Source organism: Variovorax sp. CF079, assembly GCF_900101545.1.
Taxonomy (GTDB): Bacteria; Pseudomonadota; Gammaproteobacteria; order Burkholderiales; family Burkholderiaceae_C; genus Variovorax.
The window spans coordinates 166,306-207,392 of sequence record NZ_FMZU01000014.1; the positions used below are offsets into that span (position 1 = coordinate 166,306).

Here is a 41,087-nt window from a genome sequence, read left to right on the forward strand (position 1 = left end):
GCGAAGACGGCTTCTTCGCCCAAGATCGTGCGCGAGAAGCGCGGCGGCGCGCCTTCGAAGAAGAAGCGCTGAGTCAGAGCTTCTCGGTCTCGCCGCTGCGCGGCTGCCATTTCATGAGGCGCGTTTCGATGATGCCGACGATGCCGTCGAGCGCCAGCGCGAACGCCGTCAACACCACGATGCCGGCGAAGACGGTGTTGACGTCGAAAGTGCCTTCGGCCTGCAGGATCAGGTAGCCGACGCCGCGCGCCGAACCCAGGTATTCGCCCACCACCGCACCGACGAAAGCCAGCCCCACCGAGGTGTGCAGGCTTGAGAACACCCAGCTGGTCGCGCTCGGCAGGTACACCGTGCGCAGCAGCTGCCGCTGGTTGGCGCCCAGCATGCGCGCGTTGGCCAGCACCACCGGGCTCACTTCGCGCACGCCCTGGTAGACGTTGAAGAACACGATGAAGAACACCAGCGTGACCGCGAGCGCCACCTTGCTCCAGATGCCGAGGCCGAACCACAGCGCGAAGATCGGCGCCAGGATCACGCGCGGCATCGAGTTCGCGGCCTTGATGTAGGGGTCGAGGATCAGGCTTGCGGTCGGCGCCAGCGCCAGCCAGAGTCCGCAGGCCAGCCCCAGCAGCGTGCCGATACCGAAGGCCAGCACGGTCTCGAGCAGCGTGGTGCCGAGGTGCCGGTAGATGTCGGCATTGCCCGGCAGCCCGTCGGGAAACAGCAGGTTCGGCGGCACGGCGAAAGGCAGGAACCAGCTCCACACCCGGCCCGCGACCTTGATCGGTTCGCCGAGGAAGAAAGCGAACTGCTGGTCGCGCGAGAGCAGGTGCCATAGCAGCAGCAGCACGATCAGCAGCGCCATCTGCCAGAAGCGCGCATTGCCTTCATGGGGCCTGAAACTCATTCAGGCCGCCTTCCTCAGTTGCTGCGCATAGCCCTTGAGCACCTCGTCGCGCAGCACGTTCCAGATCTGCGTGTGCAGTTCGACGAAGCGCGGATGCGTGCGCACCTCGGCCACGTCGCGCGGGCGCGGAAGGTCGATCGCGAACTCGCCGATCGGGTGCGTGGCCGGCCCGGCCGAGAGCACCACCACGCGGTCGCTCATCGCGATCGCTTCATCGAGGTCGTGCGTGATGAAGAGCACCGCTTTTCGTCCTTGTGGGCCCCCGGGCGCTTCGCGCCCACCCCCCGAGGGGGTGAGCACCGGCCTTGGCGCAGCCCGGCGCCCGGCGCTCGGGGCGGCCCAGAGCTCGAGCACCTCGTTCTCCATCAGCTGCCGCGTCTGGACGTCGAGCGCGCTGAAGGGTTCGTCCATCAGGATGATGTCCGGGTCCAGCGCCAGCACCTGCGCGAGCGCCGTGCGCTTGCGCATGCCGCCGGAGAGCTGGTGCGGATAGCGATCGCCGAAGCCGGTGAGGCCGACCCGAGTGAGCCATTGCTCGGCCTGCGCCCTCGCCTCCGCATCGGGCACGCCGCGGTACTGCAGGCCCACCATCACGTTGGCGAGCGTGCTGCGCCACGGCATGAGCGCCTCGGTCTGAAACATGTAGCCGGCCCGCGCATTGATGCCCGCGAGCGGCTGGCCGAACACCTTGATCGTGCCCGAGGACGGTTCGAGCAGGCCCGCACCGACGTTGAGCAAGGTCGACTTGCCGCAACCCGTGGGCCCGACCACCGAGACGAACTCGCCCTCACGGACGCGCAGCGTCGTGCCGGCGACAGCGGTGTAGCGCTGGCCGTGCTCGTCCTTCGAGCGGAAGGTGCAGCTGATGTCGAGGAGTTCGAGCGCGTAGCTGGACATGGGGTGGAAACAAAAAAACCCGGCCGAAGCCGGGTTGCAGAACGTTCGGGTCAGGCTTTGAACCTGTCCTTCGCGCGCCGCGCAAAATCGTTGGTGTATGTCTTCGCTAGGTCGATCTTGTCGGCCTTCACGGTCGGGTCGAAGCTTGCGATGGCACCGAGCGCGGTCTTCGGCCCCTCGGCCGGTATCAGTCCGTCTATGGCGATGGCCTCGCGCACCTTGTCGAACGACGCCAAGTACAGCGCGCGATCGCCGAGCAGGTAGGTTTCGGGCACGGTCTTGATGATGTCGCCCGGCCCCGCGGTCTGCAGCCACTTGAGCCCGTGCACGATGGCATTGGCGAGCGCCTGGCAGGTGTTGGGATGCTTCTGGATGAATTCCGTCGGCGCATAGAGGCAGCCGGCCGGCATCGGGCCGCCGAAGACCTCCTGCGTTCCCTTCAGCGTGCGCGTGTCGCTGATGATCTTCACGTCGCCCTTCTGTTCGAGCATCGTCATCACCGGGTCGGTGTTGCTGATGGCGTCGATCTGGCCGGAGCGCAGCGCCGTCAGCGCGCCGGCCGCGACGCCCACGCCGATGAAGCTCACGTCGCTGGCCTTCAGACCGCCGCGCGACAGCACGAGGTTGGCCACCATGTTGGTGGACGAGCCAGGCGCCGAGACACCGATCTTCTTGCCCTTGAGGTCGGCGATGGTCATGTAGTTCGCCATGTTCTTGGTCGACACGCCGATCGCGATCTGCGGCGCGCGGCCCTGCAGCACGAAGGACTGGAAGAACTGGTTCTTCGCCTGCAGGTTGATGGTGTGTTCGTAAGCACCCGAGCACACATCGGCCGAGCCGCCCACCACCGCCTGCAGCGCACGCGCGCCGCCGGCGAAGTCGGAGATCTCGACATCGAGGCCTTCGGCCTTGAAGTAGCCGAGCTGTTCGGAGATGGTGAGCGGGAGGTAGTAGAAGGCGGCCTTGCCGCCGACGGCGATGGAGATCTTCGACTTTTCCAGCTTGGCCTGCGCACGGACCAGCGGCGTCGCGATGGAGGCAGCACCCAGAGTGGCGGCGGCGGTGAAAGTACGGCGATTGAGCATGAAGTGAACCCGCGGCCTTTTAGTTTCTTTCGGAATCGAATCGAGCTTAGGGGCGCCCCCCAGCGCCTGCATCGGGAACATCCCCGTGCGGGTTTTCACGTAAACACGAAGCCGCTAGCGGCCGGCGAACACGATCGCGATGTTGGCCAGAAACGCGAGTGCCCAGACCGCACTGCGCGCCGTACCGATGCCTGCGATGTAGAGCGCGATATAGGCGATGCGCAGCATCACATAGGCGATAGCCAGCAGGTCCAACTGCGCCTGCGCCGCACCGAGTTGATGGGCGATGATCACCGCGCCGATGAAAAAGGGAAGGCCCTCGAAGCTGTTGGACTGCGCGCCCATGGCGCGCGCACGCCAGCCGCTCTGGCGCGCGGCCCATTCGCGCGGCGTCTCGTTGTCGCGCCGCCTGAAGCTCCCGATCTTGGCGATGTAGGCCGCGGCATAGGGCAAGGCCACCGCGACCAGCAAGCACCAGTACGCCAGCGTCAACGAGGGTGGGTTCATCTCCTGTCGACCAGCGCGTGGGCGATGGTGCCGAGGTCGACGTACTCGAGCTCGCTGCCGGCCGGCACGCCGCGCGCGAGCCTCGTCACCGTCAGGCCGCGTTGCCTGAGCTCTTCGCCGATCACGTGCGCCGTGGCCTCGCCCTCGGCGGTGAAGTTGGTGGCGAGGATCACCTCGCTCACCGTGCCGTCGAGCGCGCGCTCGAACAGCCGCGCCAGGCCGATGTCCTTCGGCCCGATACCGTCGAGCGGACTGAGCTTGCCCATCAGCACGAAGTAATAGCCGCGAAACGCGCCCGTGCGCTCGAGTGCGGCCTGGTCGGCCGGCGTCTCCACCACGCACAGCTTGCTGGCATCGCGGCGCGTGTCGAGGCACACGCTGCAGACCGGCGCCTCGGTGAAGGTGTTGCAGCGTTCGCAATGACGCACATGGGTGGCCGCCTGCTGCAGGGCGCGCGCGAGCAGTTGCGTGCCCTCGCGGTCGTGCTGCAGCATGTGAAAGGCCATGCGCGAGGCCGACTTGGCGCCGACGCCGGGCAGGCGGCGCAACGCTTCGACCAGCGCCTCGAGCGAACTGGAATCGGCCATTCAGTCCTAGAAGGGCAGCTTCATGCCGGGGGGCAGGCCCGGCATGCCGGCCGTGAGCTTGCCCATCTTCTGCTCGCTGGTCTCCTCGGCCTTGCGGACCGCGGCATTGAAGGCCGCGGCCACCAGGTCTTCGAGCATGTCCTTGTCGTCGGCCAGCAGGCTCGGGTCGATGGTGATGCGCTTGACGTCGTGCTTGCAGGTCATCACGACCTTCACCAGCCCGGCCCCCGACTCGCCCTCGACCTCGATGGTGGCCAGTTCTTCCTGCGCCTTCTTGAGGTTGTCCTGCATTGCCTGCGCCTGCTTCATGAGGCCGGCCAGTTGTCCTTTGTTGAACATCGTTGGTCCTGTCGATCGTTGGATGAAAAAAAGAAAGCTTCAGGCGGGCTTGAGCGTACCCGGGACGATTCTCGCGTCCCAGTCGCGCATCATCGACTGAATCTCGGGGTCGTTGCGGATCGCTTCCTCGGCCACGCGCTGGCGCTCGTCGGCCGCCTGCTTGTTGCGGCGTGCGGGGCTGTCGACCACGGCGCCGATCTCGATCGCGATTTTCACGCTGTGACCCAGCGCCGCGAGCGCAGCCTGCAGCTTCTCCCGGCTGCTCGCCTGGTTGAGCGATTCGCGCTCGACGCGCAGCAGCCACTGGTCGACATCGCGCGCCACCAGCTGCGACTGCAGCGCGAGTTCGCGCGCAAGCGCGGTGATCGCCTCGGCCGCGACCATCTGCGTCACGGTCGCATGCCAGAAGTCGCCCTCCTCGCTGGGCACGATCGGCGCCGATTCGCTTTCGCGCGGTGCTTCGCGTGCGCCGGGCGGCGGCTGCACCCGCACCTGCATGGCCATGACCTTCGCGGCAGGTGCCGGATCGGCAGCGGCCGCCGGCCTGGAGGCAGCCGTTGCAGAGAGCGAGGGCTCGTCCCGCACCGGCAGCCGCTGGCCGGGCGGCGCGACAGGGCCGGCAGTCGCCACGACCGCAGCCACCGCAGGGCGTTCCGCCTCGACGGGCGGCGCGCGAGGCGCGGGCGCCGCGGCGCGCGGCGCTTCATTCAGAGTTTTTTTTTCCGCGCCGGCCGCGCCGGTGGGCTTGAAGGCCAGGAGCCGCAGCAACACCATCGTGAGCGCTGCGTACTCATCGGGCGCCAGACCCAGTTCGCCGCGGCCGTGCAGGCAGAGGCTGTAGAGCAGCTGCGTTTCGTCGGCGGGCATCAATGCCGCCAGGCGCGCGGTCTCGGCCGCGTCGGGATCCGTCGCATCGTTGCTTTCTGCGCGCGAAGGCACGGCCTGCAGCACGGCCATGGCCTGCAGCACGGCGGTCATTTCTTCGAGCGTGGACGCGGCCGACATGCCGTCGCGGCGCAGCGCTTCGGCGGTGTCGACCACCGTCAGGCCGTCGCCCTGCGCCAGCGCCTCGATCAGGCGGAACACGTGGCCGCGGTCGACGCTGCCAAGCATCTGGCGCACGCCGGTCTCCAGCAGTTCGCCGTTGCCGAAAGCGATGGCCTGATCGGTCAGCGAAAGCGCGTCGCGCATCGAGCCGCGGGCGGCGCGCGCGATCAGGCGCAGCGCATGCGGTTCGGCCGGCACGGTCTCGGTCTGCAGCACGCGCGTGAGATGCTCGAGCACGGTTTCGGGCGCCATCGGCCGCAGGTTGAACTGCAGGCAGCGCGACAGCACGGTGACCGGCACCTTCTGCGGGTCGGTGGTGGCCAGCACGAACTTGAGGTATTCCGGCGGCTCTTCCAGCGTTTTCAGCATCGCGTTGAACGCATGGCCGGTGAGCATGTGCACCTCGTCGATCATGAAGACCTTGAAGCGTCCCTGCACCGGCTTGTAGACCGCCTGCTCCAGCAGGGCCTGGACCTCGTCGACGCCCCGGTTCGAGGCCGCATCGAGCTCGGTGTAGTCGACGAAGCGGCCGGTGTCGATGTCCTTGCAGGCCTGGCACACGCCGCAGGGCGTGGCGGTGATGCCGCCCTGCCCGTCCGGGCCCTGGCAGTTGAGCGATTTGGCCAGGATGCGCGAAACGGTGGTCTTGCCGACGCCGCGAGTGCCGGTGAACAAATAGGCGTGGTGCAGCCGCTGCGAGGTCAGCGCGTTTTCGAGCGCCTGAACGACATGTTCCTGGCCCACCATCTCGCTGAAAGTCTTGGGGCGGTGTTTGCGAGCGAGCACGAGATAGGCCATCGACGCATTTTAGGGGCCCCACCGGAGGCCTCCGCCCGACCAGGCATAGGCCTTTTTACTTATAGATTTTCGCGGTTCCGCGCTTAGCATGAAACGGCCCTTCGAGGAGACCGACATGCACACTGCGACCCACAAGGCCGCGCGCACTGCCGCGGCCAGGAAAGCACAGTCCGGCGATGCCGGGCTTCGCCGCTACTGCGTCCAGCCGGTGCAGGCGCCGCGGCAGTTCGACAGCAGCGTCTCCGCGGGCCGCGCCTCCGCCATCATCGCTTCGAGCAAGAAATGGGTGAACGGCACGCAACTCACCTACTACTGTTTCAAACGCGGCGACGCAGTTCCCGCCGCATGGCAGGGCAGCAACGAGGACACGGGGGCGGTCGACGAGTCCTTCGAGGCCTGGGCCAAGCTTGGCATCGGCATCGCCTTTCGGCGCGTCGAGGCGCCGGAAGACGCGACGGTGCGCATCGGCTTCGATGCGCAGGACGGCTCCTGGTCCTACGTCGGCCGCGATGTGCTCGGTATTCGCGACCCGCTGCAGCGCACGATGAATTTCGGCTGGCCGCTCACCACGCCCTATGGCCAGGACACGGCGCTGCACGAAATCGGCCACACGCTCGGTCTCGAGCATGAACATCAGAACCCCCATGCCGGCATCACCTGGAACCGCCAGGCAGTGATCGACTATTTCCAGGGCCCGCCGAACTTCTGGCAGGAGTCGCAGATCGAGTGGAACATCCTGCGCAAGATCCCGCAGGCCGAGGTCAAGGGCACGACCTGGGATCCGGACTCGGTCATGGAATACCAGTTCGAGCCCGGGCTCATCGATGCGCCGGCGCAGTACCAGGCCGGGCTCGTGCCCAAGGGCGGCTTGTCCTATGACGACAAGGCCTGGGTGGTGGAGACCTACCCCGGCGTCAGGGCCCCGGCGGTGTCGGCACTCAAGGTCGGGCTCTCGCAACTGCTCAAACTCAAGGCCGGCGAAACCCGCAACTTCGAACTCGTACCGACTCGCACGCGCACCTACAGCATCGGCACCTTCGGCACCTCCGACACGGTGCTGGTGCTGTTCGAGGTCACGCCGGCCGGCAACGTGCAGATCGCCGGCAACGACGACAGCGGCACCGACCTCAATGCGCGCGTCAGCATGCGCCTGCATAAGGGCCGCCACTACCTGGTCGGCGTGCGTCTCTACTACGCCGACGCAGCGCTCGAGACTTCGCTGATGGTTTGGTGATTCATGGGGGTAACGGGCCCTGGCCTACAATCCTCGGTTGACGGGCCTCCCCGCATGGTGAAGTGGCCAACCGGGTCAGGTGGGGAACCAAGCAGCCCTAACTGCGTAGTCAGTGCCGGGGGTAAGGCTCGTCAACCTCACATCCAAGGAAACCGCATCGCCCTCAGGCGGCGGTTTCCGCCCGTGCGAGCTTGGCAAGAAGCGTGTCGGCGAGCGCCACCGTCTTGTGCTCCATGTTCGCGACGTGATAGCAGCCCAGCGCGCGCCCCTCGTAGCTGAGGGCCACAATCGGGAAGTGGTGACCCAGCGCGGTCGCCGCATCGTGCAGGCATTCCGCGATCGACCGCAGGCCCTGCCGGGCATAACGCTTGTCGGACTTGCCGATGCTCACGCTGTAGTTGAAATATCTCTCTCTGATTTTTTGAATGTCGACCTGCGGGTACATGTTCTTTTTGTCAGGCTCAAGGAGCGTGGCATTGTCCGCGGCCCTGCAAACAAATGCACGTCAACCGGAAGTATTCAGTTTCGTATTCCGGTACGACATCACGCCGCGCGCCGCCGCCACGCCGCTGGCCATCGAGGCAGTGAGCAGGTAGCCGCCGGTCGGCGCTTCCCAGTCGAGCATCTCGCCCGCGAAGAACACGCCGGGGAGCGCGCTGCCCATCAGGTGGGCATCGAGCGCGTCGAAGCGCACGCCGCCCGCCGTGCTGATCGCTTCATCGATCGGTCTGGTCGCAAGCAGACGAAGCGGCACCGCCTTGATCGTCTCGGCCAGCTTCACGGGCGAATGCATCTGCTCGCGCGTGAGCACTTCGTGGAGCACACCGGTCTTGATGCCCTCGAGACCGAGCCGGCTCTTCAGATGGCTGGCGAGCGAACGCGCTCCGCGCGGATGCAGCACGGCGGTGCGCACCTGCTCGGCACTGCGATCGGGCAGCAGGTCGAGCAGCAAGGTGGCGCTGCCCTGCGCTGCGATCTCGTCGCGCAGCAACGCGGAGGCCGCGTAAACCAGGCTGCCTTCGACGCCGGTGGCGGTGGCGACGAATTCGCCCTTGCGCGCAAAGCGGCGGCCGCGGGCATCGGTGAAGGCGATCGCGACCGACTTGAACGGCATGCCGGCAAAGCGCTCGGCGAAATGCGCGGTCCAGACGGCATCGAAGCCGCAATTGGCCGGCGCGAGCGGCGCCACCGCCACGCCGCGCTCGCTGATCCACGGCACCCAGGCGCCGTCGGAGCCGAGTCGAGACCAGCTGGCACCACCGAGCGCCAGCACCACGGCATCGGCCTGCACCTCGACCTCGCCGGCTGGCGTCGCGAAGCGCAGCGCGGTCGACGGCGACGCCGCGTCGGGCCAGCCCAGCCAGCGATGGCGCATGTGGAAACGCACGCCGGCCGCGCGCAGGCGATGCATCCACGCGCGCAGCAAGGGCGCGGCCTTCATGTCGGTGGGAAACACGCGCCCCGAGGTGCCGACGAAGGTTTCGATGCCGAGCCCGTGGACCCATTCGCGCAGCTGTTCGGGGCCGAAGCTGCGCAGCAGCGGCTCGATCTGCGCGCGGCGCTCGCCGAAGCGGCCGGCAAAACTGTCGAAGGGCTCGGAGTGCGTGAGGTTCAGGCCGCCGCGCCCCGCAAGCAGGAACTTGCGTCCGACCGAGGGCATGGCGTCGTAGAGATGCACTTCCACGCCCTGCGCGCTCAGCACTTCGGCCGCCATCAGCCCGGCCGGGCCGCCACCGACGACGGCGACCTTCTTTTCTTCTTGCGTCATTCGAGGGTCACCAGTTCGCCCTGCCCGGTGAGGAAGGCCGCACGCACGGTCTCGCCGGGATAGGCGCCCTGCACCGCTTCGCGGTAGCGCTGCAGCTGCGCGATCAGTGCAGCGTCGCGCTCCGGGCGGGCAGCGGATTTGTAATCGAGCACCCACCAGGTGCCGCTTTCGCGATGCTGCACCAGGCGATCAATGCGCAGCGTTTCCCCGCCGTGGATCAGCGTGATTTCGTTGCCATGCCAGTCGAGCGCCGCGGGGTCCCAGGCCCAGGCGCCCGCGCCCGAACGAATGCGTTGCGCCATCGTGGCCGCAGCACGCGCAGCGGCGGCGTCGAGTCCGAACTCGCGGCCCGCGGCGCGCACATGCGCCGACGGCAGCGGCGCGCCGGGCTGGGACCATTCGAGCAGGCGGTGCATGGCCTGGCCGAACGCCGAGGCGCGCGTGTCGGCGGCCGGCACCATGGGCTCGATGGATGGCGTGCGCTCGGCCATTGCAGTTAGCAGCGCAGGCAGCTTCAGCATGCCGAAAGTGGCGGGCGCGCGCGGAGCAGCGACGGGCACTGCGCCCGACACGTCGGCGATCGGCTCGCAACGTGACTCCAGGCGCGCCCACCAGCTCTGGGCATTCGGCCGCGCTGCGGTCACGGCCGACAGCGCGAGCTCGGTCCGCGCCCGCGTGGTCGCCACGTAGAGCGCGTTGATCTCCTCGCGGTGCCGGGCAGCCTGTTCTTCTGCAAGGTCGTCCACGGTGCATTCCGGCGGATTCTTTTCGCTTGCGACGAACACGAAGCGCTCGGGCGCCGCGGCATGGCCCGGCCATTTCACGAGCACGCCCATGGTCTGCGCGCGCTGGCTGGCCGCGTCGGTGTCGAGCAGCAGCACGAGCTCGGCTTCAAGCCCCTTGGCGCCATGGACCGTGAGAAGCTGCACCGCATCGGCCGCAGCGATCGACGGTGCACGCAAACCGCCGGCGCGCAGCGCGCGCACCAGCGCATAGGGCGTCGCGAAGCGCGCGCCGTCGAGTTCGAGCGATGCAGCCACCAGGCCGCGCAGATTGCTCAGCACCCCGGCGCGCAATGCGGCTGGTGCAGCAGCCGCGAACCTGGCCAGCACGTCGGCATCGTGGTAGATCGCGCTCAGCGCATCGTGCGGCGGCAATGCGGCCAGCCACTGCTGCCATTGCCGCAGGCGCGGACCGATGCCGGCCAGCGGCTCGGGCAGGTCGGGCGCCTGAAGCAGCTCGAACCAGCTCGCGGGCCGGGCGCGCTGGCGCAGCGCCAGCTGCACCAAGGCGTCGTCGTCGATGCTCCACAGCGGCGATTTCAGCGCGCGTGCGAGCGAGAGGTCGTGGTCCGGAGAGACCAGCGCATCGAGCAGCGCCACCATGTCCTGCACCTCGGGCGCGTCGTTGAGCTCGTTCTTCTCGGGCTGCTGCACCGCGATGTGCAGCTTGCGCAGTTCGTCCTGCAGCACGGCCAGCCGGCTGCGGCGGCGCGCCAGCACCATGATGCTGCTGGGTGCGAGCCCGCCCGCGATGCGCTCGGCGATCCAGCGGGCCGCCTGCTGGCATTCCTTCTGCAGCAGCCGCTCTTCCGGCAGCACGCGCGGGGTGTCGAGGCTATCGCGCCACTGCAGCGCGCCATCCTCGTCGAGGCCGTTGCCCTCATCGGCGGAAGCCACCGCGTCCCGCGCGATCGGCGGCAGCTTGCGCACCACGCCGGACACGCGCGATTCGGTCGTGTGGTCGCGGAAGCCGCCGAACTCGCCGGCCTGCTGCGCGTCCGTCATCACCGCGTTGACCAGGCCGACCACAGCCTGCGCATTGCGGTGCGTGTGGTCGCAGTTGAGCAGGTCGCCGCCGAGGCCCTGCTGGACGAACTGCTTGGCCGCGATGAACACCTGCGGCTCGGCGCGGCGAAAACGGTAGATGCTCTGCTTCGGATCGCCGACGATGAACACGCCGGGACGCCGCCCGCCGGCCCCCGCATAGCTGCCGAGCCAGCCATGGAGCGCCTGCCACTGCAGCGGATTGGTGTCCTGGAATTCGTCGACGAGCAGATGACGCACGCGCGCATCGAGGCGCTCCTGCACCCAGCCCCAGAGTTCCGAGTTGCCGAGCAGCAGATGAGCGGCCTGCTCGACGTCGTTCATGTCGACCCAGCCGTGCGCGGCCTTGACCTCGGCAAAGCAGCGAATCAGAAGCCGCGTCAGCCGTGCCATGCGCTGCTGGTACAGCCAGGCGGCGTGCTGGGCCCGTGCGGCGCAGTACTGCAGCGCGCGCTCCTGCGCCGCACGCACCTCCGCCAGGCCCGCGAGCTTCTCGCTGAACTTGCGCGGTTCGCCCTTGTGGGTGAGCAGCGCGTCGAGCACGCCTGCGGCGCGGCCCTCGGTCAGCGCCTGTTCGAGCTCGACGCCCTTCTGCGAAAAGGTCGGCGCGCTCGCGCGGCCCAGCGCGCGGGCAGCCGCCATCAGTGTGCTGCGAGAGGCCGGGTCGTGAAGCAGAACCTCGTCGGGCGAATCGGTGCTCTCGAACGCCGGATACATCACGCCCATCGGCACCACGGCCTCGTCGACCGCGTGATGCGCGTCAGCCAATGCGAATTCGACGCGCCGCGTGAGCGCATCGTCGAGCGCCTTGGCGGTCTGCGAACGGCCGTGCGTCGCAACCAGCGCGCGGTAGTCGGCGGAGGCCTCGGCGTTCGCCGCCACGGCCGAGAAGAAGGGGCGCCAAACGCGCGCGCGCGCCTCGGCATCGTCTTCGAGCAGCTGGTAGTTGGCCGGCAGCCGGAGTCGTTCGAGCACCGCCACCGGAGCGCTGCGCAACAGGCCGGCGAACCAGGCATGGAAGGTGCGGAACTGCACCGGCCGGCCGCTCGACAGCAGCTCGCGGTAGAGCCCCTGGAGCCGCGGTGCGCCGGCTTCGGCAGCCGCGCGGTCCATGCCGCGCATCACGAGCTCGGGCACGAGTTGTTCCAGCGGACGTTCGGCAAAGGCCTCCAACCATTGGTCCAGCCGCTCGCGCATCTCGCCGGCCGCCTTCTTCGTGAAGGTGATCGCGAGGATCTCGTGCGGCGCGCAGGCGCCCTCTCCTTCCTCTAGCAGGGCGCGCAGGATGCGCGATACCAGCATCCAGGTCTTGCCGGCGCCGGCGCACGCCTCTACCGCAACCGAGCGGCGCGGGTCGCAGGCGATCGCGTAGAAACGTTCGCGCGCAACGGGGGCGCCGTTGTGTTCGTAGGCGGCAATGCTCATCCCGCCAGCTCCCAGAAATCCTTGCGGCACAGGCCGCGCGCCGCGCAGTGTTCGCAGACCGTGCCTTCGCCGAGCGCGGGCAATGCGGCGCCGCGGCCGATGCGTGCGAGGTCGTCCATCACGCCGGTCACCAGCGCGTCGCGCGCGGCGATCACGTCGGTCTGCTCGACGGTGCGCGTGCCGGAGGCTTTCTCGCCGACGTTGACGTAGGCGGCACGCAGGCTGTCGTCGGGGAAGAGCGCGGCGTAGAAGGCGAGCTGGGTGTCTTCGATCGGGTCCTTGACGCGATCCCTTGTCTTGTCGACGGACTCGGTCTTGTAGTCGATCACGAAGGCCCGTCCATCGGGCGTGGCATCGACGCGGTCGAGGCGCCCGACCAGCTTCACGCTGCCCAGCGCAACCTCCTTCCACGGCTCGGCCTCGACGAACACGGCGCCTTCGCCGGCCTCGTGCCCGGCCAGCCAGGCCAGGTAGCCGTCTCGCACCGCAGGCCAGGCCGCGGCGAAAGGAAGGAACTCGGCCTCCGAGAGGCCGAATTCGCGCGTCGCCTCCTGCTCCGCGAGGGCCATCAGCGCGAGCCTGGCGGGCAGCTCGGCGGTCGGCGCTTCTTTCAAGGCCTCATGGAAATGGCCCAGCACTGCGTGCAACCAGTTGCCGAAATCGCGCTTGTCGACTTCCGCATCGAGCTCGTCGCTGCTGCGCAAGCCGAGCTGGCGCAGCGCAAAGAAACGGTAGGGGCAGCGGCGCAGATCCTCGTAAGCCGTCGACGACAGCGTGGCGGGCACGAGCGCATCGCCGTGCGGCTGCGGCCGCGGTGTCGGTCGCGCGGCCACTTGCACCGGCGTGCGCGGGTCATCGGCGTCGGCCGCCGACTGGTCGAGATGCAGCATCTGCACGAGCGCGCTGGGGCGCACGGGTTCGCCGCTGGCATCGAACTGCCGCCACAGCAGATCGCAGTACGGCGCACGCAATGCAATGGCCCACGCGGCGCGCTGGGCGGCCTCCAGCGCTTCGCGCGACGACAGCGCGAGCGCGAGGCGCTGCGCCGGATTCCAGTCGCCGGGCGGCTCGGGCGACGCGGGCAGGCGCTGGTCGTCGCAACCCGGCACCACGACGGCACCGAAGGTGCGGCCCAGCAACTGGTGCAACGGCAGGACCACAACCTGCGGCGAATCCGCGTCGGACGGCAGGCGCACGCTGGCGGCTTCGAGCACGTCGCGCACCCAGGCGGTGAACTCTGCCAGGGTGCAGCGCGCACCGCGAATCTCCCCTTCGTCGGCATCCAGATAGAGCGCCGCGATGACTTCAATGCCGACCACGTCGCCATGCAGCGCGGCCCACTGGCCGCCGGCTTCGAGCAGCGCGCGCGTGGAGGCGAGCCATTCGGCAAGCGGTCGGGTGCGGGCCAGCGCCGAGCGTTGGGCTTCGACGTCGTTGGTGAAAGGCAGCAGGCCCAGGTCCTGCGGCTTCTCGCTCGCCGCAACGAAGGCGCACCAGCTGTGCCAGTCGCGCATGCCGCGATCGCGCAGACGTGCCTCCAGCGCCCGGACCGAACGGCCGTCGAGGACGCTGGCGCTCTTGAGCCAATCGAGCACCTGGTCGCTGGAGGCATCGTGGGCGCAGGCGCGCAGAGCACTCATCAGGGTGGCAGCCGCGCGCGTGGTCGAGAGCTTCCAGCCGGTTTCATCGCGCGGCGCTACCCCCTGCGCGGCCAGCTGGGCGCTGATGCGGCGCGTGAGCGCACGGTCGGTGGCTACCAGCGCCACGGGCGCACGCCCCTCGGCCAGGTGGCGCAGCACGCAGGCCGCGGCACGCTGGGCCTCGTCTTCGGGGTCGGCCGCGCGATGGAGAGCCGCAGTGCACGCGGGCGCGTCCAGCGTCGCCAGCGGAAAGTGCAGTACGCGCTCGCCGAACAGCGCCGCGAGCTTGTTCGTGAGCGGATCGCTTTGCAGGCCGTCGAGCACGATCAACTGGTCGACCTGGGCCAGCGCGCCGCCGCCCAGCAGCACGTCGGTCGCATAACCGGAGCTGGCAGCCCAGGCGAGCGCGATGCCGTTCAACGCGCTCTCGATGTCGAACCACTCCGAGCCCCTGCCGGCATCGATGGCGCCTCGCACGCGCTGGGCCCAGGCCGCGCGTTCGTCCGGATGTTCGGCCGCGGCCAGCGGCGCGAGCTGCAGCGCGATCTCGACCAGCCGGCCCGCCAGCGCGATGCGCGATGCCGCAAAGCCCGTGCGGGACAGCAGCGACTGCGCCGTGAGCAGGTCGCGCGCCATGTCGAAGGCGATGTCGTCCACGGCGGGCACGAAGCCGCCGGCGCTGCGCGCCCAGTTGCGCGTGGTCTCGAAGCGCGGTGCGAAGCCCGGCGTGCCGCACGCGGCCCACATGGCGCGCGCCACCTGCATCAATTGCGCGTAGGGCACCAGCACCACGGTGCGCGCGGCATGCAATCCGCGCTCGGCCAGCATGCGCGCGATCCGGCCGACGAGGCCATAGGCCGGGTCGCACCAAAGCGCGTGCGCGGGATGGCGCTCAGAGGACTGCATCGGATGTTGGTGTAGGGCTTTGGCTATCGAGGCCATAGCGTCCGCGCCGACCACGCCGGCACTTGGTTTCTGTCACAATGACCCGCACTTTAGCTGCACCGAAACTTTCAGCGCAGAAGGACACACCCATGGCCAGCGAACTCATCAAACACATCTCAGACTCTTCTTTCGAAGCCGACGTGCTCAAGTCCGGCAAGCCCGTGCTGGTGGACTACTGGGCCGAATGGTGCGGCCCCTGCAAGATGATCGCGCCCATCCTCGACGAGGTCTCCAACACCTACGAAGGCAAGCTGCAGATCGCCAAGATGAACGTGGACGAGAACCGCGACATCCCCGCCAAGTTCGGCATCCGCGGCATCCCCACGCTGATGCTGTTCAAGGACGGCCAGCTGGCCGCGACCAAGGTCGGCGCGATGAGCAAGGCTCAGCTCACCGCCTTCATCGACCAGCAGCTCGCCTGAGCGTTGATTCCCGGCTGCCTGCGCGCAATGCGCCGGCAGCCTCGTTTTTCCTGTCATAATCCTCGCAGATCACCGGCCCTTCCAGGCACCCGGTTCGAGTTCCCCGGTTTGTGAGGCATCTCTCGCCTCTCCTCAAACCTCCCCCCTGGTTCTTTCCGACAAGATTTCCCCGCACGGGGTCATTCCATGCACTTAAACGAACTCAAGGCACTCCACGTGTCCGAAGTCCTCAAGCAGGCCGAAGCGCTTGAGATCGAAAACGTCGGCCGCATGCGCAAGCAGGAGCTGATGTTCGCGATCATCAAGAAGCGCGCGAAGGCCGGCGAACAGGTTTTCGCCGACGGCGTGCTCGAGATCCTGCCCGACGGCTTCGGCTTTCTGCGCAGCCCCGACACCAGCTTCACCGCCAGCACCGACGACATCTACATCTCGCCGAGCCAGGTGCGCCGCTTCAACCTGCACACCGGCGACATGATCGAAGGCGAGGTGCGCACGCCCAAGGACGGCGAACGCTACTTCGCGCTGACCAAGCTCGACAAGGTCAACGACGGCCTGCCCGAGCAGAACAAGCACAAGGTGATGTTCGAGAACCTCACGCCGCTGTTCCCCAAGGAACTGATGCGGCTCGAGCGCGACGGCTTCAAGGGCGAAGAGAACATCACCGGCCGCATCATCGACATCATTGCGCCGATCGGCAAAGGCCAGCGCGCGCTGCTGGTGGCGCCGCCCAAGAGCGGCAAGACGGTCATGATGCAGCACATCGCGCATGCGATCAGCGCCAACTATCCCGAGGTCCACATGATGGTGCTGCTCGTCGACGAGCGGCCCGAGGAAGTGACCGAGATGCAGCGCACCGTGAAGGGCGAGGTCATCGCCTCGACCTTCGACGAGCCCGCTGCGCGCCACGTGCACGTGGCCGAGATGGTGATCGAGCGCGCCAAGCGCCTGGTCGAACTCAAGAAGGACGTGGTGATCCTGCTCGACTCGATCACCCGCCTCGCCCGCGCCTACAACAACGTCGTGCCCTCGTCGGGCAAGGTGCTGACCGGCGGCGTGGACTCCAACGCGCTGCAGCGTCCCAAGCGTTTCCTCGGCGCCGCGCGCAACGTGGAGGAAGGCGGCTCGCTCACCATCATCGGCACCGCCCTGATCGATACCGGCAGCCGCATGGACGAAGTGATCTTCGAAGAGTTCAAGGGCACCGGCAACTCCGAAATCCACCTGGACCGCCGCCTCTACGAGAAGCGCGTGTTTCCCTCGATCCAGCTCAACCGCAGCGGCACCCGCCGCGAAGAACTGCTGCTGCCGCCCGAAATACTGCAGAAGACCCGCATCCTGCGCCAGCTCATGTACAACATGGACGAAATCGAGGCGATGGAGCTCATGCTGAAGAACATGAAGGCGACGAAAACGAATGTCGAGTTCTTCGACATGATGCGTCGCGGCGGCTGATCCCCTTCAGCCCACCGCCAGGGCCCGTCCTTCGGCGGCGCTCTGGCGGCCCAGGTCGAGCAGTTCCATGAGCTCGACCGCCTGCTCGGGCGGCACCGGGTTCGGACCCTGACCCAGAATCGCGTCGCGCACCGCGGCGTAGTAGGCGACATAGTTTCCAGGCAGCGCCGGTACCTTGCGCGTCATGGCATGGCCGTCATCGGCCGGCAGGGTGAGCTCGCCGACGAGCGCATCTGCGCCCCACCCTTCGCCGCCCGGACGTCCGCCGATTCGCAATGCATCCTCCTGCGGATCTACCCCCCGTTTGACATAGCTGGCGCGCGTACCGTGCACGATGTAGCGCGGCGCCGCATGGGCCGCCAGCGTGGTCGCGTGCAGCACGACGCGCAAGGGCGCGGGCGCGCCGCTCTCGTAGCGCAGCACGGCATGGAAATAGTCCTCGACCAGCGCCCCGTCGCGCAGCGCCGCGGTGTCGAGTTGCAGCGTGTCGGGCCGGCCGAAGAGCCGAACCGCCTGATCGACCAGGTGAGAACCGAGATCCACCCACAGGCCCGCCCCCGGCACCGGCTGTTCGCGCCAGCGCTCGCGCACCTGAGGCCGGAAACGGTCGAAGTGCGACTCGAAGTAGACCGGCCGGCCCAGCTCGCCGCTCGCAAGCAGCCCCTGCAGCGTCAGGAAGTCCGAATCGAAGCGGCGGTTCTGGTAGACGGACAGCAAGCGGCCCTTGCGCTGCGCCAGTTCTGCCAGCTCGCGGGCCTGGGCCGCATCGAGCGTGAAGGGCTTGTCGACCACCACATGCTTGCCCGCGGCAAGCGCCGCCCTGGCCAGCGGGTGGTGCTGCGCATTGGGCGCGGCGATCACCACCAGGTCGATGTCGGCGCGGCCCAGCAAGGCCGCCACGTCGGGCACCACGTCGACGCCGGGCCAGTCGGCATGGACCTTGTGCGGCTGGGAACTGGCCACCGCGCCCAGCTGGAGACCCGGAACGGCCGACAGAACCGGTGCATGAAAGGTCTGGCCGGCGAAGCCAAAGCCGACGAGGCCGGCGCGCAAGGGGCGGGAATTCATGGGGAAAAGAGGTCTGGCACTATGGACGCCCAGTATGCGATAATTATGGGCTTAGCGAAAAGTGCAGCCCGGCGCCGTGCCGGGGGAGTTTCCGAACTCTTAACGGAACTTCACGTGGCTCTCGCATCGACCAAAGGAAAGATCATGAAAGAAGGCATTCACCCGAACTACCGCGAAGTTCTGTTCGTCGACCTGTCGAACGGCTTCGAGTTCGTGACCCGTTCGTGCGCGAACACCAAGGAAATGGGCAAGACCAAGGACGGTCGCGAATTGCCTCTCTTCAAGCTCGACACCTCGAGCGAATCGCACCCCTTCTACACCGGCACGCAGAAGTCGGTAGACAACATGGGCGGCCGCGTCGAGAAGTTCCGCAACCGCTTCGGCAAGACCACCGGCGCCGCCTCCAAGTAAGGCAGGCACTTCCAGGTCGAGGGCAGCCCGGTTTACCGCGCTGCCCTTTTTCTTTCCTTCCAACCACTTCACCCTCCGTTGAACCAGCCGACGCCAGCGATCGTTGCACAGAGCGCCGTGCGCCGCCTGCCGCGCCTTGCGCTGCTGCTGCTGTGCGCGGCCTACCTGATGCCCGGCCTGCTGGGTCGCGGACCCTGGAAGAGCGCCGACATCGCCGCCTTCGGCTACATGGCCGAACTGGCGCGCAGCACCGAGGGCCTGGCGCGCTGGTTCGACCCGATGCTGCTCGGGCTGCGGCCCGAGACGCCCGCCTTGATCCCCTACTGGATCGGCGCCTGGGCGATCAAGATCGCACCGTCATGGGTGCATCCCGACCTTGCAGTGCGCATCGCCTTCGCCCTCCTGCTCTGGGGCACTTTCACGGCGACCTGGTATGCGGTCTACTACCTCGCCCGCACGACACAGGCGCAGCCGGTGGCCTTTGCCTTCGGCGGCGAGGCGCGTCCCACCGACTACGCGCGCGCCATCGCGGATGGTGCGCTGCTGGCGCTGATCGCCTGCCTCGGGCTCGCCCAGCTGGGGCATGAAACCACGCCTGCGCTGGCCCAGCTTTTCTTCACCTCGCACCTGTTCTATGGCGTCGCAGCGCTGCCCTACCGCCGTGTCGGCCCCCTGATCGCGCTGGTGATCGGCAGCGTCGGCATGACCCTGGGTGGCGGGCCGACCGTCGGGCTGGCGCTGGGCATCGGCTGCGTGGTCTTGCTCGCCGCCGAACGCCGGCGTGGCCCGGAGACCACGCCGGACGACGAGCCCACGTATTCCACCGGCGCGATCGCGTCGATCTTTGGCGCCACGGTGTTGGCCGGGCTGCTGGCCGCCTGGCTGGGCCTTCTGCAATGGAAGATCGAACTGCCAGGGAGTCAGCCCGGAACCAGCGTCTTCGGTGAGCTGCGCAGCCAGGCCAAGCTGCTGCTGTGGTTCACCTGGCCGGCCTGGCCGCTCGCGCTGTGGACGCTGTGGCGCTGGCGCCGGCAGCTTACGGCTCGCCATGTCGCGCTGCCCTTGTGGTTTGCGCTGGTGCCGCTGGCCGCGACCTGGACCACCAGTTTTTCCGAGCGCTCGCTGCTGCTGGCCTTGCCCGCCTTCGCGACGCTGGCGGCCTTTGCACTGCCGACCTTCAGGCGCAGCGTCGCGGCGCTGATCGACTGGTTCACGCTGCTTTTCTTCAGCGGCTCGGCGATCATCATCTGGGTGATCTGGGTCGCGATGCAGACCGGCGTGCCCTCCAAGACGGCAGCCAACGTGGCGAAACTGGCGCCCGGCTTCGTGCCCGAGTTCTCGGCGGTCGCCTTCGTGTTCGCACTGGCCGCGACGCTGGCCTGGGCCTGGCTCGTCCGCTGGCGTACCGGCCGGCATCGGGCGGCACTCTGGAAGACGCTGGTACTGCCGGGCGGCGGCGCGGCGCTGTGCTGGATGCTGCTGATGACGCTGTGGCTGCCGGTGCTCGACTACGCGCGCAGCTATGTGCCCCAGGTGCGCGCCATTTCGGAACGGGTCGGCCAGCCGGTATGCATCTCCGAGATCGCGCTGAGCCGGCCCCACATCGCGGCGCTGCGCCATCACGGCCAGTTCAACCTGCAGCCGCTGACCGGGTCCCAGACCTGCCCCTGGCTGCTGGCGAGCCCGGAGGCGATCGGGCGCCTGCACAAGATCGTGAACCTCGAAGGCTGGCGCTTCATCGGCACGCTGCGCCGCCCGACCAGCGCGAGCGACGACCTGCTGCTCTACCAAAGAATCAATCCTTGACGAGCGAACGGCGGGTGATCGCACGGCACGCCGCAACCGTGCTGGTCGGCCAGCTGGCGGTGATGGCTTTCGGCGTCACCGACACCATCGTCGCCGGCCGCTATGCCGAAGGCGCGCTCGCGGCGCTCTCGGTGGGCTCGGCGATCTTCATCAGCGTCTTCGTCTCGCTGATCGGCATGCTGCAGGCCCTGCTTCCGGTGTGGGCCGAGCTGCACGGCGCGAAGCGCACGGCCGAGGTCGGCCGCTCGGTGCGGCAGTCGCTCTACCTGTGCGGCCTCGCCATCGTGCTCGGCATGGCGGTGCTGCTGTACCCCACGCCGCTGCTGCGCTGGGCCGAGGTGCCGCTGGCCATGCGCGCCGACGTCGAAGCCTACCTGTGCGTACTCGCCTTCGCCCTGCCCCCGGCACTGCTGTTTCGCCTGTTCAGCACGCTGAACCAGAGCCTGGGCAAGCCCCAGCTCGTGACTTGGCTGCAGCTGGGCTCGCTGTGCCTGAAGCTGCCGCTGTCGATCTGGTTCACCTTCGGCGGCGCCGGCTGGCCTGCGATGGGCCTGGTGGGCTGCGGCTGGGCCACGCTGGTGGTGAACTGGGCGATGCTCGCCTGCGCGATCTGGCTGCTGCGCAGCCAGCCCCTTTACCGCGAGTACCGCTTCTGGCGGCGCATCGAGGCGCCCGACTGGCGCCAGATCGGCCAGTTCGCCCGGCTCGGCATCCCGGCTGGACTGGCGGTGCTGGTCGAGGTGACCTCCTTCACGCTGATGGCGCTGTTCATCGCGCGCCTGGGCACGGCCGCATCGGCGGCCCACCAGATTGCGTCGAATCTCACGGCCGTCGCCTACATGGTGCCCCTGTCGCTCGCCATCGCCACCAGCGCACGCGTGAGCTTTTGGCTCGGCGCCGGCGACGCCGCGCTGGCGCGCCGCGCATGCGTCAAAGGCTTCGAGCTGACAGTTGTCTGCGCGCTGCTGTTCGCAATGGCCATGGCAACGCTGCGATGGCAATTGTCCGAGGTCTATTCCGGCAATCCCGCCGTGGTGGCGCTCGGCGCCACGCTGTTGCTGGCCACGGCGGCCTACCATTTCGTGGATGCGCTGCAGACGCTGTGCGTCTTCGTGCTGCGCTGTTACCGGGTCACGGTGATGCCGCTGGTCCTCTACTGCGCGCTGCTCTGGGGCGTGGGGCTCGGCGGCAGTTATCTGCTGGCCTATCGCGGCATCGGGCCCTGGCCCGCCATGCAGTCGCCGCTGGCGTTCTGGCTCATGAGCGCGCTGGCCCTGGCGCTCACCGCGGCGCTGTTTCTCGCGCTGCTCGGGTCGACACTCAGGCGACGGCGCTGAGCGCGGCCGTCTGCCGCAGGCGCGTGACCGGGAACACGAGCGCGAAGCGCGAGCCCTTGCCCACCGCGCTCTCGATGCGCAGCTCGGCACCATGGCGCTGCGCGACGTGCTTCACGATCGCCAGGCCGAGCCCGGTGCCGCCGGTTTCGCGCGAGCGGCTGCGATCGATGCGGTAGAAGCGCTCGGTCAGCCGCGGAATGTGCTCGGCCGCGATCCCCGGCCCGCTGTCGCGCACCGCGTATTCGCCCCGGCCGTCGGGCAGGAGGCGCCAGCTCACCGCCACCTCGCCGCCGCCGGGCGTGTAGCGGATGGCATTGCTCAGCAGGTTCGACATCGCGCTCTGCAGCTCGGTCGGGGCGCCGGCGATCTCGGAATCGACCTCCACCGAGAAGGACAGGCGATGGCCCTGCGATGCCAGCCGGCTCGACAGGCCCCGGCCCTCGTCCTCGCACTGCGCCATCAGCGCCCGCACGCGGGTCCAGCGGGTGGCCGGCGGCGCCGCGCTGCCTTCGAGGCGCGACAGGGTCAGCAGGTCGTTGACCAGTGTCTCCATGCGGTGCGACTGCTGGCCCATGAGCGCCAGATAGCGGGCGCGCTCCTCGGCATCGAGCGGCAGGTTCTGCAAGGTCTCGACGAACCCGGCGAGCACGGTGAGCGGCGTGCGGATCTCGTGCGAGACGTTGGCGACGAAATCGCGCCGCATGGCCTCAGCCTGCTCCAGCGAGGTGATGTCGCGCGTGAGCAGCATGCGGCGATTGCCGGCATAGGGATGGACCTGCACCGACAGTCGGACCGGATGGCCGCGATGCATTCCGACTTGCGACGGCGCGTCGATCACCACGTCGCGGCTGTAGTTCCAGGAGGCGAGATAGGCCACGAACGCCGGATCGCGCACCAGGTTCGCGAGGTGCTGCAGCAGGTCGCGATCGGCGTCGATGCCGAACTGCCCGGCGGCCGTCTGGTTGCACCATTCGATGCGCCCCTGTTCGTCGAGCAGCACCACGCCGTTGGGAGAAGCCTGGATCGCGGCCAGAAACTCCTGCAGACGGTCTTCGGCCTGCCGGGCCTGCTGCTCCCGCGTGCGCAGCAGCTTGCGGATGCGTTCGGCCAGTTCGCCCCAGACGCCGGGGCCGCGCGACGGCAGGCCCGTCGCGTCGTTGCGCAACACATGCAACAGCTGCTGCGCGCGCCAGGCGTCGAGCACCAGCCACAGCACCGCCCCGAGCCATGCGCCCAACCACAAAAAGCGCCAGCCGAAAGGCACCGCGGCAGCAGTGCCCCCGATCAAGGAGGCCATCAGAAAAGTTGCGATACGAAACGGCATTCCGGCCCATTATCCCGCCGGGCCCTGGCCCAGCGCGCCCTCAAACCGTCGCTTGGGCCGTCAGGCGATAGCCCGCGCCGCGCACGGTCTCGACCATCGGCGCCGCCAGGCCGAGCGATTCGCGCAGACGCTTCACGTGCACGTCGACCGTCCGCTCTTCGATGTAGACATGATCGCCCCACACCTTGTCCAGCAGCTGCGCGCGGCTGTGCACGCGCTCGGCATGCTGCATCAGGTAGCCGAGCAGCTTGAACTCGGTCGGGCCCACCTTCAGCAGCGTGCCCTGCCATGTCACGCGGTGCGTCGCGGTGTCGAGCACGAGTTCGCCGATCTCGACGCGCTCGGTGACGGCCTCGGGCGCACGGCGGCGCAGCACGGCACGAATGCGGGCCAGCATCTCCTGCGTCGAGAAGGGCTTGGTGATGTAGTCGTCGGCGCCCGCGTCCAGCCCGGCCACCTTGTCGGGCTCGTCGCCGCGCGCGGTCAGCATGAGGATCGGCATCGACTTGGTGCGCGGGTCCTTGCGCCACTGGCGCGCCAGCTGCAGGCCGCTCTGGCCCGGCAGCATCCAGTCGAGCAGCACCAGGTCGGGCAGGAAGGCATCGAGCTCGCGCTGCGCTGCCGCGCCATCCTCGGCCCAGATCGGCTCGAAGCCGTTGTGGCGCAGGTTGACGGCGATCAGCTCGGCGATCGAGGACTCGTCTTCGACGATCAGGACGCGTGGCTTCTTCATCTATTGAAGTGCGCTTTCGATTTCCTGCATCGAAGTGTGCCGCACGTCGGCGCCCTTGACGATGTAGATGATGAACTCGGCGATGTTCTTCGCATGATCGCCAATGCGCTCGATCGCCTTGGCCAGGAACAGCAGGTCGAGGCTCGCCGAGATGGTGCGCGGGTCTTCCATCATGTAGGTGACCAGCTTGCGCACGAAGCCGTCGAATTCCTTGTCGATCAGGTCGTCGTCCTTCAGGATCGACAGCGCCGCGGCCGTGTCCAGGCGCGCGAAGGCGTCGAGCGCCTTGCGCAGCAGGCCCGAGGCCAGATCGGCTGCGATGCGCAGCTCGGTGGAAGGCAGGGCGCGCGCCGAACCGCTTTCGATGATCGACTTGACCATGCGCGCGATCTTGTTGGCCTCGTCGCCCACGCGCTCCAGGTTGGCGGTGGTCTTCGAGATCGCGATCAAGAGGCGCAGATCGCGCGCCGTCGGCTGGCGCCGCGCGATGATCGAGGACAGCTCGCGGTCGATCTCGATTTCCATCGCGTTGACGCGGTGCTCGGTTTCCATCACGCGGTCGGCCGCCTCGGAATCGAACTGCGACAGCGAATAGACGGCCTGATGGATCTGGGACTCGACCATGCCGCCGAGCTCCATCACGCGCGAGGAGACGGCGTTGAGTTCGCTGTCGAACTGGCTGGAGAGATGTTTTTCCGTCATGGTGCTTCCTTTATCCGTAACGTTTAACCGAAACGGCCGGTGATGTAGTCCTCGGTTTCCTTGCGCTTCGGCTTGAAGAACAGCTCTTCCGTCGCGCCGAATTCGATCAGGTCGCCGAGGTACATGTAGGCGGTGTAGTCGCTGCAGCGCGCCGCCTGTTGCATGTTGTGGGTCACGATAACGACGGTGTACTCGCTTTTCAGCTCGGCGATCAACTCCTCGATTTTCGCCGTGGAGATCGGATCGAGCGCCGAGCACGGCTCGTCGAGCAGCAGCACCTCGGGCTTGATCGCGATGCCGCGCGCAATGCACAGGCGCTGCTGCTGGCCGCCGGAGAGGCCCGAGCCGCTTTGCTGCAGCTTGTCGCGCACCTCGGTCCAGAGCGCGGCCTTCTTGAGCGCCCATTCGACGCGGTCGTCCATCTCGGAGGCGCTCAGGTTCTCGAACAGCTTCACGCCGAAGGCGATGTTGTCGTAGATCGACATCGGAAACGGCGTCGGCTTCTGGAAAACCATGCCGACCTTGGCGCGGATCAGCGCCACGTCCTGCTTGGAGGTCAGCAGGTTTTCCCCGTCCAGCGCGATGACACCCTCGGCGCGCTGCTCCGGATAGAGCTCGAACATACGGTTGAAGGTGCGCAGCAAGGTCGACTTGCCGCAGCCCGACGGCCCGATGAAGGCCGTCACCTTGTTCTCGGGAATCTCGAGGTTGATGCTCTTGAGCGCATGGAACTTGCCGTAATAGAAGTTCAGATCCTTGACCGAGATCTTGGCGCGCGACGGCTGTGCAGCGATGGTGGTTGGCATGATGTTCAGAGTTTGTTGCGCGTCAGGATCCGCGCGAGGATATTTAGGCCGAGCACTGCAACGGTGATCAGGAACACGCCGGCCCAGGCGAGTTGCTGCCAGTTCTCGTACGGGCTCATCGCGAACTTGAAGATGGTCACCGGCAGGCTGGCCATCGGCTGCGTCACGTCCGAGGTCCAGAACTGGTTGCTGAGCGCGGTGAACAGGAGCGGCGCGGTTTCGCCCGCGATGCGCGCCACCGCCAGCAGGACGCCCGTGACCACCCCGGCGCGCGCGGCGCGCAGCGTGATGCTCAGGATGACCTTCCATTTCGGCGTGCCCAGCGCATAGGCCGCTTCGCGCAGGCCGGCCGGGATCAGCTGCAGCATGTTCTCGGTGGTGCGGATCACGACCGGAATCACGATCAGCGCCAGCGACAGCGCGCCGGCCAGGCCCGAGAAGGACTTGAAGCGCGCCACCACCACCGCATAGACGAACAGGCCGATCACGATCGACGGCGCCGACAGCAAGATGTCGTTGACGAAGCGGACGACGTTCGAGAGCCAGCTCTTGGGGTTGTACTCGGCCAGGTGGATGCCGGCCATGATGCCGATCGGCGTGCCCACGAAGGTGGCGAGGGCCACCATCACGAGCGAGCCGAAGATCGCGTTGGCAATGCCGCCCGATTCATTCGGCGGCGGCGTCATTTCGGTGAAGGTGGCCAGCGCCAGGCCGCCCACACCCAGGCGCAGCGTTTCCCAGAGGATCCAGATCAGCCAGAACACGCCGAAGGCCATCGCGGCGAGTGACAGCGTGAGCGCGATGAAGTTGACGCGCTTGCGGCTGGCGAACTTCGCCGCCCGCGTTTCGTCGAGCGCCTTGGCGCTCAGCAGGCGTTCGGCGGTGCTCATGACTTGGTTCCTTCGCTCTTCTTCATCTGCTGCAGCAGGATCTTGGACAGCGACAGCACCACGAAGGTGATGAAGAACAGCACCAGGCCCAGGTACATCAGAGAAGCCTGGTGCAGGCCCTCGCCGGCTTCGGCGAATTCGTTGGCCAGCACCGAAGTGATGCTGTTGGCGGCTTCGAAGACCGAGAGCGAGTTGAGCTGGTTCGTATTGCCGATCACGAAGGTAACGGCCATCGTTTCGCCCAGCGCCCGGCCGAGGCCGAGCATGATGCCGCCGATGACGCCGGCCTTGGTGTAGGGCAGCACCACCTTGGAGACCACCTCCCAGGTCGTGGAGCCGAGGCCATAGGCCGACTCCTTGAGCAGCGGCGGCGTCACTTCGAACACGTCGCGCATCACCGAGGCGATGAACGGGATGATCATGATCGCGAGGATGATGCCGGCCGACAGAATACCGATGCCCACAGGCGGGCCGGACACCAGCGCGCCGAGGTAAGGAACCCCGTCGAACAGTTTCTGCAGCGGCTGCTGCACGAAGGTCGACAGGATCGGCCCGAACACCAGCAAGCCCCACATGCCGTAGACGATCGAGGGCACGGCTGCCAGCAGCTCGATGGCTGTGCCGAGCGGCCGCTTCAGCCAGGCCGGCGACATCTCGGTCAGGAAGAGCGCGATGCCGAAGCTCACCGGCACCGCGATCACGAGTGCGATCAGCGAGGTGGCCAGCGTCCCGTAGATCATCACCAGCCCGCCGTACTCGTTCTGCACCGGGTCCCACACGCTGCTGGTGAGGAAACCCAAGCCGAACTTCGAGATGGCGGGCCAGGCGCCGGCCAGCAGCGACAGCAGGATGCCGATCAGCATCGCCAGGGTCAGCAGCGCGGCGCCCTTGGCGGCCCAGCCGAACAGGCGGTCGGTGGCGGCACCGGTGCGCGGCCTCTTGGCCGGCGGCGGGCTCGAGGTCGCACGGTCACGCTCGGCCGGAAGCTCGAGCGAGGTGGAAGCAGCGGGAAAAGTGGATGACACAGGTCGCTCCGAAAGCGGCGCGTGCTCGAGCGGAGTGCTCATACGCGCCGGTCCGCTTTACTTGAAGGCGACGGGCTTGCCCGACGCGTCCTTGATCTCGCCCCAGGCGTTCGCGATCACGCCCTTCACCTTGTCAGGCATCGGCACGTAGTCGAGGTCGCCGGCGGTCTTGTCGCCGTTCTTGTAGGCCCAGTCGAAGAACTTGAGCGTGGTCGTGGCCTGCGCCGGCTTGTCCTGCGACTTGTGCATCAGGATGAAGGTCGCGCCGGTGATCGGCCAAGCGTCCTTGCCGGGCTGGTTGGTCAGCACCTGGTAGAAGGTCTTGGACCAGTCAGCGCCGGCAGCGGCGGCCTTGAAGGCGTCATCGTCCGGCGAAACAAGGCTGCCGGAGGCATTCTGCATCTGGGCGTACTTCATCTTGTTCTGCTTGACGTAGGCGTACTCGACGTAGCCGATCGAGTTGGGCAGCTTGCTGACGAACTGCGCAACGCCCTCGTTGCCCTTGCCGCCCGCGCCGATGGGCCAGTTGACGGCCGTGCCGTCGCCGACCTTGGCCTTCCAGTCGGGGTTGGCCTTGCTCAGGTAGTTGGTGAACAAGAAGGTGGTGCCCGAGCCGTCGGCGCGGCGCACCGGTGCGATGGCCGCATCGGGCAGCGCCAGCGAGCCGTTCAGCGCCTTGATCGCGGGATCGTTCCACTTGGTGATCTTGCCGAGGTAGATGTCGCCGAGAACCTGGCCGTTGAGCTTGAGCTCGCCGGGCTTGATGCCCTGGATGTTGACCACCGGAATCACGCCACCGATCACGGTGGGGAACTGCACCAGGCCCTTGGCCTTCAGGTCGTCGTCGGTCAGCGGCATGTCGGAAGCGCCGAAATCGACTGTCTTGGCATCGATCTGCTTGATGCCGGCGCCGGAACCGACCGACTGGTAGTTGATCTTGGCACCGGTGGCCTTGTTGAAATCCGAGGCCCACTTCGAATACAGCGGGGCCGGGAAGCTTGCGCCGGCGCCGGTGGCTTCTTGTGCAAAAGCGGGAGCATGCGCCAGGGCCGCGGCGACGAAGCCGGCGGCAGCAAACTTGAACGTCATCTTCATGAAGCTTCCTTTTGGATGTGCAGAGGACCCCTTCCAGGGGGCTTGGCAGGGACTCTAGGAAGCTTGTGTGACACCGGTGTGACACCCTTTTCCAGAGGGAAATCGCCCATCGCAGGGGCCTGCGCTCTGTGACGCTGTCACACAATCGTCATGCGCCACGCCTAGCCTTGAGCGCTCGTTGCGGCACCCTCTTGGCGCGGCAGCGCCGGCCGAAACGCTACGATCGGGGCCCGCCATCTCCTCCTCACCATGCAAAACGGAACCCGCCTCGCTGCGGTCGATCTCGGGTCGAACAGCTTCAGGCTCGAGATCGGCCAGGTCGACCACGGCCAGATCCACCGCGCCGAGTACCTGAAGGAAACCGTTCGCCAAGGCAACGGCCTCGACAGCGCCCGCAACCTCACGCCGGAGGCGATGCAGCGCGGCTGGGACGCGCTGGCCCGCTTCGGCGAGCGGCTGGCGGGCTTCAAGCGCTCGCAAGTTCGCGCGGTGGCCACCCAGACCCTGCGCGAAGCCCGCAACCGCGAAGAATTCCTGCTGCGGGCGCGCACCATTCTGGGCTTCGGCATCGATGTCATCACGGGCCGCGAAGAGGCCCGCCTGATCTATCAAGGCGTGGCGCACCTGGTGCCCCACACCGACGCCTCGAACCGGGAGCGCCGCCTGGTGGTGGACATCGGCGGCCGCTCCACCGAGATGATCATCGGCCAAGGCCTGAAGGCCGAGGTGATGGAGTCGTACCGGGTCGGCAGCGTCGCATGGTCGATGAAGCATTTCCCCGAAGGCCAGTTCACGACCGCAGCCTTCAAGGCGGCCGAGATCGCCGCCAAGGCGGTGCTGGACGACGCGCTCGCCACCTACGTGCCGGACCGCTGGGACGTGGCCTACGGCGCCTCGGGCACCATCGGCGCGGTGGGCGATGTGCTCGCGGCCGCCGGCGGCGAGCCGGGGCTGATCACGCGCGACGGGCTCGATTGGCTGGTCGACCGGTTGCTCAAGGCCGGCAACGCCGATCGCCTGCGCATCGAAGGCATGCGGGAGGACCGCAAGGCCGTGATCGGCGGCGGCGTCAGCGTGCTGCGCGCCGTGTTCGACCTGCTCGAGATCGAGGAAATGAAGGTGGCCCAGGGCGCCTTGCGCCATGGCGTGCTCTACGAGCTGCTCGAGCGCGACGAGAGCGTCGCCGATCTGCGCGCCAGCACCGTGGCGCGCCTGGCCAACCGGTTCGCGGTCGATGCCGCGCAGGTCCGGCGCGTCAGCGAGACCGCCGCTGCGCTGTTCCTGCAGCTCGAGCCGGCCGCGCGCGGCGGCAGCACCACCAGCCGCGCCGGACGAGCACTGCGCAAGATCGGCTGGGCCGCCCAGCTGCACGAGATCGGCGCCCAGATTTCGCACAGCGAGTACCACAAGCACGGCGCCTACATCCTGGACAACGCCGACGCGCCGGGCTTCGCGGTGAACGAGATGCACTGGTTGAGCCAGTTGGTGCTCGGTCATCGCGGCAAGCTGCGCAAGATCGAGGCCTCTCTGAACGACGAGACCTTCGTCGCGCAACTGCTGGCGCTGCGCCTGGCCGTGATCCTGTGCCATGCGCGACGCGATCCGGATCTGGAGGGGCTGCGCCTGGGGCGAGCGAACAGCCAGCTTTTCGCCATCGCGTGCCGTGCGGGCTGGTCCGAGACCTACCCCCAATCCGCGCACCTGCTGCGCGAGGAAGTGCTGGCCTGGCAGAAGGCCGCCTGGCGGCTCGAGCTGAAGGGCTGCTGACGCCTAGAGCAGTTCGGGCGACTGCACCGTGACCACCACGGTCTGCACGTCGCCGTCGCGCTCGCGGGTGCGGATCCACCAGACGGCCCCCTTGCGCACCGGGCAGCTGTCGTGCTTGAGGCCGAGCAGCAGCGAAATGGCTTCGCCGAGCGAGGGCTGATGCCCGATCAGCAGCACCACGGATTTGCCGTTGGGCCATCCGGCCGCGGCCAGCAGTGCATCCGCCGTGGTGTCGGGCGCGAGTTCGCTGCGCAGCTTGTACTTGCGTCCTAGTGCGAGCGCGGTCTGCTCGCAGCGGCGTGCCGGGCTGCAGACGATGCGCGTGCCCTCGGGTAGTTGCCGATCGAGCCAGGCCGCCATGCGCTTGGCCTGTTTCTCGCCGCGCTGGGTCAGCGAGCGCTGCAGGTCGTCGCCGCCCTCGGTCCAGTCCTCGGCCTCGGCATGGCGCCAAAAAATCAGATCCATGGCTTGTTGCGTCATTCCCGAGAGGCAGCGCGGCTGCGACCTCGCGATGCGTAGCGGACCATCAGCGCGGTCTGCGCGCCATGGGCCTCGACGGTGCGAACGACGGCGCCATCCGCGCCCGGCTGCAGATCGACGCGGCGATAGGCACCGTCGGCGCCGAGATCCCAGGCATCCCGCCCGTCGTGCAGGTAAGCCACCAGGCATTCGTCGATGAGCCGCTGGCGCAGCGCCGGATCGGTCACCGGCCAGGCCAGCTCGATGCGGCGCAGCATGTTGCGGTTCATCCAGTCGGCGCTCGACAGGTACAGGGATTCGTCGTCGCCCCGGCGGAAATAGAAGACGCGCGAATGCTCGAGGAAGCGTCCGATCACCGAGCGCACGCGGATGTTGTCGGTCAAGCCCGGCACGCACGCCGGCAAGGTGCAGCCGCCGCGCACGATCAGGTCGATCTTCACGCCCTTTTGGCCGGCGTTCACCAGCGCGGCGATCAGGGCCTCGTCGGTCAGCGCGTTCATCTTGGCAACGATGCGTGCAGGCTCGCCGGCGGCCGCCGCGGCAGCGAGCGCATCGACCTGGGCGATCATGTTGCGGTGCAGGTCGAAGGGTGCCATCCACATGCGATGGAGCTTGGGCAGCCGGCTCTGGCTGGCCATGTGCACGAACACCGCCTCCATGTCGGCGGTCAGCAAGGGGTCGGCGGTCAGGTGGCTGATGTCGGTGTAGAGCTTGGCCGTGCGGGGGTTGTAGTTGCCGGTCGACAGATGGCCGTAGCGGCGCATCTGCTTGCCCTCGCGGCGCGTCACCAGCAGCATCTTGGCGTGCGTCTTCAGGCCGACCACGCCGTAGACGACCTGGACGCCGATCGATTCGAGCATCTCGGCCCAGTTGATGTTGGCCTCCTCGTCGAAACGCGCCTTGAGCTCCACCACCACCGTGACTTCCTTGCCGCGGCGAACCGCCTCGCGCAGCAGGTCCATGAGCTCGGAATCGGTGCCGGTGCGGTAGATGGTCTGCTTGATGGCGAGCACCTGCGGGTCCTGCACCGCTTCGCGCAGGAAGGCCAACACGCCGTCGAAGCTCTCGAAAGGCTGGTGGATCAGGGCATCGCCCTGCTGCAGCCGCTCGAAGAAGGACTGCCCCGGCGTCAGCATCACCGGGTAGGACGCCTGGTAAGGCGGAAAGCGCAGCTGCGGCTCCTCCAGCAGGTCGATCAGCTGCGTCAGCCGGGCCAGGTTGACCGGACCGTGCACGCGGTACAGCGCCTGCGGCGGCAGGTTGAATTGCGCCAGAAGGAAGCTCGCCAGCGACTCGGCGCAACTGGCCGAGACCTCGAGCCGGACGGCCTGGCCGTAGTGGCGATGCTGCAGGCCCTGGCGCAGTGCCGTGCGCAGGTTCTTGACGTCTTCCTCGTCCACCGCCAGGTCGGAGTGGCGCGTCACGCGGAACTGGGAGAATTCGCCGACTTCGCGCCCCGGAAACATGCTGGACAGGTGGGCCCGCACGATGCTCGACAGCGCGACGAACAGCGTCTTGCCGCCCGACACCTTGGCCGGCATGCGGATCAGGCGCGGCAGCACGCGCGGCACCTTGACGATGGCGATCGGATTTTCGCGCCCGAAAGCGTCCTTGCCGGAGAGGCGAACGATGAAGTTGAGCGACTTGTTAGCGACCTGGGGAAAGGGATGCGCTGGATCCAGCCCCACCGGAATCAAGAGCGGCTGGACCTCGCGCTCATAGTAGTCGTGCACCCATTTGCGCTGCGCCGGGTTGCGCTCGCCGTGCGAGATGATGTGGATGCCCTGGCTCGCGAAGGTCGGCATCAGCTCGTCGTTGTAGAGCGCGTACTGCCGCCCCACCAGCGCATGCGCCACCTCGGCCAGGCGCTCGAAGGACTCCACGGTGTAGTTGCCCTTGTGGTCGCCCGCGGCATTGGCGATCAGGTGCGGCGCCGTCCGGACCTCGAAGAATTCGTCGAGGTTGGACGACACGATGCACAGGTAGCGCAGGCGCTCGATCAGCGGCACTTCGGGGCGGTAGGCCCAGTCGAGCACCCGCTCGTTGAAGGCCAGGATGCTGTGGTCGCGATCGAGCAGCGCCAACGACGGCTCAGCGGCGACAGGCACGCTGTCGGAAAGGACTGGCGACAAGGAAAATGATTCTGGAGAAACCGGCACGGGAGTGTATGCAGACGGAATCATGACAGTGTCAACCGCCGTTGTGACAGTTGCATGACAACTGTATGACGACATTCCCGTGCTGTCTTAATTGCCCAGGAAGTGTTTTCGATAGCGCGCCGGCAGGTCCTCGATGCGCATCAGCATCGGAAGGTCGGCGGTATTGAAGTCCGGATCCCAGGCCGGCGGGCCCAGAACCTTGGCGCCGAGCCGCAGATAGCCCTTGATCAGCGCAGGCGGCTCGATCTGGAGTTCGCCGTCGAGCCGATGCACCGGCAACGGCAGCCGCGGCTGCACGTGGTACTGGATCGGTGCCATATGGGTGGCCGAGAGCTGGCGCCAGATGCTGGCCGCCGCATCGCCGCTGGTCACGCCGTTGTGCCACATCGGGATGCTGGCGCAGCCGATCATGGTGTCGAGCTTGTTGCGGTTCATGAAACCGGCCAGCGCACCCCAGAGAGCGAGGATCACGCCGCCCTGGCGATGGTCCGCATGGACGCAGCTGCGGCCCAGCTCGACCATGCGTTCGCGCAAGTCGCGCAGCCGCGTCAGATCGAATTCGGTGTCGCTGTAGGTGCTGCCGATGCGCCGGGCCTGGGCCGGCGTCAGCACGCGGTAGGTGCCGATCACCTGGTTCGTCGCCAGCTCGCGCACCAGCAGGTGCTCGCAGAAGTCGTCGAACAGGTCGATGTCGTGGCCTTCCAGCGGGGTCGTGAGGCGGGCACCCATCTCGCCCGCAAACACCTCGTAGCGCAGGCGCTGGGCCGCGCGGACGTCGTCCTGGTGCCGTGCCCAGGTCACGCTGATGCCGCCGGCTTCGGTGGCGGCGGCAGGGGTTGCCGCAGCCGGTACTGCAGGAATCGAAGCCGGTGCGCGGGCCGGGTTCGGCGCCGGCCACAGGGCGGCGCGCAGTCCCAGCTGCGAGAACGGAAACGTCGGCGTGGGCAGTTCTTTCATGCGAGACCCTTTCTGCGCACGGAGTCTGTGAGACAGCGGTGAAACACGCGTGTCAATCCGATGGCAGTTGCGTGACTTGCAACCATTGGCGCCTGCTTTCGGCGTCTAATCCCGACGTTTCGCCAACTGGAGTTCTTTCATGGCCGCCGAAGTCCAAGTCAGGGTCGAGGTCGAGACCCGCCGTCATCAGATGTTTCCCGTGCTGGGCGCCGCCTGCATCGAGCGCATCAGGCGCTTCGGCAGCGTGCGGCACTACGCGCGCGGGGACTGCCTCTTCCGGGCCGGCGAGCCCGGCCCGGGGATGTTCGTCGTACTGCGCGGCATCGTGGCGATCACCCAGCGCGACGGGCTCGGGCGCGTGGTGCCCATCGAACGCCAGGGCCCGGGTCAGTTTCTGGCGGAGATCGCCCAACTCTCCGGCCGCCCTGCCCTGGTTGACGGCCACGCCGAGGACGATGTAGAGACTCTGCTGGTGCCGCCCGAGCAGCTGCGCGCGCTGATCATCGCCGAGGCCGACCTCGGGGAACGGCTGGTCCGCGCGATGATCCTGCGCCGGGTGGCCCTGATCGAATCGGGCAGCAGCGGGCCGGTGCTGATCGGACCGCCGCAGTCGGCCGCGCTGCTGCGGCTGCAGAACTTCCTGCGCCGCAACGGCCATCCCTACAACGTGGTCGACGCGACGCAGGACGCGGATGCGGCGGCACTGCTCGAACAGTACGGCGAGGCGGAACTGCTCGTGGTCTGTCCCGACGGTGCCGTCGTGGTCAATCCGACCGACAACGCACTCGCGCGCTGCCTCGGCATGGTCGACACCATCGACCACGACGAGCTTTTCGACGTGGTGGTGGTCGGCGCCGGCCCCGCCGGCCTCGCGACCGCCGTCTACGCCGCATCCGAAGGCTTGCGCGTGATCGTGGTCGATTGCCGTTCCTTCGGCGGCCAGGCGGGCGCGAGCGCGCGCATCGAGAACTACCTGGGCTTTCCGACCGGCATCTCCGGCGGCGCGCTCGCCGGCCGCGCCTTCGTTCAGGCGCAGAAATTCGGCGTCGAGATGCTGATCCCGGCCGAGGTCGCCTCCATGGACTGCAGCGAAGCCGATACCAAGGGAGAGCTCACGGTCCAGCTCACCGATGGCCGGCGCCTGCGTTCCCGAACCGTCGTGATCGCCAGCGGCGCGCGCTACCGCCGCCCCGAGGTGCCGCGCCTGGCCGAATTCGAAGGCCGCGGCATCTGGTTCTGGGCCTCGGCGCTGGAGGCCAAGCTGTGCGCACAGCAGGAGGTGGCACTGGTCGGCGGCGGCAATTCGGCCGGCCAGGCCGCGGTGTTCCTGTCGCAGCATGCCGCCAAGGTCAATGTGCTGGTGCGCGGCCCTTCGCTCGCAGCCACCATGTCGCGCTACCTGATCGACCGCATCGAGGCCACGCCCAACATCGAGCTGCATCCGCATACCGAGCTGGTGAGCCTGCACGGCGACCCGGCCTCGGGATTGAACGGGGCCACCTGGCGCTGCCGTCGCACCGGCGACGAAGAGCAGTGCCCGACGCGCAATATCTTCCTCTTCATAGGCGCGGTGCCGGAAACGGACTGGCTCGAGGGCTGCGGCGTCTCGGTCGACAAGCATGGCTTCGTGTTGACCGGGGAAGCGGCGCGCGGGGGATTTCCTGCCAGGCCCGCGGCTGCGCTGGAAACCAGCGTCGCCGGCGTGTTCGCCGTGGGGGACGTGCGCTCCGGTTCGGTCAAGCGCGTGGGCGGCGCGATCGGCGAAGGCGCCGCCGTGGTCGCGCTGATCCACAAGCACCTGGCACCGAGCGCCGTGGCCGCCTGAGGCCGGAACAGGCCGCGTTCTGCAGGAAAAGCCACCGGCCGCTATGCTGGCCGGCCCTGTCTCTTTCCTCTGGAACGCAGTCCATGTCTCAAGCTCCCATCGACATTTATTCCTGGCCCACGCCCAATGGCCACAAGATTCACATCATGCTGGAGGAGTGCGGCCTCCCCTACCGCGCGCACCCGGTCAACATCGGCAAGGGCGACCAGTTCGAAGCCGGCTTTCTCAAGATCAGCCCCAACAACAAGATCCCGGCCATCACCGATCCCGAGGGCCCGGACGGCAAGCCGATCTCACTGTTCGAATCCGGCGCGATCCTGGTCTACCTGGCCGGCAAGACCGGCCAGTTTCTTCCCGAAGGCGAGCGCGCACGCTACGAGGTGCTGCAGTGGCTCATGTTCCAGATGGGCGGCGTCGGCCCGATGCTGGGCCAGGCGCATCACTTCCGCATGTACGCGCCCGAGAAGATCGCCTACGCCATCGACCGCTACAGCAACGAGGCGCGGCGCCTCTACGGCGTGATCGACAAGCAGCTGGCCAGCCACCGGTTCGTCGCCGGCGAAACCTACTCGATCGCCGACATCGCCATCTTCCCGTGGCTGCGCAGCTGGGAGAACCAGGGCATCGTGCTCACCGAGTTCCCACACCTGAAGAAGTGGTTCGAGGGCATCGCTGCCCGGCCCGCGGTGCAGCGCGGCGTCAAGGTGCTGGCCGAGCTGCGCACGCCGATCACCGGCGACAAGGAGCGCGAAATCCTCTTTGGCAAGACGCAATACGCGAAGCGCTGAGAAAGGCCTGCTTCGCACAGGCTAGAATCGCAGGCTTCGTCGGGGCGTAGCGCAGCCTGGTAGCGCATCTGGTTTGGGACCAGAGGGTCGAAGGTTCGAATCCTTTCGCCCCGACCAACTATCTTTCTTCCGCCTCAGCTCACAGGCAACTGCTCCGGCATCGGTTCGGGCGGCGGTTCCTTCTTGGGCTCGGTCCGATCGGGTTTGGCCTGATCGAGCTCATCGATCATCTTTTCGCCCACCGGGTCCTTGCCGTCCGAAGGGATCGATTCTTCGAAGCCGATCTCGGGTTCCTCGTCGAGGGTCGGGTGGCGTGACGAAGCGGGTTGGGTGGCGTCGTTGCTCATATTGAACTCCATGAGGAGCTTCCACATTCGCTCTTCGCGACACGCCCCGGCCTCAGGCAAAGGCCAGAGCCCTTGTCGTCCGGCGCCGACGCCGGGGACGCCACCGTAAAATCGGCCCCCATCTGCCCGTAGCTCAGTTGGATAGAGCACCTGCCTTCTAAGCAGGTTGTCGGGGGTTCGATCCCCTCCGGGCAGGCCATCAGCCAGTTTCATCAGGCTTCAATCAGTCTCCGAACCCGCATCTCTTCAAGGGAAAGCGGGTTTTTCTTTGCCTCAAGCCAATCCACGGCATAGCAGGCCATGTTGGTACTTTGTCGGTACTTTTGCAGGTACCTGCGCTGGTCCCGACATCAGGTACCGACACGCCGTACCGACAAGCCAAGGAGCAGCGATGCTGACAGACACGTTCGTGAGGCAGCTGAAGCACAAGGGTGCCACGATCGGCGAGCGTTACGCCGACGGCGGCGGCATGTAGCTGCGCGTTCGACCGGAATGCCCTGTCACGATGGCCCGGAACGGGCGGTCACGATGCGCCGGAATACCCATCCAGGTCATGATGCGCTGTCCACGCTCGGTATGACTTTAGACGCCTGGGGCAGGCCAAGCGTGTCGGTCACAAACGCTCGCCCGCTGCCTCTTGCTCAAGAGACTCGCGCACACTTCCGAGCATCCCCGACAAGTCGGCGAGGGACACATCGCGCCTCCTGCCGCTGGCGCGATCCCTGAGCAGCTTCTCAATCGACGACAAGCCCTTCGCTGCCAGTACCACGCGATCTCTTCGCGGCGCACCACTGATCACCTTCAACTCGTCCACCAGAATTTCAAAGCCGCGTCGCTGGCTGCCATCGCGCCCGGTCCAGCGTGTTGATCGCAACCGGCCCTCCACAAACACCTCGGCCCCGCTAACCAACCCGTTTCGGGTCTGTAATCCTATGAGCAGGAGCGATCTGCGCGCCCAAGTGGTACCAGGTGCTCAACCTTCAAGCATGCCTACCTGTTCTGGTAGTTGGCACAACTCTGCGCGTCGTCAACGATGGATCCGCACGCCTAAAGTGCAAAGGGATCCACGATGCGCACACTGCTGATCGACAACTACGATTCGTTCACCCACAACCTCTACCAGTACCTCGCCGCGACCAACGCGCAGCCGCCGCGCGTCATCACGAACGATGAAATGTCGTGGCCCCAGATCGCCGAACTCGAGTTCGACAACATCGTCATCTCGCCGGGGCCCGGAAGACCGCAACGCCCTTCGGACCTGGGGGTCTCGGCCGACGTGCTCCGGCACGCCAGGGTACCGGTACTGGGTGTCTGCCTCGGGCACCAGGCCATGGCCCACTTCTGCGGTGCGAACGTGGCCCGCGCCGTACGGCCGATGCATGGACGCCTCGACCGCGTCCGCCACTCCGGAAGCGGCTTGTTCCGGGGAATCCCGGAACAGTTCGATGCAGTCCGATACCACTCGCTGGCAGTGACCGGGCTGCCCGAGCAGCTCGAGCCGCTGGCGTGGACCTTCGACGGCACCCTGATGGCCCTGCGGCACACGTCGAAACCCTGGTGGGGCGTGCAGTTCCATCCGGAATCGATCTGCACCGAGTACGGGGCGCGCCTGCTGCGCAACTTCAGGGAGCTCACCGAGCAGTGGCAAGCCCGCGCAGTTGCCGTCCACGGCCCCTCGGCATCGCCCAGGTGGCCGCAACTTGGACACGGCATGCCGCTGCAGCAGAACGACACGCTGATCATTCGCGCGCGATGCCTTGAAAGCTATCCAGACGCCGAAGCGCTTTTCCGCCACCGCTTCGCCGGCAACGCGGCCGCCTTCTGGCTGGACAGCAGCGACGCGGACGGCCAGAACGCGCGCTATTCGTACATGGGCGATGCGGGCGGACCGGACGCGCAGGTGATCACCTACCGGTCGCGTGACAGGCAGATCGATATCCACCACGAAGCGCACATCGAAACGCGCATCCAGAGCATCTTCGATTTCCTCAAGCAGGAAACCAACGTTGTGCCGCCTGGCGGAGCGTCATTGCCCTTCGACTTTGCCGGCGGCTACGTGGGCTATTTCGGCTACGAGCTCAAGGGCGAACTGGGCGGCAACCACGCCCACGACGCGTCCACGCCGGACGCGATGTGGATGCGGGTTCGTCGCTTTGTCGCTATCGATCACGGCGAGCAACAGACCTGGATCGTCTGCATCGATCGCGAACCGCATTCCCTGGCCAGCGAGGCCTGGATGAATGAAATGCAAAGGACCCTCTCCAATCCGGTGCCATCGGACGCTGCACCATCTGACGGCGCTGCCCGAATTGCGGACGCGCTCGCATGGCGCATCGATCTGCCCGACTACCGACGCCGCATCGCGAGATGCCAGGAGAACATCCTCGATGGCGAGACCTACGAAGTCTGCCTGACCAACCAGCTGGAGGGCGCCGGCCAGATCGACGCCCTGGACGTCTATTGCACGCTGCGCAAGCGCAATCCTGCGCCTTACGCCGCCTTCCTGAAAACGCCCGGCCTGGCGGTCCTGTGCGCCTCGCCCGAACTGTTCCTGAACATCGAGCCGGACGGCACGGTCGAGTCCAGGCCGATCAAAGGCACCGCGCGCCGCGGCGCGACGCCGCAGGAGGACGCCGCCATCGCGGCAACCCTCGCCAACGACGAAAAAAGCCGCGCCGAGAACCTCATGATCGTCGACCTCCTGCGCAATGATCTCAACCGGGTCTGCAAGGTTGGCAGCGTGCACGTGCCGCGCCTGTTCCAGATCGAGACCTTCGCGACGGTCCACCAGCTGGTCAGCACCATCCGGGGCCAGTTGCGGTACGACGTGAGTGCGATCGACTGCGTCCACGCCGCCTTCCCCGGCGGCTCCATGACCGGGGCGCCCAAGATCCGGACGATGAGGATCCTCGACGAGATCGAAGGGTCGCCACGGGGCATCTATTCCGGCAGCATCGGCTTTCTGTCGCTCAACGGCAGCGCGAAGCTCAACATCGTGATCCGCACCATCGTGAGTGCGAACGGCCGCGTCTCGATCGGCTCCGGCGGCGCCATCATCGCAATGTCCGATCCGGACGCCGAAGTCGAGGAGATCGTCCTGAAGGCGCGGGCCCAGCAGGATGTGCTGCAAGAGGCCGGCGCGCCGGGCACGCGCGCTTCTCGCAGTGCCGGGGATCCAACGCCGCACGACAGCGATGGCTGACCCTTCCGCCAATCGCCGCGGCGTCTTCCTGATGCTCGGGGCGATGGCGTGCTACGTGCTCAACGACGCCTGCCTGAAATTCACGCTGGCGCACCACCCGCATGGGCAGGTGCTGGCCGTCCGCGGCCTGTTTGCCACGGCGATGGTCCTGGTGCTCGCCCGTCGCGCCGGCATGCTGCCGCGATGGCGGCAACTGCTGCAGCCGATGGTCGCCGTCCGATCGGTGCTGGAGGTGGCGACCGCCATGGCCTCCGTCGCCGCTCTCTCGCTGACTCCGCTATCCATCGTCACGGCCATCATGATGGTGTCGCCCTTGCTGATTGCCGTGTGCGCGATGGCGCTCGGATGGGAGGCGCCGCAAGCCGGTCGCATCTTCGCGACAGTGACCGGTTTGGCCGGCGTGCTGCTGATCGCCAGACCCTTCTCGCAGGCGAGCGTGGCGAACTGGGGCATCGTGTTCTCTCTCGCCTGCGCTGCCGGCCTGGCGGCAAGGGACCTGGCCACGCGCGCCATGCCCCCGGGTGTTCCTTCGGTCCTCATCACCCTCGCGGCGACGGTGGCCTCGTGCGCTGGCGGTTTCGCGCTCGGCCTGCGGGAGACCTGGCAACCGCTGCAGCCCGCGCAAACGCTGGGTCTCGCGCTGGCCGCCCTGTGCGCGGCGCTGGGTAACTACGCGCTGATCGCCGCCTGCCGCGACGTCGATCTCTCGGTCGTCGCGCCATTTCGCTACAGCATCCTGCTCTGGGCGCTTCTGATGGGGTACCTCGGGTGGGACGAGACGCCCGATGCGGCGTCGGGCATCGGCATCGTGCTGATCAGTGCCGGCGGCCTCCTGGCGCTACGCGGCAGTCGTTCCCGCTGAGTGGCCCGCCTCCGCCTTTCGGCCGCGTTGACACGGTCCTGGTGCTCGTGAGTGATGATGGCCACGTCGATATGACAGCCAGTTGCTTCGCGGATGTCGGTGGTTATCTCAAGGGCCGTGGGCCTCGGTGAACTTCGGCGATCTGGGCTTGTTGGGCCGTCGAGCCAGCTTCAACGAGCGCTCTAGACTGGCTGCTGCCGTTTGGCTCTGGGCCACCGAGACGCCGGTCGCATAAAGCGGTCCGTGGCAATTTTCTGATCGAGGACAAATCCACTTTGGAAGCGGTCGTTTGGCGAGCGCAGCGCGCGCATCAGACCCCAGCGCGGCGATCGCTTGCCGCATCTGCTTCTCCGAACTAGTACATCAACACGTAAGTTCCGAAACGTAGTGACGCCCGAGCTTGTGATCTGCGTCCTGTCGAGTGAACTTCCACTCGATGGTTCGGCGCAGCGCGTTTCGATCTGCTTGCCAAGCATCGACTTCGCGTCGCAAAAGTTGCTGGCTGGGGAGGCGACGGTTCAGGCATTGACGCGTGAGGATGCCGATCTCGATCTCTGCCATGTTGAGCCAACTTGCGTGCTTGGGCGTGTAGTGAAAGCACACCCGGCGCAGCAGCGTGCTGGC

At 67.2% G+C, this 41,087-nt stretch carries 36 protein-coding genes, 2 tRNA genes, 1 other RNA gene and 1 pseudogene (1 of these 40 running past the window's edge); 15 read left to right on the forward strand and 25 right to left on the reverse strand.

The window, feature by feature from the left end; translation table 11 throughout:
• Positions 1 to 72, forward strand: partial view of a transglycosylase SLT domain-containing protein gene (locus BLS74_RS19815; protein ID WP_093108863.1) — the end only. 1,515 nt of this gene lie to the left of the window's left edge; 72 of the gene's 1,587 nt are visible here — the last part of the coding sequence; the start codon falls outside the window, past its left edge; its stop codon occupies positions 70 to 72.
• 1 nt (position 73) lies between these two features.
• Here BLS74_RS19815 and BLS74_RS19820 read toward each other — a convergent pair whose 3' ends face one another.
• The 7 genes from BLS74_RS19820 to dnaX all read right to left on the reverse strand — a co-directional run bounded on the left by BLS74_RS19820 (position 74) and on the right by dnaX (position 6,167).
• Entirely contained in the window at positions 74 to 907 is an 834-nt protein-coding gene (locus BLS74_RS19820; RefSeq protein WP_093108864.1) for an ABC transporter permease, read from the reverse strand.
• Positions 908 to 1,804, reverse strand: coding sequence for an ABC transporter ATP-binding protein (locus tag BLS74_RS19825; protein ID WP_093108865.1), 897 nt, complete (start codon positions 1,802 to 1,804; stop codon positions 908 to 910).
• Positions 1,805 to 1,854: 50 nt separating this feature from the next.
• The gene (locus BLS74_RS19830) at positions 1,855 to 2,889 is read right to left on the reverse strand and encodes an ABC transporter substrate-binding protein (RefSeq protein WP_093108866.1); all 1,035 of its coding nucleotides are present in this window, start codon (positions 2,887 to 2,889) and stop codon (positions 1,855 to 1,857) included.
• 114 nt (positions 2,890 to 3,003) lie between these two features.
• Entirely contained in the window at positions 3,004 to 3,396 is a 393-nt protein-coding gene (locus BLS74_RS19835; RefSeq protein WP_093108867.1) for an MAPEG family protein, read from the reverse strand.
• Positions 3,393 to 3,983: a recombination mediator RecR gene (gene recR / locus BLS74_RS19840; protein WP_093108868.1), complete on the reverse strand. Its 591-nt coding sequence runs from the start codon at positions 3,981 to 3,983 to the stop codon at positions 3,393 to 3,395. The genes BLS74_RS19835 and recR overlap by 4 nt, the downstream gene beginning before the upstream one ends.
• 6 nt (positions 3,984 to 3,989) lie before the next feature.
• Positions 3,990 to 4,322 (reverse strand): YbaB/EbfC family nucleoid-associated protein, encoded by a 333-nt coding sequence (locus tag BLS74_RS19845; RefSeq protein WP_012747441.1) that lies wholly within the window; start codon positions 4,320 to 4,322, stop codon positions 3,990 to 3,992.
• Positions 4,323 to 4,361: 39 nt separating this feature from the next.
• Positions 4,362 to 6,167: a DNA polymerase III subunit gamma/tau gene (gene dnaX, locus BLS74_RS19850; protein ID WP_093108869.1), complete on the reverse strand. Its 1,806-nt coding sequence runs from the start codon at positions 6,165 to 6,167 to the stop codon at positions 4,362 to 4,364.
• A gap of 115 nt (positions 6,168 to 6,282) precedes the next feature.
• On the opposite strand from dnaX, the gene BLS74_RS19855 reads away from it, so the two are divergent.
• Together BLS74_RS19855 and ffs are read left to right on the forward strand one after the other, a co-directional pair.
• Positions 6,283 to 7,401, forward strand: coding sequence for a M12 family metallopeptidase (locus BLS74_RS19855; protein WP_170855660.1), 1,119 nt, complete (start codon positions 6,283 to 6,285; stop codon positions 7,399 to 7,401).
• 39 nt (positions 7,402 to 7,440) lie between these two features.
• Positions 7,441 to 7,537: signal recognition particle sRNA small type (ffs, locus tag BLS74_RS19860), an RNA gene on the forward strand.
• A 27-nt stretch (positions 7,538 to 7,564) separates the two neighbouring features.
• On the opposite strand, the gene BLS74_RS19865 is transcribed toward ffs, so the two are convergent.
• Genes BLS74_RS19865 through BLS74_RS19880 form a run of 4 tightly spaced genes read right to left on the reverse strand, consistent with a single transcriptional unit; the run spans position 7,565 to position 14,966 of the window.
• Positions 7,565 to 7,846 (reverse strand): hypothetical protein, encoded by a 282-nt coding sequence (locus tag BLS74_RS19865; RefSeq protein WP_093108871.1) that lies wholly within the window; start codon positions 7,844 to 7,846, stop codon positions 7,565 to 7,567.
• Between the two features lie 60 nt (positions 7,847 to 7,906).
• The gene (locus BLS74_RS19870) at positions 7,907 to 9,169 is read right to left on the reverse strand and encodes a TIGR03862 family flavoprotein (protein ID WP_093108872.1); all 1,263 of its coding nucleotides are present in this window, start codon (positions 9,167 to 9,169) and stop codon (positions 7,907 to 7,909) included.
• Positions 9,166 to 12,420 (reverse strand): UvrD-helicase domain-containing protein, encoded by a 3,255-nt coding sequence (locus tag BLS74_RS19875; RefSeq protein ID WP_093108873.1) that lies wholly within the window; start codon positions 12,418 to 12,420, stop codon positions 9,166 to 9,168. Before BLS74_RS19875 ends, BLS74_RS19870 begins: the two co-directional genes overlap by 4 nt.
• Positions 12,417 to 14,966 carry a PD-(D/E)XK nuclease family protein gene (locus BLS74_RS19880; RefSeq protein WP_093108874.1) on the reverse strand — a complete coding sequence of 850 codons (2,550 nt, stop codon included), beginning with the start codon at positions 14,964 to 14,966 and terminating at the stop codon, positions 12,417 to 12,419. The genes BLS74_RS19875 and BLS74_RS19880 overlap by 4 nt, the downstream gene beginning before the upstream one ends.
• 77 nt (positions 14,967 to 15,043) lie before the next feature.
• Here BLS74_RS19880 and trxA point away from each other — a divergent pair, with 77 nt between their 5' ends.
• On the forward strand, positions 15,044 to 15,427 hold the full coding sequence (gene trxA / locus BLS74_RS19885; protein ID WP_280142644.1) for a thioredoxin TrxA: 384 nt from the start codon (positions 15,044 to 15,046) through the stop codon (positions 15,425 to 15,427).
• Between the two features lie 186 nt (positions 15,428 to 15,613).
• Positions 15,614 to 16,879, forward strand: a complete 1,266-nt coding sequence (gene rho / locus BLS74_RS19890) for a transcription termination factor Rho (RefSeq protein ID WP_093108876.1) — start codon at positions 15,614 to 15,616, stop codon at positions 16,877 to 16,879.
• A 6-nt stretch (positions 16,880 to 16,885) separates the two neighbouring features.
• On the opposite strand, the gene BLS74_RS19895 is transcribed toward rho, so the two are convergent.
• Entirely contained in the window at positions 16,886 to 17,947 is a 1,062-nt protein-coding gene (locus tag BLS74_RS19895; RefSeq protein WP_093108877.1) for an oxidoreductase, read from the reverse strand.
• Positions 17,948 to 18,091: 144 nt separating this feature from the next.
• Between BLS74_RS19895 and BLS74_RS19900 the strand changes: the two genes are divergently transcribed.
• The 3 genes from BLS74_RS19900 to BLS74_RS19910 all read left to right on the forward strand — a co-directional run bounded on the left by BLS74_RS19900 (position 18,092) and on the right by BLS74_RS19910 (position 21,501).
• Positions 18,092 to 18,358 (forward strand): type B 50S ribosomal protein L31, encoded by a 267-nt coding sequence (locus BLS74_RS19900; RefSeq protein ID WP_093108878.1) that lies wholly within the window; start codon positions 18,092 to 18,094, stop codon positions 18,356 to 18,358.
• Between the two features lie 78 nt (positions 18,359 to 18,436).
• On the forward strand, positions 18,437 to 20,164 hold the full coding sequence (locus BLS74_RS19905) for a hypothetical protein (RefSeq protein ID WP_093108879.1): 1,728 nt from the start codon (positions 18,437 to 18,439) through the stop codon (positions 20,162 to 20,164).
• Positions 20,161 to 21,501, forward strand: coding sequence for an MATE family efflux transporter (locus BLS74_RS19910; protein WP_093108880.1), 1,341 nt, complete (start codon positions 20,161 to 20,163; stop codon positions 21,499 to 21,501). The genes BLS74_RS19905 and BLS74_RS19910 overlap by 4 nt, the downstream gene beginning before the upstream one ends.
• Here BLS74_RS19910 and phoR read toward each other — a convergent pair.
• From phoR to pstS, 7 genes are read right to left on the reverse strand one after another with little or no spacing between them, the layout of a single operon-like run.
• Positions 21,485 to 22,825: a phosphate regulon sensor histidine kinase PhoR gene (gene phoR, locus BLS74_RS19915; RefSeq protein ID WP_093108881.1), complete on the reverse strand. Its 1,341-nt coding sequence runs from the start codon at positions 22,823 to 22,825 to the stop codon at positions 21,485 to 21,487. The genes BLS74_RS19910 and phoR overlap by 17 nt on opposite strands.
• 40 nt (positions 22,826 to 22,865) lie before the next feature.
• Positions 22,866 to 23,558 (reverse strand): phosphate regulon transcriptional regulator PhoB, encoded by a 693-nt coding sequence (gene phoB, locus BLS74_RS19920; RefSeq protein WP_093108882.1) that lies wholly within the window; start codon positions 23,556 to 23,558, stop codon positions 22,866 to 22,868.
• Complete coding sequence (gene phoU, locus BLS74_RS19925) at positions 23,559 to 24,260, reverse strand: phosphate signaling complex protein PhoU (RefSeq protein ID WP_093108883.1); 702 nt, start codon at positions 24,258 to 24,260, stop codon at positions 23,559 to 23,561. It abuts the gene before it with no gap.
• A gap of 23 nt (positions 24,261 to 24,283) precedes the next feature.
• Complete coding sequence (gene pstB / locus BLS74_RS19930; protein WP_093108884.1) at positions 24,284 to 25,066, reverse strand: phosphate ABC transporter ATP-binding protein PstB; 783 nt, start codon at positions 25,064 to 25,066, stop codon at positions 24,284 to 24,286.
• Positions 25,067 to 25,071: 5 nt separating this feature from the next.
• Positions 25,072 to 25,956: a phosphate ABC transporter permease PstA gene (gene pstA / locus BLS74_RS19935; protein WP_093108885.1), complete on the reverse strand. Its 885-nt coding sequence runs from the start codon at positions 25,954 to 25,956 to the stop codon at positions 25,072 to 25,074.
• The gene (pstC, locus tag BLS74_RS19940) at positions 25,953 to 27,023 is read right to left on the reverse strand and encodes a phosphate ABC transporter permease subunit PstC (protein ID WP_093108886.1); all 1,071 of its coding nucleotides are present in this window, start codon (positions 27,021 to 27,023) and stop codon (positions 25,953 to 25,955) included. Before pstC ends, pstA begins: the two co-directional genes overlap by 4 nt.
• 15 nt (positions 27,024 to 27,038) lie before the next feature.
• Positions 27,039 to 28,076 carry a phosphate ABC transporter substrate-binding protein PstS gene (pstS, locus tag BLS74_RS19945; RefSeq protein ID WP_093108887.1) on the reverse strand — a complete coding sequence of 346 codons (1,038 nt, stop codon included), beginning with the start codon at positions 28,074 to 28,076 and terminating at the stop codon, positions 27,039 to 27,041.
• A 249-nt stretch (positions 28,077 to 28,325) separates the two neighbouring features.
• Here pstS and BLS74_RS19950 point away from each other — a divergent pair, with 249 nt between their 5' ends.
• Positions 28,326 to 29,843 carry a Ppx/GppA phosphatase family protein gene (locus tag BLS74_RS19950; RefSeq protein WP_093108888.1) on the forward strand — a complete coding sequence of 506 codons (1,518 nt, stop codon included), beginning with the start codon at positions 28,326 to 28,328 and terminating at the stop codon, positions 29,841 to 29,843.
• Between the two features lie 3 nt (positions 29,844 to 29,846).
• On the opposite strand, the gene BLS74_RS19955 is transcribed toward BLS74_RS19950, so the two are convergent.
• The 3 genes from BLS74_RS19955 to BLS74_RS19965 form a co-directional block, all read right to left on the reverse strand.
• Positions 29,847 to 30,308 carry a SixA phosphatase family protein gene (locus tag BLS74_RS19955; RefSeq protein WP_093108889.1) on the reverse strand — a complete coding sequence of 154 codons (462 nt, stop codon included), beginning with the start codon at positions 30,306 to 30,308 and terminating at the stop codon, positions 29,847 to 29,849.
• Positions 30,309 to 30,319: 11 nt separating this feature from the next.
• The gene (gene ppk1 / locus BLS74_RS19960) at positions 30,320 to 32,506 is read right to left on the reverse strand and encodes a polyphosphate kinase 1 (RefSeq protein WP_093108890.1); all 2,187 of its coding nucleotides are present in this window, start codon (positions 32,504 to 32,506) and stop codon (positions 30,320 to 30,322) included.
• A 63-nt stretch (positions 32,507 to 32,569) separates the two neighbouring features.
• Positions 32,570 to 33,439 (reverse strand): GNAT family N-acetyltransferase, encoded by an 870-nt coding sequence (locus BLS74_RS19965; RefSeq protein ID WP_093108891.1) that lies wholly within the window; start codon positions 33,437 to 33,439, stop codon positions 32,570 to 32,572.
• A gap of 139 nt (positions 33,440 to 33,578) precedes the next feature.
• Between BLS74_RS19965 and BLS74_RS19970 the strand changes: the two genes are divergently transcribed.
• The 3 genes from BLS74_RS19970 to BLS74_RS19980 all read left to right on the forward strand — a co-directional run bounded on the left by BLS74_RS19970 (position 33,579) and on the right by BLS74_RS19980 (position 36,169).
• Positions 33,579 to 35,264: an FAD-dependent oxidoreductase gene (locus BLS74_RS19970; protein ID WP_093108892.1), complete on the forward strand. Its 1,686-nt coding sequence runs from the start codon at positions 33,579 to 33,581 to the stop codon at positions 35,262 to 35,264.
• Positions 35,265 to 35,347: 83 nt separating this feature from the next.
• The gene (locus BLS74_RS19975; protein ID WP_093108893.1) at positions 35,348 to 36,052 is read left to right on the forward strand and encodes a glutathione binding-like protein; all 705 of its coding nucleotides are present in this window, start codon (positions 35,348 to 35,350) and stop codon (positions 36,050 to 36,052) included.
• A 40-nt stretch (positions 36,053 to 36,092) separates the two neighbouring features.
• Positions 36,093 to 36,169 (forward strand) — tRNA-Pro (locus BLS74_RS19980).
• Between the two features lie 17 nt (positions 36,170 to 36,186).
• On the opposite strand, the gene BLS74_RS19985 is transcribed toward BLS74_RS19980, so the two are convergent.
• Positions 36,187 to 36,399: a hypothetical protein gene (locus tag BLS74_RS19985; protein WP_093108894.1), complete on the reverse strand. Its 213-nt coding sequence runs from the start codon at positions 36,397 to 36,399 to the stop codon at positions 36,187 to 36,189.
• Positions 36,400 to 36,521: 122 nt separating this feature from the next.
• Here BLS74_RS19985 and BLS74_RS19990 point away from each other — a divergent pair.
• Positions 36,522 to 36,598: transfer RNA gene (locus tag BLS74_RS19990), tRNA-Arg, on the forward strand.
• A 414-nt stretch (positions 36,599 to 37,012) separates the two neighbouring features.
• Here BLS74_RS19990 and BLS74_RS19995 read toward each other — a convergent pair.
• A complete protein-coding gene (locus BLS74_RS19995) occupies positions 37,013 to 37,273 on the reverse strand; it encodes a hypothetical protein (RefSeq protein ID WP_170855661.1) in 261 nt (86 codons plus the stop codon).
• 195 nt (positions 37,274 to 37,468) lie between these two features.
• Between BLS74_RS19995 and pabB the strand changes: the two genes are divergently transcribed.
• Both pabB and BLS74_RS20005 read left to right on the forward strand, forming a co-directional pair.
• Positions 37,469 to 39,601, forward strand: a complete 2,133-nt coding sequence (pabB, locus tag BLS74_RS20000; protein ID WP_093108896.1) for an aminodeoxychorismate synthase component I — start codon at positions 37,469 to 37,471, stop codon at positions 39,599 to 39,601.
• On the forward strand, positions 39,594 to 40,463 hold the full coding sequence (locus tag BLS74_RS20005) for a DMT family transporter (protein WP_244503934.1): 870 nt from the start codon (positions 39,594 to 39,596) through the stop codon (positions 40,461 to 40,463). The genes pabB and BLS74_RS20005 overlap by 8 nt, the downstream gene beginning before the upstream one ends.
• Positions 40,464 to 40,910: 447 nt before the next feature.
• Here BLS74_RS20005 and BLS74_RS20010 read toward each other — a convergent pair.
• Positions 40,911 to 41,087: pseudogene (locus tag BLS74_RS20010) on the reverse strand (transposase); the annotation flags it as partial.

Excerpts from the sequence above, each read along its gene's own strand:
- BLS74_RS19820 (WP_093108864.1), bottom strand. The coding sequence starts at position 907 with ATGAGTTTCAGGCCCCATGAAGGCAATGCGCGCTTCTGGCAGATGGCG.
- BLS74_RS19825 (WP_093108865.1), bottom strand. The coding sequence starts at position 1,804 with ATGTCCAGCTACGCGCTCGAACTCCTCGACATCAGCTGCACCTTCCGC.
- BLS74_RS19830 (WP_093108866.1), bottom strand. The coding sequence starts at position 2,889 with ATGCTCAATCGCCGTACTTTCACCGCCGCCGCCACTCTGGGTGCTGCC.
- BLS74_RS19835 (WP_093108867.1), bottom strand. The coding sequence starts at position 3,396 with ATGAACCCACCCTCGTTGACGCTGGCGTACTGGTGCTTGCTGGTCGCG.
- recR (WP_093108868.1), bottom strand. The coding sequence starts at position 3,983 with ATGGCCGATTCCAGTTCGCTCGAGGCGCTGGTCGAAGCGTTGCGCCGC.
- BLS74_RS19845 (WP_012747441.1), bottom strand. The coding sequence starts at position 4,322 with ATGTTCAACAAAGGACAACTGGCCGGCCTCATGAAGCAGGCGCAGGCA.
- dnaX (WP_093108869.1), bottom strand. The coding sequence starts at position 6,167 with ATGGCCTATCTCGTGCTCGCTCGCAAACACCGCCCCAAGACTTTCAGC.
- BLS74_RS19855 (WP_170855660.1), top strand. The coding sequence starts at position 6,283 with ATGCACACTGCGACCCACAAGGCCGCGCGCACTGCCGCGGCCAGGAAA.
- BLS74_RS19865 (WP_093108871.1), bottom strand. The coding sequence starts at position 7,846 with ATGTACCCGCAGGTCGACATTCAAAAAATCAGAGAGAGATATTTCAAC.
- BLS74_RS19870 (WP_093108872.1), bottom strand. The coding sequence starts at position 9,169 with ATGACGCAAGAAGAAAAGAAGGTCGCCGTCGTCGGTGGCGGCCCGGCC.
- BLS74_RS19875 (WP_093108873.1), bottom strand. The coding sequence starts at position 12,420 with ATGAGCATTGCCGCCTACGAACACAACGGCGCCCCCGTTGCGCGCGAA.
- BLS74_RS19880 (WP_093108874.1), bottom strand. The coding sequence starts at position 14,966 with ATGCAGTCCTCTGAGCGCCATCCCGCGCACGCGCTTTGGTGCGACCCG.
- trxA (WP_280142644.1), top strand. The coding sequence starts at position 15,044 with ATGACCCGCACTTTAGCTGCACCGAAACTTTCAGCGCAGAAGGACACA.
- rho (WP_093108876.1), top strand. The coding sequence starts at position 15,614 with ATGCACTTAAACGAACTCAAGGCACTCCACGTGTCCGAAGTCCTCAAG.
- BLS74_RS19895 (WP_093108877.1), bottom strand. The coding sequence starts at position 17,947 with ATGAATTCCCGCCCCTTGCGCGCCGGCCTCGTCGGCTTTGGCTTCGCC.
- BLS74_RS19900 (WP_093108878.1), top strand. The coding sequence starts at position 18,092 with ATGAAAGAAGGCATTCACCCGAACTACCGCGAAGTTCTGTTCGTCGAC.
- phoR (WP_093108881.1), bottom strand. The coding sequence starts at position 22,825 with ATGCCGTTTCGTATCGCAACTTTTCTGATGGCCTCCTTGATCGGGGGC.
- phoB (WP_093108882.1), bottom strand. The coding sequence starts at position 23,558 with ATGAAGAAGCCACGCGTCCTGATCGTCGAAGACGAGTCCTCGATCGCC.
- phoU (WP_093108883.1), bottom strand. The coding sequence starts at position 24,260 with ATGACGGAAAAACATCTCTCCAGCCAGTTCGACAGCGAACTCAACGCC.
- pstB (WP_093108884.1), bottom strand. The coding sequence starts at position 25,066 with ATGCCAACCACCATCGCTGCACAGCCGTCGCGCGCCAAGATCTCGGTC.
- pstA (WP_093108885.1), bottom strand. The coding sequence starts at position 25,956 with ATGAGCACCGCCGAACGCCTGCTGAGCGCCAAGGCGCTCGACGAAACG.
- pstC (WP_093108886.1), bottom strand. The coding sequence starts at position 27,023 with ATGAGCACTCCGCTCGAGCACGCGCCGCTTTCGGAGCGACCTGTGTCA.
- pstS (WP_093108887.1), bottom strand. The coding sequence starts at position 28,076 with ATGAAGATGACGTTCAAGTTTGCTGCCGCCGGCTTCGTCGCCGCGGCC.
- BLS74_RS19950 (WP_093108888.1), top strand. The coding sequence starts at position 28,326 with ATGCAAAACGGAACCCGCCTCGCTGCGGTCGATCTCGGGTCGAACAGC.
- BLS74_RS19955 (WP_093108889.1), bottom strand. The coding sequence starts at position 30,308 with ATGGATCTGATTTTTTGGCGCCATGCCGAGGCCGAGGACTGGACCGAG.
- ppk1 (WP_093108890.1), bottom strand. The coding sequence starts at position 32,506 with ATGATTCCGTCTGCATACACTCCCGTGCCGGTTTCTCCAGAATCATTT.
- BLS74_RS19965 (WP_093108891.1), bottom strand. The coding sequence starts at position 33,439 with ATGAAAGAACTGCCCACGCCGACGTTTCCGTTCTCGCAGCTGGGACTG.
- BLS74_RS19970 (WP_093108892.1), top strand. The coding sequence starts at position 33,579 with ATGGCCGCCGAAGTCCAAGTCAGGGTCGAGGTCGAGACCCGCCGTCAT.
- BLS74_RS19975 (WP_093108893.1), top strand. The coding sequence starts at position 35,348 with ATGTCTCAAGCTCCCATCGACATTTATTCCTGGCCCACGCCCAATGGC.
- BLS74_RS19985 (WP_093108894.1), bottom strand. The coding sequence starts at position 36,399 with ATGAGCAACGACGCCACCCAACCCGCTTCGTCACGCCACCCGACCCTC.
- pabB (WP_093108896.1), top strand. The coding sequence starts at position 37,469 with ATGCGCACACTGCTGATCGACAACTACGATTCGTTCACCCACAACCTC.
- BLS74_RS20005 (WP_244503934.1), top strand. The coding sequence starts at position 39,594 with ATGGCTGACCCTTCCGCCAATCGCCGCGGCGTCTTCCTGATGCTCGGG.